General features: G+C 74.7%; 17 protein-coding genes. 11 read left to right on the top strand and 6 right to left on the bottom strand.

Annotated features, from left to right (window positions below; translation table 11 throughout):
• Positions 1 to 251: 251 nt before the first annotated feature.
• The gene (locus tag Sri02f_RS01760; protein WP_245970316.1) at positions 252 to 1,286 is read left to right on the top strand and encodes an SDR family NAD(P)-dependent oxidoreductase; all 1,035 of its coding nucleotides are present in this window, start codon (positions 252 to 254) and stop codon (positions 1,284 to 1,286) included.
• A 48-nt stretch (positions 1,287 to 1,334) separates the two neighbouring features.
• Positions 1,335 to 2,390, top strand: a complete 1,056-nt coding sequence (locus Sri02f_RS01755; RefSeq protein ID WP_108999247.1) for a terpene synthase family protein — start codon at positions 1,335 to 1,337, stop codon at positions 2,388 to 2,390.
• Here the strand turns inward: Sri02f_RS01755 and Sri02f_RS42515 are convergent.
• From Sri02f_RS42515 to Sri02f_RS01740, 3 genes are all read right to left on the bottom strand, one after another.
• Positions 2,384 to 2,662 carry a hypothetical protein gene (locus Sri02f_RS42515; protein WP_245970342.1) on the bottom strand — a complete coding sequence of 93 codons (279 nt, stop codon included), beginning with the start codon at positions 2,660 to 2,662 and terminating at the stop codon, positions 2,384 to 2,386. The genes Sri02f_RS01755 and Sri02f_RS42515 overlap by 7 nt on opposite strands.
• 176 nt (positions 2,663 to 2,838) lie before the next feature.
• On the bottom strand, positions 2,839 to 3,453 hold the full coding sequence (locus Sri02f_RS01745) for a class I SAM-dependent methyltransferase (RefSeq protein ID WP_108999246.1): 615 nt from the start codon (positions 3,451 to 3,453) through the stop codon (positions 2,839 to 2,841).
• A 322-nt stretch (positions 3,454 to 3,775) separates the two neighbouring features.
• Complete coding sequence (locus Sri02f_RS01740; RefSeq protein ID WP_108999245.1) at positions 3,776 to 4,474, bottom strand: SDR family oxidoreductase; 699 nt, start codon at positions 4,472 to 4,474, stop codon at positions 3,776 to 3,778.
• A 1,276-nt stretch (positions 4,475 to 5,750) separates the two neighbouring features.
• Between Sri02f_RS01740 and Sri02f_RS01735 the strand changes: the two genes are divergently transcribed.
• Complete coding sequence (locus tag Sri02f_RS01735; RefSeq protein ID WP_108999244.1) at positions 5,751 to 6,356, top strand: hypothetical protein; 606 nt, start codon at positions 5,751 to 5,753, stop codon at positions 6,354 to 6,356.
• Between the two features lie 91 nt (positions 6,357 to 6,447).
• On the opposite strand, the gene Sri02f_RS41040 is transcribed toward Sri02f_RS01735, so the two are convergent.
• Both Sri02f_RS41040 and Sri02f_RS01730 read right to left on the bottom strand, forming a co-directional pair.
• A complete protein-coding gene (locus tag Sri02f_RS41040) occupies positions 6,448 to 6,606 on the bottom strand; it encodes a hypothetical protein (RefSeq protein ID WP_159106649.1) in 159 nt (52 codons plus the stop codon).
• A gap of 10 nt (positions 6,607 to 6,616) precedes the next feature.
• Entirely contained in the window at positions 6,617 to 7,348 is a 732-nt protein-coding gene (locus tag Sri02f_RS01730; protein ID WP_108999243.1) for an alpha/beta hydrolase, read from the bottom strand.
• A 157-nt stretch (positions 7,349 to 7,505) separates the two neighbouring features.
• Here Sri02f_RS01730 and Sri02f_RS01725 point away from each other — a divergent pair, with 157 nt between their 5' ends.
• The 8 genes from Sri02f_RS01725 (at position 7,506) to Sri02f_RS01690 (ending at position 53,496) form a co-directional block, all read left to right on the top strand.
• Positions 7,506 to 7,901 (top strand): winged helix-turn-helix transcriptional regulator, encoded by a 396-nt coding sequence (locus tag Sri02f_RS01725; RefSeq protein ID WP_108999242.1) that lies wholly within the window; start codon positions 7,506 to 7,508, stop codon positions 7,899 to 7,901.
• A gap of 1,498 nt (positions 7,902 to 9,399) precedes the next feature.
• Entirely contained in the window at positions 9,400 to 10,608 is a 1,209-nt protein-coding gene (locus Sri02f_RS01720) for a cytochrome P450 (RefSeq protein WP_108999241.1), read from the top strand.
• A 97-nt stretch (positions 10,609 to 10,705) separates the two neighbouring features.
• Positions 10,706 to 12,058 carry a serine hydrolase domain-containing protein gene (locus tag Sri02f_RS01715; RefSeq protein WP_108999240.1) on the top strand — a complete coding sequence of 451 codons (1,353 nt, stop codon included), beginning with the start codon at positions 10,706 to 10,708 and terminating at the stop codon, positions 12,056 to 12,058.
• Positions 12,059 to 12,253: 195 nt separating this feature from the next.
• Positions 12,254 to 30,961, top strand: a complete 18,708-nt coding sequence (locus Sri02f_RS01710) for a non-ribosomal peptide synthetase (protein WP_108999239.1) — start codon at positions 12,254 to 12,256, stop codon at positions 30,959 to 30,961.
• Positions 30,962 to 30,974: 13 nt separating this feature from the next.
• Positions 30,975 to 51,104: a non-ribosomal peptide synthetase gene (locus Sri02f_RS01705; protein WP_108999238.1), complete on the top strand. Its 20,130-nt coding sequence runs from the start codon at positions 30,975 to 30,977 to the stop codon at positions 51,102 to 51,104.
• Positions 51,105 to 51,244: 140 nt separating this feature from the next.
• Positions 51,245 to 51,448 (top strand): MbtH family protein, encoded by a 204-nt coding sequence (locus tag Sri02f_RS01700; protein ID WP_108999237.1) that lies wholly within the window; start codon positions 51,245 to 51,247, stop codon positions 51,446 to 51,448.
• Between the two features lie 132 nt (positions 51,449 to 51,580).
• Positions 51,581 to 52,240: a GNAT family N-acetyltransferase gene (locus tag Sri02f_RS01695; RefSeq protein ID WP_108999236.1), complete on the top strand. Its 660-nt coding sequence runs from the start codon at positions 51,581 to 51,583 to the stop codon at positions 52,238 to 52,240.
• Positions 52,237 to 53,496 (top strand): MFS transporter, encoded by a 1,260-nt coding sequence (locus Sri02f_RS01690; RefSeq protein ID WP_108999235.1) that lies wholly within the window; start codon positions 52,237 to 52,239, stop codon positions 53,494 to 53,496. Before Sri02f_RS01695 ends, Sri02f_RS01690 begins: the two co-directional genes overlap by 4 nt.
• 340 nt (positions 53,497 to 53,836) lie before the next feature.
• On the opposite strand, the gene Sri02f_RS01685 is transcribed toward Sri02f_RS01690, so the two are convergent.
• Positions 53,837 to 54,661: a maleylpyruvate isomerase family mycothiol-dependent enzyme gene (locus tag Sri02f_RS01685; RefSeq protein ID WP_108999234.1), complete on the bottom strand. Its 825-nt coding sequence runs from the start codon at positions 54,659 to 54,661 to the stop codon at positions 53,837 to 53,839.
• Positions 54,662 to 55,570 lie beyond the last annotated feature (909 nt).

The raw sequence follows: 55,570 nt of genomic DNA, 5'->3' as shown, positions 1-55,570 counted from the left end.
GCTGGAGCACTTCGCCGGTACCCGCGTCCGCCGTACGGCGGCGCACCTACCGATTTCGTGACAGGGGTCGGCCCTCGTGCACACGTTGAGGGGAACGGGCGTACGAGGGCCGGTCGCTCGGGGCCGGGGGAGGCTCCCCGAGCGTCGGGGGCGCACGCAGCGTACGGCGGCTCGTGGGGGTGCGCGCGGCTGCGTCCACTCGGTCCGCGCGCCCCCTGCCCTGACGCGGGCTGCCGGGGCAGGGTGGGCGGTTGCCGGGGAAGAGCTACGGTCCCGGCGCCGTCTGGGAGGGGTGGGTGGGCCGGGTGGACGAGGGCCATGACGAGGTCCGTTTCGACGGCCGCGTGGTCGTGGTGACCGGCGGGGGCCGCGGTCTGGGCAGGGAGTACGCGCTGCTCCTCGCGGCGCGCGGCGCGCGGGTCCTGGTCAACGACGTGGGGACCGCGACCGACGGACACGGGTCGTCGCCCGCGCCCGCACGGGCCGTGGTCGAGGAGATCCGGGCGGCGGGCGGGCAAGCGCTGGCGGACGCTCACGACGTGGCCACCGCGGCCGGCGCCCGGGCCCTCGCCGCAGCCGCGCTGGAGCAGTGGGAGCGGCTGGACGCCCTGGTCAACAACGCGGGCATCTCGATCCTGCGCCCGTTGGACGAGCTCACCGACGACGAATGCCGGCGGGTGCTGGACACACACGCGGGCGGGACGCTGAACATGCTGCGGGCCGTATGGCCGCACATGACCGCCGCCGGGTACGGGCGGATCGTCAACACGTGCTCCGACGCCGTGTTCGGCGACACCGGGCTCAGCGCGTACGCCGCGGGCAAGGGCGCCGTGCTGGGGCTGACCACCTCCTCGGCGGCGGAAGGCGCCGCATACGGCATCAAGGTCAACGCGGTCGTGCCCGTCGCCGCGACCCGCATGTCCCTGGAGGCGGTCCGGGACGACGAACGGACGACCGCGCTGCTCACCGACCTGTTCCCCGCCCGGCACGTCGCCCCGGTGGTGGCGTTGCTGGCCCACGAGAGCGCCCCCTGCACCGGCCAGCTCCTCCACGCGGCCGGCCGCCGCACCGCCCGGATCTTCCTGGGCGCCACCGAAGGCGTCGTGTGGCCGCAGGACCCCACACCGGAGATGGTCCGGGACGGCTTCGCGCGGATCCGCGACACCGGGGCGTTCCGCACGCCGGGGAGCGTCAGCGAGTCCATGGGCTTCTCCTTCGCCCGGCTGGGAGCCGGGGCCGCCGGGCCGCCGGCCCTCGACCTCACGACCCCGGCCGCCCGGGAATGACGTGCGCACACCCACCCCGCGCCGCCCGCAACAGCTCCGGGAGGACCCGTGCCACAGGACATGGACTTCGACCTCCCCGCCGCCACGGAGATCAGCCCCGACCTCGAAGCCGCACGCCGGCACAACCTGGACTGGGTGCGCCGCACCGGCCTGGCCGCTGACGACCGGTCACTGGCCTGGTACGTCTCCTGGGACATGCCGCGCCTGGCCGCGCTCGGCTTCCCGCACGCCCGGGGCCCGGCCCTGGACCTGCTGGCGGACGCGATGGGGTTCTTCTTCGTCTTCGACGACCAGTTCGACGGTCCCCTCGGCCGGGACCCCGCCGAGACCGTCCGCGCCTGCCAACCGCTGATCGACATCGCGCACGGCGCCCCGCCGCCGCCCGGCGCGGACCCCTGCACCACGGCGTTCGCCGACATCCGGGCCCGCAGCACCGACGGCGCCCACCCGGCCTGGACCGCCCGCACCGCACACGAATGGGAGTACTACTTCGCCGCGCACGCCCACGAAGCGCGGGGCCGTCTCCGCGGCACCCCGGCGGACCTCGACGCCTACCTCCAGGTCCGACGCGGCATCGCCGCCACCGACCTGCCCCTCTCCCTCGGAGAACGCGCGGCCGGCCTCACCGTCCCCGCATCCGCCTTCCACAGCCCCGAGCTGCGCATCATGCGCAGGACCGCCATCGACGTCACCCTGATGTGCAACGACGTCTACTCCCTGGAGAAGGAGGAGGCCCGCGGTGACATGGACAACCTCGTCCTCGTCCTCGAACGGGCCCGGCGCCTCACCCGCGGCGAAGCCCTCGACGCGGCCCGCCACGAGGTGGACCGGCGCGTCCTGCGCTTCCAGGACCTGGCCGGACAGGTGCCCGCCGTCTGCGCGCAACTCGCCCTCTCCGAGCGGGAGCGGGCCGACGTCGCCGGCTACGTCCGCGTCATGACCGCGTGGATGAGCGGCTATCACGCCTGGCAGACCGTCACCCAGCGCTACCGGAACGCACTCCGGGTCGTGCCGCCCTCGGGCCCCGGCCACCTCGGCCAGGTCCTGCGCACCAGCGTCCGCAGGCCGCCAGATCCGGGGCCGAGCTCATTCCCGGCTCAGTGATCGACCAGCTCCTTGCCGCCGTCGACCCCGCCGACGGGGCACGAGCCCTCGCGAACAGCACGCTCGCCGTGGAAACGGCCTACACGTACGGCATGGCCTACGGGCTGTCCCGCGGCCACGACCTCGACGACCTGCCGCAGTCTCCCGTCGACGAGGCCCGGGAACCACTCCTCAGTCATCCCGGCCCAATCGGCCTCGCTCATCGGCGGCCCCGGGGTGATCCCGGACGCCTCCGCTGGCGCCAGGTACTTCCTGACCGTCTTGCGGTCCACCCGCAGCAACGTGCAAGCGCGCTCTTCGAGCGCCCCGCGTGCCAGTGGACGTACATGCCGGGTTGATGTCGAACACGACGAACGTTCTCCTCGCCCTCCGGGCTGCCCATCGGTCTGCCGAACCACGAGGGAGGAACACGGACAGCTCGGCGACGACCAGATCCCTCGATGCCGGATCAGCGGGCGGGTTTCTCCCAGGTCAGCGAGTACCGGCGCAGCACATGCCGGCGATACCGCACGCCGGGCAACAGCCGCCGGGCAGCAGCCCGCACCTGCCCATAACTCACCTGCGGGTCGGCGACCGGCATGCCCTGCGGGCCACGCGCGCGACGCAGCACCTTCGTGATCCGAACGATCGGGGCAGCCGCGATCAACGCCGCCCACTCCGTCACGCTCGCCTCGCGGGCCAGACCGACCACCACCAGCGTGCCGCCAGGCCGGAGCAGCTCACGCATGTGGACGAGTGCCGTTTCGAAGTCCATGTGATGGATCGTGGTCACCGAGCAGACGAAGTCGTACTCCGCACCGGGAAGTTCCGCGGTGAGGAAGTCTCCCTCGACGAAGGTGAGTTGCGGGTGGCCGACAGCGGATTCGCGTGCGCAGGCGATCATGTGCGGCGACTTGTCGATCCCGGTGACGTGTTTCGCCCGCCCGGCAAGCTTCCGTGCCAGCAGCCCATCCCCACAGCCGACGTCCAACGCGTCACGGCATCCTTCGGGAACGGCGCGGAGGATGCCAGGATGCCGGGCAACGTTGGTGTTCCAGTACGGCTCTGCGGCGGGCTGACCCATCGGATCATCGTAAAGCCCGGTCACGGCCTGCCGAGTGCACGCCGACGGATTCGCCGTCCCCAAGGGGAGAGGTGATCGGAGGGATGGGTAATTACGGGCTCTGGCGCTGATCTTGTGACGCGGTAGGTGTCAGTGGACATCGCCGCCGCGGCCACCAGCCCGCTGTGGATGCAGTCGTCACCCGGGAGGATCTCGTCCGGCTGCGCGAAGAGACCTCCTTGCCCCTGTTGCTTCAGGGCGTGCTCACCCGCCTTCGGCCTGCGCCGCGTGGTACGCAGCGGGGCCGAAGGCGCCTTGTCGTACGGTCGTTGGGAGCGCGGCGTCAGCCGACCTGTCCGGTCGGCCGCATGGTGATGTGGTTGACGTCCACGCCCGCGGGCTGATTGACGGCGAAGACGATCGTGTCCGCGACCTGCTCGGCGGTCATCACCGGCGCCGCCCCGGGGGTGCCGCCGCGCTCGTCCCAGAACGGGGTGTCGACCACCCCGGGTGCGACGACCGTCACGCCCACCCCGTCTTTGCCGACCAGCAGCCGGGTGTTCTCGGCCAGTGCGTGCGCGGCCCACTTGGTGACCGAGTACAGGTTGCCAGGCGTGTTGCGCACCCCGGCGACCGAACCGATGATCACGATCCGGCCCTTGGACTCCCGCAGGTGTGGCAGTGTCTCCCGCACCAGCAGGGCCGGGCCCAGGACGTTGGTGAGGACCATGGCGCGCATGTCCTCGGGGGCGTGGCTCTCCAGGTTGCCGGGCAGCGAGAAACCGGCATTGGCGATGACGTTGTCCAGTCGGCCCCACGCCTCCACCACGCGGCGCACGGCGGAGGCGACGTCGTGCGCGTCGCTGGTGTCGCCGGTGATCGTCAGCAGTCGCTCGCCCGCTGCGGCCGAAGCAGCGAAAGCGGCCAGCTTGTCCGCGTCACGTCCGGTGACGGCCACGCGGTGGCCCTGCTTGAGCAGGGCGCGGGCGGTGGCGGCGCCGATTCCGGTCGAGCCACCGGTGATCAGCGTGACGGGTTCCATGGGACGCCCTCCTTGGCGATGTGGTCACCGGGGCTCCCGCCAGAGCCTCGGATGCCGGTGAACACGAGGTGGGGCGTGAGGCCGACCGACTCCAGGTCGCCGGTTCCCCGAAACGCCTGCACTATACCCAGCGATCTTCCCGCTAAGCCGGTAGCCATCGCTGACCGGCCATGATGCCGCACGAATGGGGCCGAACCCGCGCTGCTGGCCCCCTTGTTGGGACCTGCGTGGATCGCAGGTCCCAGGCTGCGCGCACGCTGTCGGTGTCGGTGACGGCTGTGATCACGGCTCGCGTGTTCTTCGCGGAGTTTCGAGACGCTGTTCCCTCATCCGGCCGGTGTCGTGGTGGAGTTGGTCGAGCGGACTGCGGCTGGGATGGTCACGAAGCATGCGCGTGCCCGCTCGGCGGGTGCGTACTGGCCCCATGGCGGTAGTGCGTCGGTCCGGGCGCACGGCCGCTACATGCGACGGCTTGCGGATGCTGCGGCCGGTGGCGTCAGTGTGGTGATCGTGCCGCTGGTGCGGCGGTTCACGTGCCAGAACCCGGCGTGCCGAGCGGTGACGTTCGCCGAGCAGATCGCGGGGCTGACGATTCCGCAGGTCCGTCACACACCGCTGCTGCGTGAGCAGTTGACCTCGATCGCTCTCGCGCTGGCCGACCGCGCGGGCGCCCGTCTGGCCGGGGTGTTGGGCGGGCCTGCGCGTCGTCAAGGACACGCTGTTACGCCTGTCCGGCGCTGTACCGACAGCGGCGGCGGAGGAGGTCTCGTGCTCTTGTCCGGGCTCTCCCGTTCCGCGCAGAACTGCACTACGAGCAGGGACACCGCAAGGGCTGCCGCCGCGGCGTTCCTGGAGACCACCGTCGAGGTAGATCCCAAACTCCCCAATCGGGACAGCACGCCCTCTTGTGTGCCCAGAGCCTGGCCGCCGTGGCTGGCGGCAACGACATGCCCGAGCCCATCGTCCGCCGCTGGCGGGTCCAGCACGAGCTGCCCGACCGCGCCCGTCGACACGTGCGTCACCCTGGCGCACAACAACGGCTGGCCTCGATGGTCGGCGGGGTGCAGGGATCGGCTGATCGCCCGCGGGTTCACTGCGTCGTCACCGCGCCGCCGCGCGGGGCGGTTGTGCGTCAAAGACGTCCCCTTGCGGGTAGCAGTGGAGGAGTCGAGTTCCCCGTACGGTCGAACGCCCGCTCGGGCCTCCTCGCCTGAGCTGCACTCACCTGCCTTCATGCACGCCCGCTCGACGCTTCCGACGGAACAGGAGCACGCCCATGCGTCTTTATGCCCAGACCCCGACGCGTCGGAGCCGTCAGGTACTCGCCGACCTGATTGCCGTGGCCTTGATCGCGGTCGCGGTGAAGTTCGCTCTGGTCGTGCACGACGCGATCACCCTGCTGGCCGAACCGGGAAGGAAGGCGCAGAACGCGGGCGACGACCTCGCCGCCGGCCTCAACGACGCCGGCGACGCGGCCTCGAAAGTGCCCTTCGTCGGGGACTCCCTGAAGAAGCCGCTCCGGTCCGCCGCGGAAGCGGGCAACAGTCTCTCCGACGCCGGCCAGTCCCTGCAGGACACCGTGGGTCGCGCGGCAATCCTGACCGCAGTGGCCCTGGTCGTCCTCGCGACAGCCTTCGTGCTGGCGCTGTGGCTGCCCCCACGCCTGCGCTGGATCCGCCGCGCCACCACCACCCGACGCCTCCTCGACGAACCCGGTGGCGCCGACCTGCTCGCGCTGCGCGCGCTCACCGGGCCGCAGCGCGACCTCGCCGCGGTTCCCACCCCGCCGGGTGGTCTCGCCGACGCCTGGCGCCGGGGGGACCGGCAGGTCATCTCCGACTTGTCCAGAGTCGCCCTCGCGCGGGAGGGCCTGCGGCCCTGACGGGCGCGACGGGCGCTCTACGGGCGTGACGGGAATCTCTTCCACTACGCCCCGGGAGCCCACAGGGCCTGATCGAGCCCGCAGACCCCGATCACCGGGTCGGCGACGGGAACCTCCGGTCTCCCAGCCCGGCGGCAGCTGTCGGCGCCTGCGTCGGGGCCTTGACGAGGGCGGCGGCCGTGAGCGGGCCGACCGCGGTCCTCAGCTCCAGCAGGTCCTGACGGGCGACGGCGGTGCAATGGCGCAGCACTGGGCGGACACTACCCAAGGGTGGCTTCAAGCAGCAGTTCACTCAGGTCTGCCGGCATGGTGATCATGCAGTCGTGCCCGGTCGGCAGTTCCCGTATCCGTGCCGGGGAGCCGTTGGGCTGTGCTGCGGGGACGGACCGCCGCACGATGCCCTCCGGCTCTGCGCCGACGCAGTGGATGTGCGTGCGCGGAATGGAGCCCACGGCAGGGTTGTCCAGCCGGACCGGTTGCCGCAAGCAGCGCACTGGATGGTCGGAGAGCGTCGCACGCAGCCATGCGACGTCCGCCGGGTCGGTGACTCCGAACAGGCCGAGGGGCGGAGGCATCTCGGGCAGCGGCGGGATGCGCCAGCCGTTGTCGGACTTGGCGGCGAGGTCGATCAGGTTCTGGGTCATGGGTTGCACGTCGACGGCGGTCTCGCCGTGCTCCGGGACCATCGCGTCGAGGTACACCAGGTGCGCGATTCGTTCCGGTACCTCGTTGGCCACGGACGAGACGACCAGGCCCGCGTAGCTGTGACCCACGAGCACCACCTCGGTCAGGTTCTCCTCGTGGATCAGCTTGACGACGTCCGCGACGTGCGTGTCGAGCCCCACCTCGGGACCGAGCAGGTGTGCCTTGTCGCCGTAGCCGGTCAGTGAGGGTGCGAACACGCGGTGTCCGGCCGATTCCAGGAGCGGGACCACCCGCTCCCAGCACCGGCCGCTGTGCCAGGCGCCGTGTACCAGCAGAAAAGTTGACATGAGGGGAGTCGTTTCCTCTTCGGGGCGTGGAGGCGCGGGAGCATGATGGTTCCTGTTTGTGCCTCGGTACTCTTCGGGAACCGTGATCATCGTGCTGTACCTGCCGCACCCCGATCAATAAGGCACATTTCGGTGCCCCGGTTCTCTGGAGGTAACCATGAGCGGCACAGCAGGCGGCGAGTCGCGGCCGACGCGGCAGGAGGACCCGTGCCAGGCCCGTGAAGTGCTCGGCATCGTCGGCGACAAGTGGTCGCTGCTGATCGTGCGTAACCTCAGCCAGGGGCCGCGCCGCTTCACCGAACTCAAGCGGGCCGTCGACGGGATCAGCCAGCGTATGCTCACCGTCAGCCTGCGCGGCCTGGAACGCGACGGGATCCTCACACGGACCGTCCGCAACGTCATGCCGCCGCACGTCAGTTACGAACTCACTCCGATGGGCAGGACCCTCCGCGAAGCCACCGCACCCCTGTTGGAGTGGAGCATCACGCACCTGACGCACATCGACGCCGCCCGCGCTGTGTACGACGCCCGCCCCGACACCCCGACCGCCTGACGCCCGCCCGGCTGTACTCACCCATCGGCGGGTACGGCTCGATGAGCTTGCCCTGGTCAGCGGTGAACTGTCGCCTGTCGCATCCTGCGCTCCATCACGACGAGCCTCACCAGGGCAGCGAAACACGCGCACTGATCACGACCGCACACAGGCGCTGGCCGCCCGCACTTCCCGTGTGCGCCTTCGTTGTCACGCTCCCCCTTGCCGCCGCTCCGCCGAGGTCCCGTCCGCCGGGGGCAATCGCGAGCTGTCTGCCCCCGAGCAGTCCTGTGCCGCCCATGAGATGTGTGCGCCGGCACGTCGGGTACGCCGGCCACCTCCTCGCCCGGCCGCGGTGCGCGTTCCCGGCACAAGGTTTCCCGCGGCGCCCCCGCACGGCGAGCCCAGGCCGCGGGCCCGTGTCGGCGCGCCGTGATCCCGCGCGCGAAAACGTCTTTGTATACCCCGTCCGGCCGCGCCCATGCCCGAGCAGCGGAAGCTCGGGCGGCGCGTACCGATGCCCCGCGTGCGCCCCCACGCATCCCGGTGGCCGATTTCATTCGCCCACCGTCGTCGACTCCCGGCCTGTCACCGCCCGGCGGTGTCTCACACAGGGCGCCTCCAGCGCCGGCTCGGGGACGGCGAACGGTTCCTTTGTGCGGCCCCGGGTGGGGTGGCGCGCGGCACGGGCCCTCGGCCGTCGCCCCGCCTCGCCGCACCGTGGCCGACTGTGCAGCTCACCGGAGTGGGTGCGGGTGGTTCAGGGCGGCGGGGCAGTGCGGGGACGGCGGTTTCGGGGCGTCGGCGACCGAGCCCCGTACGGCGGGTCCGCACCCTTTTTCCGGTGCCGGTGGTTTGCCCAACGGCCGCCAGGGCACACGGGGGTGCGGGAATCCGGCCGGAGTCCTCCTGCGCCCGCTCGTCCCGTCACGTTGGCGGGACGGTGACGCAAATGAGTCGCCCCAGCACGCTCCGTTCATCCGGCGGGGGGTTGCGATCGGGTGGGTCACCCTGAAGACTGTGGCCGCGTTCCGGTGAAACAAAGGTGTGAACGGCGGTGTGTCCTGCCGATCGCGGGCTCGTGCGCATCGGTGGGGCGTATTCGTCCGCTGTGTTCGCGCGGCCGCATTCGGGCCGTTGTTCCATCAGGGGGAAGGGGTCCGCGCAGCCGCGCGGACTTGGTCGCCGAGGGGGATGAGATGTCGGACTGCTCCGCCCGAGCACCCGGGCTGTGCGGGGGTGTGGCCGGCCCCGGAGCCGCCGCGCGTTCCACCACACGTGCTGAGGTGCGCCGCGCATCCGACCGCCCAGCGGTGCCGTGACGGCAGTCGGCAGTCGGCCGCCGGGCCGTCCGTAGAAGCTGCAGAAGCTGCGCGGGTCACCCGTCCCTGCCGCGCCGTCCCACCGACGGTGACCCCTTGTTCCCACCCCTGTTCCACCCCCTGTTCCACCGCCGGATCCCGCACACCCATGGGCGTGGTCCCTCCCTGCCCGCGCGCGCCGCTACCGAGGAGACAAGGTGATCAGCAGACAACTGACGGGTGAACCTCCGCTGCTGGAGGCGTTACCCGAGCGGTGGCGGGACCTGCACCGGGACGGACCGGTTCGTTACGATCCGGGCCAGAGCGTGTGGCAGGTGCTGGACCTCGAGACCGCCGCCGCCGTGCTCGCCGATCCCGTGACGTACTCCTCCGACATGACCGGACTCGCCCCCAGCCAGCCGGACTTCGACACCTTCACGCAGGGCAACTTCGTCGGCATGGACCCCCCGGAGCACCGCAAGCTCCGCGCCCTGGTCAGCCAGGCGTTCACCCCCCGGGTCGTGCAGGGGCTGGCACCCCGCATCGAGGCCGTGTGCGCGCGGCTGCTGGACTCCGTCGCCGGCCACGACCGGTTCGACCTGGTCGACTCGCTGGCCTATCCGCTGCCGATCATCGTGATCGCCGAACTGCTCGGCATCCCGGCCGAGGAACACCGGCTCTTCCAGGAGTGGGCGAGCGTTCTGTTCGGCGGCGACCAGCTCGGTGAGGCCCCGGACATGGCCGACCTCGAACGCGCGCTGGAGGCCATCGCTCCCACGGTGCGCGAGATGAACGGCTACATGCTGGAGCACATCCGCGCCCGCCGCGCCGCCCCCGGAGACGACCTGACGAGCAGGCTCATCGCCGCCGAGGTGGACGGCGTCCGCCTGCGCGACCAGGAAATGGTCGGTTTCGTCGCCCTGCTGCTGGTCGCCGGGCACATCACCACGACCGCGCTGCTAGGCAACGCCGTCGTCGTCCTCGACCGGCATCCCGGCGCGGACAGTGCCCTGCGCGCCGACCCGGGGCGCATCCCGGAGGCCGTCGAGGAGATCCTCCGCTGGCTGCCCCCCTTCCCCGAACTCGGCCGCCGGGTCACCCGCCCGGTGGTCCTCGGCGGACACGAGATCCCGGTCGACACGCTCCTCATGGTGCATCTCGGCGCGGCCAACCGGGACCCGGCCCGCTTCGCGGCGCCCGACACGCTCGATCTCACCCGCCACCCGAACCCCCACCTGACCTTCGGGCACGGCATCCACTTCTGCTTCGGCGCCCCGCTGGCCCGGCTGGAGGCGCGGATCGCCCTGCGCATGGTGCATGAACGTTTCCCCACGCTGGTCGTCCCGTCCTACGAGGACGTCACCTTCCAGAACCCGGCTGTGATCATCGGCGTCCGCCACCTGCCCGTCGAGGTCGGCAGAGCCTGAGCCCGGCGCACCCGCGCCCCGGCCGGCCCCCGCACCGCTCGCGGCGGGCCCGGCCGTCACCCGCACATGAGACCCACGCAACGGGAGTCCCCTTCTCATGCCGTACACCGTCCCCACTGACACCGACGTCTTCCAGGCGCCGTCCCCGTTACGCCCGGAACTGCAGGACCGTCTGGACACCCTGGCCCGCGGCCACCGGGTACCCGGCGCCCAACTGGCCGTGGACACCGGCACGGACGTCCTCACACTGCACACCGGTACGGCCGACGCGGCCACCGGAGCCCCGTGCACCGCCGGCACGGCCGTCCCCCTCGGATCCCTCACCAAGCCCTACACGGCAGCCCTCGTGCTGCTCCTCGCCGACGACGGCGATCTCGACCTGGACGATCCGGCCGCCGAGCACCTCCCGGACTTACGGGACATACCCGAGGTGACGATACGTCACCTGCTCAGCCACACCGGTGGGCTGCCGACCGGTCCGGACTCCGACACCGCCGCCGCAACCACCGCCGGCCGCTATCTGTCGGCCGTGTGCACCCGCCGGGACCTGCTCTTCGCGCCCGGCACCGACTTCTCCTACTCCAACGCCGGGTACGTCGCCCTGGGACGGCTGGTGGAGGCCGTCACCGGCATGCCGTGGCAGGAGGCGGTCGGCTCCCTGCTCCTCCAGCCCCTGCGCACCGAGCCCGCGTTCCTCGGCGACGCGCGGCCCCTGCGTCCGATCGCCGCGGGCCACGCCGTCAACACGGCCACCGGCCGGCTGCGGCCCACCGCGCAGACCCTGGCGCCACTGGAGGCACCGGCCGGGGCGCTGCTGGCCAGCGCCACGGACCTGGCCGCCCTGGGGGCCGCGCTGGTCGGCCGCGACGACGTGCTGCCGCCCTCCGTCGCCAAGGAGATGCGCCACCCCGAGCCGGCGGCACGCCCCGGCACCCTCGCCGACGGATGGGGCGCCGGGCTCGCCCTGTACCGGCAGGGCGAGCGCGTCTGGTGCGGCCACGACGGCAACGCCCAGGGAACCTCCTGCCACTTGCGGGCCGATCCGGAGACCGGTGTGGTGGTCGCCTTCACCGGCAACGCGGGCGGCGCCACCGCGCTCTGGCGCGACCTCGCCGACGACCTGGCCCGTCTCACCGGGATACGGGTACCCACGGCACTCCGCCCCGCGGAGCGCGGCCCGGCCGTCGCGCTGCCCGACTGCGCCGGCGCCTACCGCAACGGCTCCACCACGTACCGGATCGCCCCCGGGCCCGACGGCGCGCCGGCCCTGTCCGTGGACGGCGACCTGCCCCTCACCCTGGTCTGCCACGCCGACCTCTCCTGCGACCTGCTCGATCCGGCGACCGGCCGCCCCGAGCCCGGCGGCCGGTTCCACCGCGACCCCGCCACCGGCCGGATCGACCGGGTGCAGATCTCCGGGCGCACCGCACGCCGTACCGACGACGGCTGAACCGCGGCGGCCTTTCCGGTTCCACCGGCACCGCGCCCCGTGCTGCCCGCCGGGGCCCGCCGCACCGTCCTCATGCCTGCGCCCGTGCCGGCCCACCGCCGCGTTCCCCGGTGGGCCCGAGGGCTTGACGGGCCGATCGCGCCGTCCGGCGTGGCCCGCGTCGCATCGTCCCGCTTTCCGTAAGGACCTTCACCCATGACGGACCTGCACGACAAGCACGTATCGGCGGCCTCCCCGGCGGGGGCCGGCCGGCCCGCAGGAGCGCCGCGGGGCGCCGCCGCACCCGCGCACCCCACGCTCGGCGACCTCTTCGCCGCGTGGGTGGAGCGCACGCCGGACGCGCCGGCCCTCACCGACGGCCGCCGCACCTGGACCTACCGGGAACTGGCCGCCCGCGCCGACCGGCTGGCAGGCCGTCTCGCGGCAGACGGCGCGGCGCCGGACCGGGTGGTCGCGCTGGTCCTGCCCCGGTCCATGGAACTGATCGCGGCGGAACTGGCCGTCGCCCGGGCGGGCGCCGCCTTCCTCCCGGTGGATCCGTCCTACCCCGCCGAACGCCGGTCCCTCATGCTCGAAGACTGCGCCCCCGCGGTCACCCTGGACGACCTGCGGCTGGTCCGCACGGTGCTGGAGGGCACGGAAGCCGGGGACCGCGGTGGCACCGCGACCGCCCCCGGGGCCGACGACCGTACCGGCGGACCGGACACCGGGGGTCGTCCGGCTGCCGGCGCGGTGGTCGAGAGCGCCGCGGTGACCGGTACCGGCCGTGGCGAGGGCGGCGTGGTCGCCGGTTCCGCAGGTGCGGACCACGCGGCCTACGTCATCTACACCTCCGGTTCCACCGGCGCCCCCAAGGGTGTGACCGTCACCCACCGCGGCATCGGCGGGTTCACCGAGGCCGCCGCCGAGCGCTACGCCGTCGGCCCCGGCGACCGCGTGCTGCAGTTCTCCTCGCCCAGCTTCGACGCCTCGGTGCTGGAACTGTTCGTCTCCGTCCTGGCCGGCGCCACCCTCGTCGTGCCGCCGGACGGACCCTGGCTCGGCGACGAACTCGCCGCCGTCCTCGAAGAGCACCGCATCACGCACGCCCTCATCCCGCCGGCCGCCCTGGCCACCCTGCCCGACCCGGCCCAGGGCACCGGACGCCACCTGCGCACGCTCATCGTGGGAGCCGAGGCCTGCCCGGCCGGGCTCGTCGACCGCTGGGCGCCGGACCGCCGCATGATCAACTCCTACGGCCCGACGGAAACCACCATCGTCGCCACCTGGACCGGCCCGCTCACCGCCGGCCGGGGCACGCCCACCATCGGCGCGCCCCTGCCGCACACCGGGGTGCATGTCCTCGACGCGGCGATGCGGCCCGTACCGCCCGGTGCGGACGGCGAGTTGTACATCGGCGGGGACGCCGTGGCCCGAGGCTACCTGGGCCGTCCGGGCCTGACCGCCGCCCGCTTCGTCGCCGACCCCTTCGGGCCGCCCGGATCCCGGCTCTACCGCACCGGGGACCGGGCCCGCTGGACCACCGACGGAGAGCTGGAGTTCCTCGGCCGGCTCGACCGGCAGGTGAAGATCCGGGGCTTCCGCATCGAACCCGGCGAGATCGAGGCGGCCCTGCGCGGGGCGGAAGGCGTCGGCGAGGCGGTCGTCGTCGTACGGGAGGACGAGCCGGGCCGACAGCGCCTCGTCGGCTACGTCACCGCCGCCGGCGCCGGGCGCGAACCGGATCCGGACGCCCTGCGCCGGGCGGTGGCCGCCGTGCTGCCTGCCCACATGGTGCCCTCCGCCGTGGTCGTACTGGACCGGATGCCGCTCACCGCACAGCACAAGACCGACCTGCGGGCCCTGCCCGCCCCCGAGCGGGCCCCCGCGTCCGGCCACGTGCCCCCGCGCGGCCCCCAGGAGCAGGCCCTGGCCGAGATCTGGGCGGACCTGCTCGGCGTGGCGGCGGTCGGCGCGACGGACGACTTCTTCGAACTGGGCGGCGACTCGATCCTCGCCGCCCGCGCCCTGGCCCGGATCCGCGAGGAACTGGGCGTGCGGCTGACCGTGCGGGACGTGTTCACCGCGCGTACGGTCGCCGCGCTGGCCCCGCTGCTCGGCGAACCGTCGGCCGCCGCGCCCACCGAGCCGATACCGCGCGCCCCCCGCGAGGACGTCCTCCCGCTGTCCGGCGCGCAGCGGCGGCTGTGGTTCCTGGACGACCTCACCGCCGGCGGCACCGAGTACAACACCGGGGTGGCCCTGCGGCTGCGCGGCCCCCTCGACACCGGCGCCCTCGGCCGGATCCTGGTGCGCCTCGCGGCCCGCCACGACTCCCTGCGCACCACGTTCACCACCCTCGACGGGCAGGGCGCGCAGCGCGTCGCGGCCGAACCCGCGCTGCCGCTGCGCACGGCCGACCTCGGCGACCTGCCCGCCCAGGCGCGCCCCGACGCCGCCGAACGGCTCCTCACCGAGGAACTGTGCCGCCCCTACGACCTGTCGGCCGGCCCGCTCACCCGGGCCCTGCTCGTCCGGCTCGCCGACGACGAACACCTGCTGCTGCTCGCCCAGCACCACATCGTGACCGACGGCTGGTCGGTGGGCGTCCTCACCCGGGAACTCGCCGCCCTGTACCGCGCGGAGGTCACCGCGGAGCCGGACGGCCTGCCCGAACCCACGCTCCAATACCCCGACTTCGCCGTCTGGGAGCGGCAGCGCGACACCGGCCAGGACACCGACGACCTCGCCTACTGGAGCCGGCACCTGACGGGCATCCAGCACCTGGAGCTGCCCACCGACCGGCCCCGCCCGGCCGTGCGCACCACGGCCGGCGCGGCACACCGGCATCACCTGCCCGAGGATCTGGTGACCCTGCTGCGCACCGTGGCCGGGGGCCGCGGCACGACGCTGTTCACCCTGCTCGCCGCGGGCTCGGCCCTGCTGTTCTCGCGGTACTCCGGGCAGCGGGACATCGCCTTCGGCACCGTCACCAACGGACGGGGCCGCCGCGAGCTGGAGCAGGTCGCGGGCTTCTTCGCCAACACCGTGGTGCTGCGCGGCGACGTGGACGAGAAGGCCACCGTCGACCGGTTCGTGGAATCCATGCGGACGACCGTGCTGGACGCCTTCGCCCATGAGGGCGTGCCCTTCGACCGGGTGGTCGAGGAACTCGCACCGCCCCGCGATCCCAGCCGGACCCCGCTGGTGCAGGCACTCGTCGTGCAGCAGACGCCCTTCGCCGTACCGCCGCTCGCCGGCGGCCTGCGCTTCGAGGACCATCCGCTGCCGCGCCCGGCGGCCCGCTTCGACCTGGTGCTGGAGTTCCAGCCGGACGCGGACGGCGGCTGCACGCTGACGGTCGAGTACAACACGGACCTGTTCGAGCCGGAGACCGTGGCTCGCATGGCCCGGCATCTGCACCGCCTGCTGCAGGGCATGGCCGAGGGCCCGCACCGGCCGCTGTCCGAGCTGCCCATGCTGTCCCCGGCGGAACAGCGCACACTGGTGGACTCCTGGAACCCGCCGGCACGTCCGGCCCGGGAGAGCGGCGACGCCACACTGCCGGAGCTGTTCCAGGCGCAGGCGGCCCGCACGCCCGAGCGCACGGCCGTCACCTGCGGCCCGCTCCGGCTGGACTACGCCGAGGTCAACCGGCGCGCCAACCGGCTGGCCCGGCTGCTGGTGTCGCGCGGGGCGGCCCCGGAACGGCTGGTCGCGCTCTGCCTGCCGCGCTCCGCCGACCTGCTGCCCGTGTTGTGGGCGGTGCTGAAGTCCGGCGCCGGATACCTGCCCGTCGACCCCGGCTACCCGGCCGAACGCATCCGCTTCATGCTCGCCGACGCCCGCCCCGCCCTCGTCGTCGCGACCCGGCGGACCGCCCGCGCCCTGCCCCCGGACTGCACCCCGATCGTCCTGGACGACGAGCCCGCCCTCACCGGGGCCCCGCACCCCGGACCCGACGACGCGGACCTGAGCGACGCGGATCTGAGCGACGCGGATCTGAGCGACGCGGATCTGAGCGACGCCGACCGGATCCGGCCGCTGGTCGCGGACCACCCCGCCTACGTCATCTACACGTCGGGATCGACCGGCCGTCCCAAGGGTGTGGTGGTCACGCACCGCAGCGTGGCCGCGCTGGCCGCGTGGGCGCGGGAGCGGTTCGACGCCGACGGGCTGGCGCACGTGATCGCGTCCACCTCCCTCAACTTCGACGTGTCGGTCTTCGAGCTGCTGTGCCCGCTGCTCACCGGCGGCGCGGTGGAGATCGTCCCCGACCTTCCCGCGCTCGCCGACGCACCGAGGCCCCGGCGCGCCGGGCTCCTCAGCGGCGTACCGTCCGTCTTCTCCCGCCTCGTCGCGGGCGGTTCCTGCCCGGTGACGGCGGACACGGTGGTCCTGGCCGGCGAGGCCCTGCCCGCCCAGACGCTGCACGAGCTGCGCACCGCCCTGCCGTCCTGCGCGATCGCCAACGTCTACGGCCCCACCGAGGCCACCGTGTACGCCACCGCGTGGTACGCCGGTGACCGGCTCCCCGACCAGGCGCCCCCGATCGGCAGACCGGTCGCCCTCACCCGCGCCTATGTCCTGGACCACGCCCTGCGCCCGCAACCGCCGGGCGTGACCGGCGAGTTGTACCTCGGAGGCGGCGGCCTCGCCCGTGGCTACCTGGGCCGCCCCGGCCTCACAGCCGCCCGGTTCCTCGCCGACCCGTTCGGTGCGCCGGGTGAGCGCATGTACCGCACCGGAGACCTGGTGCGCTGGAGCACGTCCGGCGAGCTGGAGTACGTGGGCCGGGCCGACCAGCAGGTCAAGGTGCGCGGCTTCCGGATCGAACTGGGCGAGGTGGAGGAGGCGCTGCGCCGCTGCCCGGGCGTCCTGGAGGCGGCGGCCGTCGCCAACGAGAGCGACGGGCACCGCCGCCTGGTCGGCTATGTCGTGCCCGCCGAAGGGCAGACCGTCGAAGGGGAGGCCGTCCGCCGGGAGCTCGGCCGGACGCTGCCGGACTACATGGTGCCCGCCACCGTGCTGGTGCTGGACGCCCTGCCGCTGAACCCCAACGGCAAACTGGACCGCGGGCGGCTGCCCGCCCCGGGCCCGGCCGCGCGCGCCGTGCACCATGTCGCGCCGCGCACGCCCACCGAGCGCACGCTCGCCGCGATCTGGGCGGACGTACTGCACCTGGAACGGGTCGGCGTCGACGACAACTTCTTCGAACTCGGCGGCGACTCGATCCTCAGCATCCAGGTGGTGGCCCGGGCCCGGCAGGAGGACCTGACGGTGACCTCCCGGGACGTCTACCGGCACCAGACGGTGGCCGCCCTGGCCCGCGTCACGGACGCCGCCGGAGCCCGGCGCGGGCCCGCGCCCGCCCTCGAGAGCGCCACCGGCGCGACGCCGCTGACACCCATCCAGCACTGGCTGCTGGGCACCGCCGCAGAGCGGGCCGGCCACTTCTCCCAGGCCCTGTCCCTCCACCTCGTCGACGACGTGGACGCGCAGGCGCTGGAGGGCGCCCTCGGGGACCTGGTCGCCCACCACGACGCGCTGCGCTCCCGCTTCACCGAGGGCGGGGGCGACGCCCCGGGCGGCTGGCACATCGACGGGGAGGCGCCCCGCATCACGCTGGCCCGCCACACCGGCCCGGACACCGACACCCCCCACTTCGGGCCGTTCGACCTCGCCCGCGGGCCGCTTTTGCGCGCCGTCCTGCACGACCGCGGCCCCGGACGGCCCCCCGTCCTGCACCTGGCCGTGCACCACTTGGTCGTCGACGGCGTCTCCTGGCGCGTGCTCCTCGACGACCTCGACCGCGCCTACCGGGCCCGCCGGTCCGGAACCGACGGCGCGACGGCCCTGCCCGCCAAGTCGTCGCCGCTGCGGCAGTGGGCACGCCGGCTGAACGCGCACACCGCCGAGGGCGGCTTCGACGACGAGCGGGCGTACTGGACACGGGCGGTGCCCGGCACGGAGCCCGCTCTGCCCGCCGACCTCGACGGCGCGAACACCTACGCCTCCGCGCGCGCGGTGACGGTGCGCCTGAGCCTCGAGGACACCTCCGTCCTGCTGCGCACCCTGCCCGAGACCCACCGCACCCAGGTCAACGACGTGCTGCTGAGCGCCCTCGGCAGGGTGCTGTGCGACTGGAGCGGCAGGGAACGGGTCGTCGTGGACGTCGAGGGACACGGCCGGGAGGAACTCTTCCCCGAGCTGGACCTCAGCCGCACTGTCGGCTGGTTCACCACCCGGCACCCGGTCGCGCTGGCCGTCCCGGCGCAGGCCGGGTGGGACGCCGTACTGAAGCGGGTCAAGGAGCAGCTGCGCGCCGTACCCCGGCACGGCATCGGCCACGACGCGCTGCGCCATCTGGGCGGACCCGAGCGGGACCCGCGCACCCCGGCCGCACAGATCAGCTTCAACTATCTCGGCCGCATGACGCCGCCGGAGTCGGCGGACGGGCTGTACCGCGGGGTGCTCCGCCCGCTGGAGCTGGACGCCGACCCGAACGCCGTACGCCCGCACCCCCTGGAGGTGGTCGGCCGGCTCGACGAGGACCGGCTGGAGTTCACCTGGTTCTTCTCGGACGCGCTGCACCACGAGTCCACCGTCGCGGACCTGGCGGACCGGTTCGCCGACGCGCTGTCCGGGCTCGCCCGGTACGCCGCACGTCCGGGCGCCGCCGTCCGCACGCCGTCCGACTTCCCGCTGGCGCGGCTCGACCAGCCGGCCGTCGACCACGTCGTGGGGGAGGACCCCGCCGCGGTGGAGGACGTCCTGCCGCTGACGCCGACCCAGGCGGGCATGCTCTTCCACGGCCTCTCCGAGGACGGCAGCGGCGCCTACCTGCAGCAGCTCACGTTCGTGCTGGACGGCGTACCCGACCCGGGCGCCCTCGCCGCCGCCTGGCAGCGGGTCACCGACCGCACCGAGGTGCTGCGCGGCCGGGCCGTCTGGCAGGACGTGCCCGAGCCGCTGCTGGTGGTCCAGCGGCGGGCGACCGTGCCGGTCACCCACCTGGACTGGCGGGACCTCGGCGAGGACGAGCGCCGGCGGCGGCTGCGGGACCTGCTCGCACGCGACCGCGCCGACGGCATCGACCTGGCCCGAGCCCCCCTCCAGCGCCTGCTGCTGGCCCGCGTCTCCGACACCGCCGTACGCGTGGTGTGGTCCTTCCACCATCTGCTCCTGGACGGGTGGAGCCTGTTCCAGGTGCTGTCGGACGTGTTCGCCTGCCATGCCGGCGCCGCCGACGACGCCCTGCCCGACCGCCGGCCCTACCGGGACTACGTGGCCTGGCTGCGCGCACGCGACCGGGACGAGGCCGAGGAGCACTGGCGGCGCCGCCTGTCCGGGCTGACCGAGACCACCCCGCTGCCGTACGACCGCGAGCCCCGCGAGACCCACCGCGCCGAGTCCACGGACGCGGTGCGCGCCACGGTGCCCGCCGCCACGACCCGGGCCCTGGAGGAGTTCGCCCGCGCCTCGGGCCTCACCCTGAACACCCTCGTGCAGGGCGCCTGGGCGCTGCTGCTGGGGCGCCAGGCGGGCCGGGACGACGTGGTGTTCGGCACGACCGTGTCCGGGCGGCCGCCCGAGCTGCCCGGCGCCGAGGCGATGACCGGCCTGTTCATCACCACCCTGCCCACCCGCGCCGCGCTCCCGGACGGCGCCGCCCTGCTCGACTGGCTGCGCCGGTTCCAGCAGGACCAGAGCGAGGACCGGCGCTTCGACCACGTGCCCCTCACCCGGATCCGCACCTTCACCGGACTCCCCGAGCGCGCACCCCTGTTCGACAGTCTCGTCGTCTTCGAGAACTACCCGGTCGACGGCGACCTCGCCGCCGCCCACGACCTGCGCCTGAGCGATCTGGACGGCGTCGAGACCACCAACTACCCGCTGAGCCTCGTCGCCTACCCGGGCGCCGAGCTCACCCTCCGGCTCGGCTACGACCCCGAGCTGTTCGACGCCGCGACCGCGCGGCGCATGAGCGAGTACCTCACCGTCCTTCTGGCCGGCATGCCCGCCGGCGCCCATCTCCCGCCGCACCGGATCTCCTTGCTCACCCCCGCCCGCCGTGAGCAGGTGCTGCACGACTGGAACGACACGGCCGTCCCGCTGCCCGAGACCTCCGTCGACGGGCTCTTCACCGCACAGGTGCGCCGCACGCCCGAGGCTGTCGCCCTGGAGACGGGCGACGAGCGCCTCAGCTACCGCGACCTCGACGAGCGGGCAACGGAGTGGGCGGGGCGGCTGGCCGGGCTCGGCGTACACGCGGAGCGTCCGGTGGGTGTGCTGATGGACCGCTCGGCGGACCTGGCCGTCGTCCAGCTGGCGCTGGTGCGCACCGGGGGCGTGTACGTGCCGCTGGACGGCAGGGCGCCGCAGGAGCGGCTGCGCCGGATGCTGGCCGAGGCCGGAGCCGACCTGCTGCTCACGGACGCCGTGTGGGAGGAGACCGCCCGGGGCGTGCTCCCCGGCGGCGGTGTGGTGCGCGCCGACACCCGTGACGACCTGCCGACGACGGCGTTCACACCGTGCGCGGTCCACCCCGACCAGGTGCAGTACGTGATGTTCACTTCCGGCTCCACCGGCACCCCCAAGGGCGTGGCGGTGCGCCAGCGGGACGTCGTCGCGCTCGCCCTGGACGGCGCGTTCACCGGCCACGACCGGGTCCTCGTGCACTCCCCGCACGCCTTCGACGCGTCCACCTATGAGCTGTGGGTGCCGCTGCTGCGCGGCGGCACGGCCGTCCTGGCCCCGCCCGTCGACCTGGACGCCGCCCTGGTCCGGCGCGCCGTCACCGAGCAGGGCGTGACCTGCCTGTGGCTGACCGCGGGACTGTTCCGCCTCCTCGCCCAGGAGGACCCCGGGTGCCTGCGCGGCGCCCGGGAGGTGTGGACCGGCGGCGAGGCCGTGCCGGGCGCGGTCGTCCGCCGGGTCCTGGACGCCTGCCCCGGGCTCACCGTGGTCGACGGGTACGGCCCGACGGAGACCACCACCTTCGCCACCCGGCGTGTCTTCGGCGCGGGCGACCCGCTGCCCGCCGTGCTGCCCATCGGACGCCCCCTGGACAACACCCGCGCCTACGTCCTCGACGGCGCTCTGCAGCCCCAACCGCCCGGCGTTCCCGGCGAGTTGTACATCGCCGGCGCCGGACTCGCCCGGGGGTACGCCGGCCGCCCCGGCGCCACCGCGGCCCGCTACCTCCCCGACCCCTTCGGCCCGCCCGGCGAGCGGATGTACCGCACCGGCGACCTGGTGCGCTGGAGCGCCGACGGCGAGCTGCACTTCGTGGGCCGCGCCGACGACCAGATCAAGATCCGCGGGTTCCGCGTCGAACCCGCCGAGATCGAGGCTCGGCTCACCGCGCACCCGGACGTCGCCGAAGCGGTCGTCTCCCTGTACGAGGACGGCGGACGCAAGCGCCTCGCCGCCCACCTCGTGCCGGCCCCGGGCGCCACCGTGCCGCCCGCCACCGCCCTGCGCGCCCATCTCGCCGCCGCCTTGCCCGACTACATGCTGCCCGCCGCGTTCGTCGCGGTGCCCGAGCTGCCGCTGACCGCCAACGGCAAGGTCGACCGGCGCCGGCTGCCCGCGCCCGACTGGGCGGTGGGCGGCGACAGCTCCCACCGCGCGCCGCGCACCGAGACCGAGCGCGTCCTCGCCGGCATCTGGACGGACCTGCTCGGCGTGGAGCGGGTCGGAGTGGACGACAACTTCTTCATGCTGGGCGGCGACTCGATCCTCAGCATCCAGGTCGTCTCCCGCGCCCGGACCGCGGGTCTCGCCCTCACCCCCCGCGACCTGTTCCGCCACCCCACGGTCGCCGCGCTCGCGGCCGCCACCGGCACCACCGCCACCGTCGCCGGTACCGAACCGGTCTCCGGCGAGGTGGGCCTCACCCCGATCCAGCACTGGTTCCTCGACCCGCGCCCGCCGCACCCCGGGTTCTTCAACCAGTCCGTCCTGATCGAGACGCCCGGCCCCGTCGACCCGGACGCCCTGCGCCGCGCCCTCACCGCCCTGTGGTCCCACCACGACGCCCTGCGCGCCCGGTTCGCCCTCGCCGGCGACGGCACCTGGCGCCAGTACGTCACCGACGCGGACGCCCCGGCGCCGGAGCTGCTCCGGGTGTGCGAGCCCACCACCGAGGACGGCGCGACCGAGGACGCCCACAGCGGATTCCGGCCGGACGCCGGCCCGCTGGTCACGGCCCGGCTGTTCACCGACGGCGGCCCCGGCCCCGCCCGCCTGCTGCTGGTCGTGCACCACCTCGTGGTCGACGGCGTCTCCTGGCGGATCCTGCTGGAGGACCTCCAGACCGCGTACACGCAGGCCGCCGCGGGTCGACCCGTACGGCTGCCCGCCCGCACCACCTCCGTACGGGAATGGGCCCGCCGGCTGCGCGAGCGCGTCGACGGCGGAGGCTTCGCGGAGCAGCGCGACCACTGGGCCGCGGCCGCCCGGCACTGCGCCGAGCCGCTCCCCGTCGACGGCGAGGGCGGCGACACCGCGGCCGACACCCGCGAGGTGACCGTACGGCTCGACCGGGAGAGCACCGCGGACCTGCTGCGCAAGGTCCCCGCCGCCTACCGCACCCGCGTCGACGACGTCCTGCTCACCGCGCTCGGCCGGGTGCTCGCCGAGTGGACCGGACGCGACACCGTCGCCGTCGGCCTGGAGGGCCACGGCCGCGAGGACCAGCTCTTCGAGGACGTCGACCTGTCCCGCACGATCGGCTGGTTCACCTCGCTGTACCCCGTCGCCCTGCACGTCCCGGCGGGGGACTGGGGGAGTGCGCTGAAGGCGGTCAAGGAGCGCCTGCGGGCCGTCCCCGACCGCGGCCTCGGCTACGGCGCCCTGCGCCACCTCGGCGGCGACGAGGCCCTCACCGGCACACCGATGCCCGGCATCAGCTTCAACTACCTGGGCCGCTTCGACTGGTCCGCCGGCGGCGGCGCCCTGGTCGGCGCGGTGCCCGGCGGTCTGGGCGGGGCCGAGGCGCCCGGCACCCTGCGCCCGCACCTGCTGGACGTGGTGGCCCGCGTCGAGGACGAACGGCTGGAGATCACCTGGTACCACGGCGGACGGCACCGTGAGGAGACCGTCACCGTGCTCGCCGAGGGCATGCTGCAAGCCCTCCGCGAGATCGTCGCCCACTGCACCCGGCCCGGGGCGGGCGGCCGTACCCCCTCCGACTTCCCGCTGGCCCGTCTTGACCAGCAGGCGGTGGACCGCATCGCCGGGGACGGCCGGGGCGTCGAGGACGTGTACCCGCTGACCCCCATGCAGGCGGGCATGCTCTTCCACAACCTCCTCGACGCCGACGACCGCACCTACGTCAACCAGGTACAGCTGGTGCTGGCCGGCGTCACCGACCCGCACGCCCTCGCCGAGGCCTGGCAGCACACCGTCGACGCCAACCCGGTGCTGCGCACCAGGCTGGAGTGGCAGGACACCGCCGAGCCGCTCCAGGTCGTACAGGAGCGGGCCACCGTGCCCGTCACCCACCACGACTGGACCGGGCGGCCCGCCGAGGACTGCGCACACGACCTGGACGAGCTGCTCGCCGCGGACCGGACCCAGGGCATCGACCTCGGCGCGGCGCCGCTGATGCGGCTGGCCCTCATCCGGCTCTCCGCGGACCGGGTACGGCTGGTGTGGACCTTCCACCACGTGCTGCTCGACGGATGGAGCGCCGCCCAGGTCTTCGACGAGGTGGGCGAGCGCTACGCCGCCCGCACCGGCGACCGCCGCCCGCAGGCGCCCGAACGGCCGCCCTTCGCCGACTATCTGCGCTGGCTGGCCGCACAGGACACCGGCCGCGCCGAACGGTACTGGCGGGAACTGCTCGCCGGGTTCACCGCACCCACCGAACTGCCCAGGGACCGGCGGCCCGCCGAGGCCCACCGGAGCAGCTCCTCCGCTTCGGCGCGGATCACCCTGGACGCCACGGTGTCCGCGCGGCTGCGGGAGACGGCCCAGCAGGCGGGCCTTACCCTCAACACCGTCCTGCAGGGCGCCTGGGCGCTGCTGCTGTCCCGCTACGGCGGCGGCGAGGACGTGGTGTTCGGCACGACCGTCTCCGGGCGGCCCGCCGAACTGCCGGGCGTCACCTCCATGGTGGGCCTGTTCATCAACACGCTGCCCACCCGGGCCCACGTCGACGGACGGCGCCCGCTGCGGGACTGGCTGCGTGCGCTGCAGGCCGACCAGTCCGAGGCCCGGCGTCACGACTTCGTCTCCCTGGCCCAGGTGCAGTCGTGGAGCGAAGTGCCGGGCGGCACCGGCCTGTTCGATTCCATCGTCGTCTTCGAGAACTACCCCTTCGACGAGGGGGCGCTGGCCCGGCACGGGCTGGCCATGGAAGCGGAACGGGACGTGGAGCCCACCAGCTATCCGCTCAGCGTCATCGTCGCGCCCGGCGACACCCTGGCCGTCAGCCTCGACTACGACCCCGCCGTGTTCGACGCCGCGACCGTGACCGGGCTCGGCGAGAGCCTGCGCACGCTGCTGACTCAGATGGCCGCGGACCCGGACCGGCGCCTCGCCGACCTGGCGCTGCTGGAGCCCGGCCCCGGCCGGGAACTCGTCGGCCGGTTCGGCGGCGCCCCGGCCCCGCTGCCCCGCGGCACCCTGCCGGAGGCGTTCGCGCGGCAGGCCGCCCGCACCCCCGACGCTGTCGCCGTCGTGCACGACGGCCGGCACCTCACCTACCGCGAACTGGACGAGCGCTCCAACCGGCTGGCGCGGCTGCTCATCGCCGCCGGCGCGGGCCCCGAACGGTTCGTCGCCCTCTGCCTGCCCCGCACCGCCGACCTGGTCGTGGCCCTCCTGGCGGTCCTCAAGAGCGGCGCCGGCTATCTGCCGGTCGACCCCCGCTACCCGGCCGAGCGGATCGCGTTCCTGCTGGACGACGTACGGCCCGACGCGGTGGTCACCGACGCGGAGAGCGCCGCACGGCTGCCCGAGGGCCCGTTCACCCGGATCCCGCTGGACGACCCCCGGCTCCCGGCCGCCTCCTGCGACCACGTCGCCGACGCCGAACGGCACGGCGCCCTGCTGCCGGACCACCCGGCCTACGTCATCCACACCTCCGGCTCCACCGGCCGCCCCAAGGGCGTCGTGGTGAACCACGCCTCCGTGCTGGCCCTGACCGACTGGGCCGCGGCCGAGTTCACCGGCCGGGGACTGGAACACGTCGTCGCCTCCACCTCGCTCAACTTCGACGTCTCCGTCTTCGAGATCTTCTCGCCGCTGCTCTCCGGCGGCCGGGTGGAGGTCGTGCGCGACCTGCTGGCCCTGGCCGAGCGCACCGAGCCCTGGCGCGCCGGACTGCTCAGCGCGGTCCCGTCGGCGCTGGGCCGGCTGCTGGCGGAGGACGCGGTGCACGTCGGCGCGGACACGGTGGTGCTGGCCGGCGAGGACCTGCCCGCCCGCACGGTCCGCCAGGTCCGCACGGCGATCCCCGGCTGCGACGTGCGCAACATCTACGGCCCCACCGAGGCCACCGTCTACGCCACCGCCTTCACCTGCGACCCGGCCGACCCGGACCGCGATCCGCCGATCGGCCGGCCGCTGGGCGGCGCCCGCGCCTACGTCCTGGACGACCGGATGCGCCCGGTTCCCGCCGGAGCGCCCGGTGAGCTCTTCCTCGCCGGCACCGGCGTGGCCCGCGGCTATCTGCGCCGGCCCGGACTGACCGCCTCCCGCTTCCTGCCCGACCCGTTCGGGCCGCCCGGCAGCCGCATGTACCGCACCGGCGACCTGGTGCGCTGGAGCGCCGACGGCGACCTCGTCTACCTCGGCCGCGGCGACGACCAGGTGAAGGTCCGCGGCTTCCGCATCGAACTCGGCGAAGTGGAAGCCGCGTTGGCCCGCCACCCGGCCGTGGCCGCAGCGGCGGCCCGGGTCGTGGAGCAGGACGGCCACCGCCGGCTCGTCGGCTACGCGGTGCCACGCGACGCGGGACTCCCGGCCTCGGCCGAACTGCGCGACTTCCTCGCCCGTGCCCTCCCCGACCACCTGGTGCCCGCCCTCGTCGTGTCCCTGGACCGGCTCCCGCTCGGCGCCACCGGCAAACTGGACCGGCGCGCCCTGCCGGCACCGAGCCGGGACGTCGCGGCCACGGGCGGCAGCAGGGCGCCGCGCACCGAGGCGGAGCGCACGCTCGCGGCGATCTGGACCGAGGTGCTCGGCCTGCCCGAGGTGGGGGCCGACGACAACTACTTCGCGCTCGGCGGCGACTCGGTCCTCGGCATCCAGGTCGTCTCCGCCGCCCGCCGGGCCGGCCTCCCCCTCAATCCCCGGCACCTGTTCACCCACCAGACCCTCGCCGCGCTCGCCCGGGTCGCCGAGGAAGAGGGCGCCTCCGTGGCCGCGGCAGCCGAACAGGGCCCGGTCGTGGGCGACGTCCCACTCACCCCCGTACAGCACTGGCTGCTCGACACCGTCACCGGCGACCCGGCCCACTTCGCCCAGGCGGTCTCCTACGAACTGGCCGACGACGCCGACGAGGCGCTGCTGCGGGGCGCCCTGGCCGCCCTGCTGGAGCACCACGACGCGCTCCGGCTGCGCTACGAGCCGGACGGCGCCGGCACCTGGCGGCAGTACGGCACCGCGCCCGGCGAGGACCCGCACCTGGAGGTGCACGACACCGCCGCCTCCCCGGAGATCGCCGGCGCCCTCGCGGCCGGGTTCGACCTGGCCGCCGGTCCGCTGCTGCGGGCCGCGCTGTGCCGGCCGCGGGACGGCGGACGGCCGGTGCTGCTGCTGACCGCGCACCACCTGGTCGTGGACGCGGTGTCCTGGCGGCTCCTGCTGGAGGACCTCGACACCGCCTACCGCGCCCTGCGCGACGGCCACCGGCCCGGCCTCGGCGCCAAGAGCACCTCGTTCCGCGCCTGGGCCCAGCGGCTCGCCGCCCACACCGCCGCCGGCGGCTTCGACGGCGAACTCGCCCACTGGCGCGGCCTCGACACCACGGCACCCCTGCCCGCCGATCACCCGGACGGCAGCAACCGCGCCGCCGACGAGCAGACCGTGACCGTCGCGCTGGACGGCGAGGACACCCGCCGGCTGCTCCAGGACGTCCCGGAGGCCTACCGCACCCGGATCAACGACGTCCTGCTGTGCGCGCTCGGCCGGGTCCTGGCCCGCTGGACGGGCCGCGACCGGGTGGCCGTCACCCTGGAGGGCCACGGCCGCGAGGAGCTGTTCGGGGACGTCGACCTCGCGCGGACGGCCGGCTGGTTCACCACCATGTACCCGGTCGTCCTCGACGCGGCGCCCACCGCGGACCCGGGCACCGTGCTGAAGACGGTCAAGGAGACGTTGCGGGCCGTACCCCACGGCGGACTCGGCTACGGCGCCCTGCGCCACCTGCACCCGACGGCCGGCCGCGACCTGCCGGACCTGCCCGCGGTCTGCTTCAACTACCTCGGGCAGGAGGACCGGGGGACCCCTGCCGGGGACGGGCTGCTGCACGCCCCGCACGACGGCCTCACCGGAGGCATGGACCGCTCGGCGGACCGGCCGTACCTGATCGACGTGCTGGCCCGGGTGGCCGGCGGCGAACTGCGGGTCACCTGGTCGTACTCCGTCGCGGTGCACCGGCCAGAGACCGTCGCCCGCCTGGCGGACGGCCTGGCCGGCGAACTGCGCGCGCTGATCCGGCACTGCGCCGAGCCCGGCGCCGGCGGCCGTACCCCCTCCGACTTCCCGCTGGCGCCGCTGGACCAGGCGGCCGTCGACCGGCTCGTCGGCACCGGCGCGGACGTCACGGACGTGTACCCGCTCACACCCACCCAGACCGGCATGGTCGTCCACGGCATCGACGAGGCCGCACACGGCCTGTACGTCGAGCAGATCACCTGCGTCGTCGACGGGGCCCGCGACCCGGGGCCGCTGGCCGAGGCCTGGCAGCACGTCGTGGACCGCACGCCCGTGCTGCGCACATCCGTCGCCCTCGGCGACGTACCCGTGCCGCTCCAGGTCGTGCACCGGCACGTCACCCTCCCCGTGACCACGCACGACTGGACCGCCCTGCCCGCCGAGCGCCGCGCGGCGGAACTGGAGCGGCTGCTCGCCGACGAGCGGGCCCGGGGCATCGCGCTGGACCGGGCCCCGCTGCTGCGGCTCGCCCTCGTCCGGCTCTCCCCGGACGCGGTACGCATGGTGTGGACGTTCCACCATGTGCTGCTGGACGGCTGGAGCGTCTTCCACGTCCTGTCCGACGTCATGGCCGCGCACGCCGCCCTCAGCCGGGGCGAGCAACCCAGGCTCGTCGAGCGCAGGCCGTTCGCGGACTACGCCGCCTGGCTCGCCGCCCGTGACACGGGTTCCGCCGAGGAGCACTGGCGGTCGGTGCTGGCGGACCTGTCCGCGCCGACCCCGCTGCCCTACGACCGCAGGCCCGGACCGAACGCCACGGCTCGCTCCGGCTCCTGGCTGACGCAGGGCCTCGGCACCGAGCACACACGCCGGCTCCAGGACTTCGCCCGCCGGCACCACCTGACCCTCAACACCGTGGTGCAGGGCGTGTGGGCGCTGCTGCTGGCGCGCTGGAGCGGGGAACGCTCGGTGTGCTTCGGCACCACGGTCTCCGGGCGCCCCACCGAGCTGCCCGGCGCCGACGCCATCACCGGGCTGTTCATCACCACGCTGCCCGCCCGGGTCACCGTCGACGGGGCGGCCCCCTGCGCCGCCTGGCTGCGGACGCTGCAGGAGGCCCGCGCCGAGGACCGCCGTCACGACCACGTGCCGCTGCACGCCCTGCACCGCATGACCCGACTGCCGTCCGGGACACCACTGTTCGACAGCCTGGTGGTGTTCGAGAACTACCCCGTCGGCGACGCCACGGCGGGCGCGCACGGGCTCACGCTCCGCGACCTGGACGCCCGGGAGGCCACCAACTACCCGGTCACCCTGGTCGTCTCACCCGGTGACGACCTCACCGTGGAACTGGGCCACGACCCGCGGTACTTCGACGAGGGCACCGCCGCGTCGCTCGCCGGTCAACTGCTGCACACGCTGCGCACTCTGGCCGCCTGCGACGGCACCGCCCGCCTGGACGACCTCGACGTCCTGCCGCCCGAACAGCACGCCCGGCTGCTGCGCGGGCCCGTCCGCCCCGAGACCGGACCGGTGCCGCAGACCTCCCTGCCCGCGCTGGTGGAGGCCGCCGCCGACCGGTGGCCGACCGCGCCGGCACTGGAGGAGTCCGGGCGGCTGCTGACCTTCGCCGAGGCGGAGGCCGCCGCCAACCGGCTCGCGCACCGGCTCATCGCCCGCGGCGCGGGACCGGGCAGCCTGGTGGCGCTGCTGCTGCCGCGCTCGGCGGACATGGTGCTGGCCCAGCTGGCGGTGACCAAGGCGGGCGCCGCGTTCCTGCCCGTGGACCCCGCCTACCCGGAGCAGCGCATCGCGCTGATGCTGCGCGACGCCGCCCCCGCCCTCACCCTCGACGCCAAGGAGGTCGCCGGGCTGCTCGCCGCGCCGCCGGACGAGGGGCCCCGCCACCGGCCCACCGACACCGACCGCACCCGCCCGCTCGACCTGGACGACCCGGCGTACGTCATCTACACCTCGGGCTCCACCGGCACCCCCAAGGGCGTCGTCGTCACCCACCGCGGAATCGCCGCGTTCTCGGCGGCCGAGGCCGCCCACTACCAGGTGGCGCCCGGCGACCGGGTGCTGGCCTTCGCGACGCCCAGCTTCGACGCCTCCGTGCTCGAGCTGTGCATGTCCCTGCCGCACGGCGCCCGCCTGGTCGTCCCCCCGCCCGGCCCGCTGCTCGGCGCGGGCCTCGCCGAGGTGCTGCACCGCGGACGCATCACCCACACCCTGCTGCCGCCCGCCGCGCTCGCCACCGTGCCGCCGGACGTGCCCGGCACGCTGCCCGACCTGAAGACGCTGATCGTCGGGGCCGACGCCTGCGGCGCGGACCTGGTGGCCCGCTGGGCGCCGCACCACCGGATGGTCAACTCCTACGGGCCCACCGAGGCCACCGTCGTCGCCACCTGGTCCGCGCCCCTGGACCCGGACGGCACCGCGCCGCCCATCGGCCGGCCGCTGCCCGCCACCGGCGCCTACGTCCTCGACGCCCGGCTGCGGCCGGTCCCGCCCGGAGTCGTCGGCGAACTCTGGCTCAGCGGACCCGCGCTGGCGCGCGGCTATCTGCACCGCCCCGGCCTGACGGCGGCCCGCTTCACGGCCGACCCGTACGGGCCGCCCGGCACCCGGATGTACCGCACCGGCGACCTGGTGCGCCGCGACAGCGCGGGCGAACTGCACTACCTCGGCCGCGCCGACCACCAGCTGAAGCTGCGCGGCCACCGCATCGAGGCCGGCGAGGTCGAGGCCACGCTGGTGAGCCACCCGGCCGTGCTGGACGCCGTGGTGAGCGTGCGGGAGGACGAACCGGGGCTGCCGCGGCTGGTCGCCCACCTGCTCACCGCCCCCGGCGCCCGGCCGCCCGCCGACGCCGAACTGCGGGAGCTGGCCGGCCGCTCGCTGCCCGGACACATGGTCCCCTCGGCGTTCGTGGCCCTGGACCGCTTCCCGCTCACCGAGAACGGCAAGACCGACCGGGCCGCCCTGCCCGCCCCGGCGCCCGCCGAGGCGCCCGCACGCGCCGAGCGGGTGGCGCCCCGCACCCCCACCGAGGAGGCGCTGGCGGCCCTCTGGGAGGAGGTCCTGCAGACGGCCGTCGGCGCCGAGGACGACTACTTCCTGCTGGGCGGCGACTCGATGCGCGCCCTGCTCATCGCCTCCCGCGCCGGCGACGTGTTCGGCGTGCCGCTCACCCCGCGCGACGTCCTGGTCTCCCGCACCGTCGCCGCCCTGGCGGAACTGGTGGAGGAGCAGGTGCTGAGCGAACTCGAAGACGCCGCGTACGGCGGCCCCGACCACGACGAACGGTGAGGATCCGACGACCATGACGTCTTCGAACCCCGCACACCCCGCCGGTTCCCCGCAGCCCGCCGACGCGGCGCAGGCCCCCGGTTCGCCGCAGCTCGACGCCTCCGGTCAGCCCGCCGACGCGGCGCAGGCCGCCGGTTCGCCGCAGCCGGCGGGTTCCGCGGAGCCCGGCAGTTCCGCGAACCCCGCCGGTTCCCCGCAGCCCTCCCGCCGCGATCGTGTCCAGGCGCTGCCCGAGGACATGCGTGAGGCGCTGCGGCGGCGGCTGGCCGGACGGGCCGGTGCTGCCGGGGGAGCGACCCGCGGCATCCCGCGTGCCGACCGCGACCGCCCGCTGCCGCTGTCGTTCGCTCAGCAGCGCCTGTGGTTCCTTGACCGGCTGCGCCCCGGCGACGCCCGGTACAACAGTGCCGTCGCGGTGCGGCTCACCGGCGCCCTGGACCACTCGGCACTGCAGTCGGCGCTGACGGCCGTCGTGGCCCGGCACGAGGCCCTGCGCACCACCTTCGACGAGGACGGCGGCCGGCCGGTGCAGACCGTGCACCCGGCCGGTGGACTGCCCCTCGCCGTGCGGGAACCGGACGACCTCGACGCGGCCCTGCTCCAGGAGTACGCCCGCCCCTTCGACCTCGGACAGGGCCCGCTGCTGCGCGCCTGCCTGCTGCGAGAGTCGGCGACCTCGCACGTACTGCTGCTGACCGCTCATCACATCGTCACCGACGGCTGGTCGATGGGCATCGTCCTGGACGAGCTGTGCACCGCCTACGACGCTCTCGCCCGGGGCGCCGCACCCGGTCTGCCCGCGGTGTCCGTGCAGTACCCGGACTTCGCGGTGTGGCAGCGCGACCAGCTGTCCGGCGCCCGGCTGGAGCGACACCTCTCCTACTGGCGCGAGCAGTTGGCCGGCGCGGTGGCACCCGAGCTGCCCCTGGACCGCCCGCGGCGCCGGGAGGAGGCCGGAGCGGGCGCCGTCCACACGTTCAGCGTCCCCGCGGGCCTCACCGCCCGGCTGCGCGACCTCGCCAGAGCACAGCACACCACCCTGTACACGGCCCTCGTCGCGGTCACCCAGGCGTTGCTGGCCCGCTGGTCCGGCCAGGACGACATCAGCGTCGGCTCCCTCACCCCCGGCCGCTCCCGCACCGAACTCGAACGCGCCGTCGGCTTCTTCGTGAACACCGTGGTGCTGCGCACCTCCGTTCAGGCGTCCGCCTCCTTCCGGGACGTGCTGGCACGGACGGCCGATACCGTGAACGACGCCTTCGCGCACGGCGACACGCCGTTCGAACGGATCGTGGAGACGGTGGGCGCACGCCGCGAGGCCGGACGCAACCCGCTGTTCGACGTGATGGTCCTGCTGCACCCCGACCCGCCCGCCGCGAACGCCCCGCACGGTCTTGCCACCGCGCCGGTCACCGTGCCCCGCCGAGCCGCCACCTTCGACCTGAGCGTGGAGTTCGTCCCCGACGGCGACGGCCTCACCGGCCTGCTGGAGTACCGCACCGACCTGATCGGCGCGGCGACGGCCGAACGGATGGCCGGGCAGCTGCTGCGCCTGCTGGACGGCGCGGCGAACGCACCGGACCGGCCGCTCGGCACCCTGCCCCTGCTGGGCGAGCGGGAGGTACGGCAGGTCACCCACGACTGGAACGACACCGCGCACCCGGTCGAGGACACCACCCACCCCGAGCTCTTCGAACGCCGGGCCGCCCTCACCCCCGACGCGCTCGCCCTGGTCGCCGGCGGCGAACGCCTCGACTACGCCACGCTCAACGCCCGCGCCAACCGGCTCGCCCACCACCTGATCGCCTGCGGCGCCGGCCCCGAACGGCTCGTCGCGCTGCGGCTGCCGCGCACCGCCGACATGATCGTCGCGATCCTCGCCGTCTGGAAGTCCGGCGCGGCCTACCTGCCCCTGGACCCCGCCCTGCCCGCCGAACGCGTCCGCCAGCTCCTCCAGGACGCTCGGCCGGCGCTGGTCCTGGACGAGGCCGCGCTGCGCGAGACCCCCGACGGGGTGCCGGACACCGACCCCACCGACGCCGACCGCCACGGCCCCCTGCACCCGGAGCACACCGCCTACGTCATCTTCACCTCCGGCTCCACCGGCCGCCCCAAGGGCGTCGCCGTCACCCACCGCTCGGCGGCCCACCTGCTGGCCGCCCACCGCTCAGGGTTCGTCGCCGACGCGGGCGGCGGCCCGCTGCGGGTCGCCCTCACCGCGTCCTTCTCCTTCGACACCTCCCTCGAAGGCGTGCTGCTGATGGCCGACGGCCATCCGCTGCACCTGGTGGACGAGGCCACCCGGATGGACCCGGCCGCCCTGGTCGAGTACGTCGTCGCCCACCGCGTCGACTTCCTCGACGTCACCCCCACCTACCTGCGGCAGCTGCTGCCCGCCGGGCTGCTCACCGACGCCCGGCACCGGCCGCGGGTGCTGATGCTCGGCGGCGAGGCGGTCGGCCCCGCCCTGTGGCGCGAGCTGGCCGCCCACCCGGACGTGGCCGCGTACAACTTCTACGGCCCCACCGAGTGCACGGTCGACGCGCTCGCCTGCCGCATCGAGGACGGGGACCGTCCGCTGGTGGGACGCCCCCTGCCGAACGTGAGGGCCTACGTCCTCGACGACCGGCTGCGCCCGGTGCCGCCCGGCGTCGGCGGCGAGCTGTACCTCGCGGGCGAGCAGCTGGCCCGCGGCTACACCGACCGGCCGGGCCTGACCGCCGCCCGGTTCCTGCCCGACCCGTACGGGCCGCCCGGCACCCGCATGTACCGCACCGGCGACCTGGCCCGCTGGACCGCCGACGGCCGCCTCGACTATCTGGGGCGCGCCGACGACCAGGTGAAGGTGCGCGGGCACCGCATCGAGCCCGGCGAGATCGAGGCGGCCCTGCTGGACCTGCCCGGGATCGGCGCCGCCGCGGTCGCCGCCGTACCGGACCCGCACGGCCACATCCGCCTGGCCGCCTACGTCGTCCCCGCGTCCGGCGCCCCCCGGCCCGCCCCGGCCGAGCTGCGGGCGGCCCTCGGGTCCGTGCTGCCCGACGCCATGGTGCCGTCCTCCTTCACCCTCCTCGACGCGCTGCCGCTGACCACCAGCGGCAAACTGGACCGCCGCGCCCTGCCCGCGCCCGACGTCGAAGGCGCCGAGCGGGAACGGGAGTGGGTCGCCCCGCGCACGGCGGCCGAGGAGACCCTGGCCGGCATCTGGGCCGACGTGCTGGGCGTGCACCGGGTGGGCGTCACGGACAACTTCTTCGAGCTGGGCGGCGACTCGATCCTCAGCATCCAGGCCGTCTCCCGCGCCCGCGCCGCAGGGCTGCACCTGACCTCGCAGGACGTCTTCCGCCACCAGACGGTCGCCGACCTGGCCGCCGCGGCGGCCCGCCGTACGGAATCCCTGCCCGGGCCGCGGACGCCGCACGACGACGGGCCCGCGCCGCTCACGCCCGTCCAGGAGTGGTTCTTCGCCACCCACGGACCGCTGCGGCACTTCAGCATGTCGATGCTGCTCGACCTGCCGCACGACCTCGACCCGGCGGCACTGGAGCGGGCCGTGGCGGCCGTCGCCGCCCGGCACCCCGCGCTGCGGGCCCGTTTCGACCGCGCCGACGGCGCCTGGCGGCAGCGGCCCGGCCACGGCCCGGTTCCCGGGCTGCTGAGCCGGGTCGTCCCGGGCGCCACCCTCGACGAGGCCGCCGACGCCGCCCGCGCGAGCCTCGATCCGGCGACCGGAGCGCTGCTGCGGGCCGTCCTGCTGCCGGACGGGGACCGGCCGCGTCTGTTCCTGACGGCCCATCACCTGGCGGTGGACAGCGTCTCCTGGCGTGTGCTGCTCGGCGACCTGGAAACCGCCTACCGGCAGGCCGCCGCCGGCGTGGACATCGAACTGGAGCCGGAGGGCACCCCGTTCACCGACTGGTCCCGCCGGCTCGCGGAGCTGGTGCGCTCCGGCGCCCTGGACGACGACCTGCCGTACTGGACGTGCGAGGCCGACGAGACGCGCACCCCGCTGCCGGTGGACCTGCCCGGCACCCCGCTCGCCGGATCGGTGCACAAAGTGTGCAGCCGCGTCGACCGCGCCACCACCGAGGCGCTGCTGCGCCGGGTGCCCGGCGTGTACCGCACCCAGGTCAACGACGTGCTGCTGAGCGCGCTCGGCCGGGTGCTCGCCGACTGGACGCGCGCCGACCGGGTCACCGTCGCCCTGGAGGGCCACGGCCGCGAGGAGGACCTGGCGGACGGCGTCGACCTCTCCCGCACGGTCGGCTGGTTCACCACCCAGTACCCCGTCACCCTGACCCCGGCGGCCCCGGACGACTGGGGCGGCACCCTCAAGGCCGTCAAGGAGCGGCTGCGGGCCGTGCCCCGCCGGGGACTGGGCTACCAGGCGCTCGCCCACCTCGGCTCCCCGCGCCCGGAGGCCCGCCTCCTGCGCGAACTCCCGCTGCCGCAGGTCTGCTTCACCTACCACGGGCAGTGGGAGGCGGCGGCGGGCGGGGACTTCGCACCCGCCGCCGGCGTACCCGGCCGGGACATGGACCCCAGCGCACCGCTGGACCACCTCCTGGACGTCTCGGCTGCCGTGAACGACGGCGAGATGGAGATCACCTGGCACTACAGCGACCAGGTGCACCGGGCGGAGACCGTGCGCGCGCTGGCCGACGCCATGGTCCGGGCGCTCACCGCGATCACCGAGCACTGCGCCCGCCCCGGCGCCGGTGGCCGCACCCCGTCCGACTTCCCGCTCGCCCGCCTGGACCAAGCGGCGGTGGACCGCCTCGCCGGCGACGGACGGGACGTGGAGGACCTGCTGCCGCTCACCCCCCTCCAGGAGGGCATGCTCTTCCACCGCCTGGTCGGCGGCCCGGACGACACCTACGTGGACCAGGCCGCGCTCCTGCTGGAAGGTGTCGGCGACCCCGCCGCCCTGGCCGCGGCCTGGCAGCGGGTCGTCGACCGCACACCCGCCCTGCGGACCTCGGTGGTGTGGGAGGGCGTGCCCGTGCCGCTCCAGGTCGTGCACCGCGCGGTACGGCTGCCCGTCGAGCAGCTGGACTGGCGCGGGCTGGACGAAGAGGAGCGGACCGAACGCTTCGACCGGCTGCGCGACGACGACCTGGCGCGCGGCCTGGACCTGGCCACCGCGCCGCTGATGCGGCTCACGCTGATCCGGCTGCCCGACGCCCGCGTGCACCTGCTGTGGACGTCCCACCACCTGACCCTCGACGGCTGGAGCCTGGCCCAGGTGCTCACCGAGGTCGTCGAGGAGTACGCGGCGCTCACGTCCGGCACCGCTTCCCGGCCCCCCGCGCGGCGCCCGTTCGGCGACTACGTGCGCTGGCTGGCCGACCAGGACACCGACGCGGCCCGCGCCCACTGGCGTGCCGTCCTCGACGGTTTCGCCACGCCCACCCCGCTGCCGGCCGACCGGCTCCCGCGGCCGGGGCACGAGGCCCGCTCGGCCGACGTGCACACCGCCGGGCTCTCCGCGGAGGTGTCCGCGCGGCTGGCCCGCACCGCCCGCACCGCGGGACTGACCCTCGGCACCGTCGTCCAGGGCGCCTGGGCGCTGCTGCTCTCCCGCTACAGCGCCGAGCCGGACGTGGTGTTCGGCACCACGGTCTCCGGCCGCCCCGACGACCTGCCCGGCGTCGAGTCGATGGTCGGCATGTTCATCAACACCCTGCCCACACGCGTGCGGGTGGACCACTCCCGTACGGCCACCGCGTGGCTGAGGGAGCTGCAGGAGGCGCAGGCCGAGGACCGGCGGTTCGCGGCGGCGTCCCTCGCCGAACTGACCGCGCTGAGCGACCTGCCGACCGGCAGCGCCCTGTTCGCCAGCATGGTCGCCTTCGAGAACTACCCCTTCGACAGCGCCCGTTCCGCCGCCTCGGGCGTCCGCCTGGCCGGCGTCTCCTCCCGGGACGCCACCAACTACCCGCTGGTCCTTCGGGCCTACCAGGGTGAGCGCATCGGCTTCGACCTGGCCTACGACCCCGAACTGTTCGACGCGGCAACCGTCCGGGCGCTGGCCGGCCGGCTGTGCCTGCTGCTGACCGAGCTGGCCGACGACCCCGAGCGCCCCCTCACCGCTCTCGCCTGGACGACCGCCGAGGAACGGCACCGCATCCTGGTCGACTTCAACGGCGCCGAGACCGGCCGGCCCACCGAGACCCTGGTGGACCTCTTCGCCGCCCAGGCGGCCCGCACCCCGCACGCCGAGGCCGTCACCTGTGCGGACGACCGCCTCGACTACGCCACCCTGGACGCGCTCTCCGGCCGGCTCGCGCACCGGCTCGCCGAACTCGGCGCCGGACCGGAGCGGTTCGTGGCGCTCGCGCTGCCCCGCTCCACCGACCTGGTCGTCGCCGTCCTCGCCGTCCTGAAGACGGGCGCCGCCTACCTGCCCGTCGACCCGGCGCTGCCCGAAGAACGCGTCACCCGGCTGCTCGACGACGCCGGCCCGGTGACGCTGGTGACCACCTCGGGCGCCGGCATCGCCACGCCCCTGCCCGTCGTGCTCCTGGACGACCCGGACGTGCGCGCCGACCTGGCCCGCCGCCCCGCCACCGGCCCGGCGGACAAGGCCCTGCGCCCGCTGCCCGAGAGCCCCGCCTACGCCATCTACACCTCCGGCTCCACCGGCCGCCCCAAGGGCGTCGTCATCCCGCACGCCAACGTGATCCGGCTGTTCACCCGCACCGCGCACTGGTTCGGCTTCGGCCCCGACGACGTCTGGACGCTGTTCCACTCCTACGCCTTCGACTTCTCCGTGTGGGAGCTGTGGGGGCCGCTGCTGCACGGCGGCCGGCTCGTCGTCGTCCCCGACGACACCGCCCGCTCCCCGGAGGACTTCCTGCGCCTGCTCGCCGACGAACGGGTCACCGTCCTCAACCAGACCCCCTCGGCCTTCTACCCGCTGGTGCGCGCCGACGCCGAACACCCGCACGTCGGCGACCGACTGGCGCTGCGCACGGTGATCTTCGGCGGTGAGGCGCTGGACGTGACCCGGCTCACCGACTGGTACCGGCGCCACCCGGCCGACGCGCCCCGCCTGGTGAACATGTACGGCATCACCGAGACCACCGTGCACGTCACCTACGCCCCCCTGGACCGCACCACCGCCCGCACGGGCACCGCGAGTCCCATCGGCACCGGCATCACCGACCTGCGCGTCCACGTCCTCGACGACACGCTGCAGCCCGTTCCCCCGGGTGCCATCGGTGAGATGTACGTCGCGGGGGAGGGCCTGGCACGCGGCTACCTCAACCGTCCCGGTCTCACCGCGACCCGCTTCGTCGCCGACCCCTTCGGGCGGCCCGGCACCCGCATGTACCGCACCGGCGACCGGGCCAGGCGGCGCGCCGACGGCACCCTGGAGTACCTCGGCCGCGCCGACCAGCAGGTCAAGATCCGCGGCTACCGCATCGAACCCGGCGAGATCGAGGCCGCCCTGCACACCCACCCCGGCGTGGGCGCCGCCGCCGTGGGCGTGTACGAGGACGCCTCCGGCACCCGCCGTCTGGTCGCCCACGTCGTCGGCACCGGCACGGGCGACCGGACCGCGCCGCCCCCGCCCGCCGCCGGCCTCCGCGCCCACCTCGCACGGCTGCTGCCCGCCCACATGGTGCCCGCCGCCTATGTGCCGATGGCCGCGCTGCCGCTCACCGTCAACGGCAAGCTGGACCGGCGCGCCCTGCCCGCGCCCGGCCCCGACGGCTTCGCCGCCGAGGGCGAACGCACCGCACCGCGCACCCCCGCCGAACGGCTGGTCGCCGCCGCATGGGCGGACGTCCTGGACACCGGCGAGATCGGCTCCGAGGACAACTTCTTCGCCCTCGGCGGCGACTCCATCCTCGCTGTCCGCGTCACTTCCCGGCTGCGCGCCGCCTTCGGCGCGGACATCTCACCCAGACTGCTGTTCACGCACGCGAAGCTGGCCGACCTCGCCGCCGCCCTCGACGCCGAGCGCGCCGGCGGAGCGGACGCCCCGGACGTCATCCCGCCCGCCGGCGGGAACGGCCCGGCGCCGCTGTCGGACGCGCAGCAACGCCTGTGGTTCCTCGACCGGTTCGAGCCGGGCAGCACGGAGTACACCACGCTGTCGGTGCTGCGTCTGCGCGGCCACCTCGACACCGGCGCCCTGGGCACGGCCCTGGACGGCCTGGTCGCCCGGCACGCGTCGCTGCGCACGACGTTCACCGAACTCGACGGCCAGGCACGGCAGATCGTCCACCCGCCGGCCGCCGTGGACCTGCCGGTGGAGGACGCGGCGGACGACACCGCCCTGGACGCCCTCCTCGGCCGCGCGGCCGCCACCCCGTTCGACCTGGCCAACGGACCGCTGCTGCGGGCCCGCCTGGCCCGCATCGCCCCCACCGAGCACGTGCTCGTCCTCGCCGTCCACCACATCGTCACCGATGGCTGGTCCCTCGGTGTCCTCGGCCGGGACCTGGGCGAGCTGTACACCGCGGCCCGCGAACAGCGCGCCCCCGACCTGCCCGAACTGCCGGTGAGCTACACCGACTACGCCGCCTGGCAGCGCACCCGCGCCGACCGTGCGGAAGCCGGCCTCGACCACTGGCGCCGCACGCTGAACGGCGTCACCCCGCTGGAGCCGCCCACCGACCGGCCCCGCCCCGCCGTCCGCACCCGCGAGGGCGCCCTGCTGACCTTCACCCTGCCGGCGGAGCTGGCCGAACGCCTGCGCGCGCGGGGCCGGGAGGCCGACGCGACCCTCTACATGACCCTGGTGACGGCCTGTCAGATCCTGCTGGCCCGCTGGGCCGGCCAGGAGGACGTCACCGTCGGCACCGTCACCGCCGGCCGTGAACGACCCGAGCTGCACGACGTCGTCGGCATGTTCGTCAACACCCTGGTGCTGCGGACGCAGGTGCGCCCGGACCTGCCCTTCCGTGAACTGCTGGCCCAGGTCCGCACCACCGTCCTGGACGCCTTCGCCCACCAGGAGGTGCCCTTCGAACGGGTGGTGGACGCCGTCCAGCCGCAGCGCGACACCAGCCGCACCCCCCTGTTCCAGGTCATGGTCGCCCTGCACAACCTGGGCGCCGAGGCCCCCCGGCTGCCCGGCCTCGAGGTGGAACCGGTGACGCCGCCGGTCCGCAACGCCACCTTCGACCTCGCCTTCGACTTCGTGGAGCACGACGGCGCCCTCACCGGCCATCTGGAGTACAACACCGGCCTGTTCGACACCGACACCGCCGAGCGCCTGGCCGCCCGGCTGCGCGTCCTCCTGGAGGCCGCGGCCGAGGACCCCGGCCGTGCCGTGGGAGCGCTGCCGCTGATGACGGAGGCCGAACGGGGCCGGATCCTCCAGCAGGGTGCGGGCGCACCGCTGCCCGCACCGGACACCACCTTCACCGCCCTGTTCGAGGCACAGGCCGCCCGCACCCCGGACGCCACCGCCCTCGTCGCCCGCGACACCACACTCGGCTTCGCCGCGCTCAACGAGCGGGCGAACCGGCTCGCCCACCACCTCATCGGTCTCGGCGCCGGCCCCGAACGCGTGGTCGCGGTACGGCTGCCCCGCACGTCCGAGCTGCCGGTCGCGCTGTTCGCGGTCCTCAAGGCCGGCGCCACGCTGCTCTGCGTCGACCCGGAACTCCCGGCGGCACGCGTGGAGTTCCTGCTCCAGGACGCCCGCCCGCACTGCGTGCTGACCGACCTCGACGCGGTGCCCTGGGACCGGCTGCCCGCCCATGACCCGACCGACGCCGACCGGATCCGGCCCCTGCTCCCCGAGCACACGGCCTACCTCATCTACACCTCCGGCTCCACCGGCCGCCCCAAGGGCGTCGCCGTCGAACACCGGCAGTTGGTCAACCTCTGCCACGACCACCGCGCCCACCTGCTGGCCCCGCACACCACTGACGGACGGCCGCTGAAGGCCGCGCTCAGCGCCTCCTTCTCCTTCGACACCTCCTGGGAGGGACCGCTCCTGCTGGCCCTCGGCCACCAGGTGCACCTGGTCGACGAGGACGTACGCCTGGACCCGGAGGCGTTCTGCGCCCTGGTCGCCGAGCAGCGCCTGGACTGGGTGAACGTCACCCCCTCCTTCCTGCGCGAACTCATGTCCGCCGGGCTGCTCGCCCCCGGCCGGCACCGCCCCCGGCTGCTGCTCGTCGGCGGCGAGGCGCTGCCCATTGCCACCTGGCGCCGACTCGCCTGCGCCGAGGCGGACTTCGGTGTCACCGCGTACAACATGTACGGTCCCACCGAATGCACCGTCGACGCCGTCTACGTCCGCTGCGCCGAACATCCCGACCGCCCCGTCATCGGCCGCCCCGGCGGCAACCTGCGCACCTATGTGCTCGACGGCGCCCTGCGCCCGGTGCCGCCCGGCGTGCCCGGCGAGCTGTACCTGGCCGGCGCCCAGGTGGCCCGCGGCTATCTGAACCGGCCAGGACTGACCGCGGCCCGCTTCCTCGCCGACCCGTTCGGCGCGCCCGGGGAGCGGATGTACCGCACCGGCGACCGGGCCCGCTGGACCCGGCACGGGCGGCTGGAGTTCCTGGGCCGCGTGGACGAGCAGGTCAAGATCCGCGGGTTCCGCATCGAGCCCGGCGAGGTGGAGGCCGCGCTCCTCGCCCACCCGGACGTCACCGACGCGGCGGTGGCCGTACGGGAGCACGGCGGCCGTCCGATGCTCGTCGCCTACCTCGTGCCCGCCGCCGGGAGCGTCCCGTCCGCCGACGCCCTGCGCGTCGAGCTGCGCCGCACCCTGCCCGACCACATGGTGCCCGCAGCGTTCGTCCCGCTGACCCGCATCCCCCGCACCACCAGCGGCAAGACCGACCGGCGCGCCCTGCCCGCCCCGCCCGACCGGCCCGACACCGCCACCCCGTACGTCGCGCCCCGGCCCGGCGGCGAGGAACGGCTCGCGGCGATCTGGGCGGACGTGCTCGGCGTCGAACGCGTCGGCGTGCAGGACAACTTCTTCGCCCTCGGCGGCGACTCCATCCTCAGCATCCAGATCGTCTCCCGCGCCCGGCAGGCGGGCCTCGCCCTGACCACCAAGGACGTCTTCCGCCACCAGACCGTCGCCGAACTCGCCCTGCGCGCGGGCGCCGTGCAAGACCGTCCCGCCGCCGCGGGTGACACCCCGCCCGGCGAGGCGCCGCTGACGCCCATCCAGCACTGGTACCTCGATCACCGGACGCCCGCCGACAGCCTCCGCTTCACCATGACCCAGCGGCTGGAACTCGCCCCGGGCACCGACCCGACGGCCCTGCGCACGGCCACCGAAGCCCTCGTACGCCGGCACGCCGCCCTGCGCACCCGGTTCCGCCACACCGGCGCCGGATGGCGCCAGGAGGTCTCGGCCCAGGCCCCGGACGCGGTCTTCACGCGGTACGACGTGGCCGGCCCGGACGGCCCGGTGCTGGAGGCGCAGGCGCAGCGGCTCACCGAGCAGGCACAGGCCGCGCTCGATCCCACGGCGGGCCGGGTGGTACGGGTGCTGTTCCTCGACCGCGGCCCGGACCACGCCGGCCAACTCGTCGTCACCGCACACCACCTGGTCGTCGACGGCGTCTCCTGGCGCATCCTCCTGGCGGACCTGGAGGCCGGGTACCGAGCCGCCGCGTCCGGCCGGCCGGTGGAACTGCCGCCCGCCGGCACGTCCTACGGCCACTGGGCCGAGCGGCTCGACGCGCACACCCGGGCCGGCGGCCAGGACGCCGACCTGCCCTACTGGACCCGCGCCGCGACCGCGCCGGCCGCGCTGCCCGCCGGACGGCCCGGCCGCAACACCCACGGCACCGCCGCGACCGTCACCGTCACCCTGGACGCCCTGACCACCGACGCCCTGCTGCGGCAGGTCCCCGGCGCCTACCGCACCCAGGTCAACGACGTCCTGCTCAGCGCCCTCGGCCGCACGCTGGCCCGCTGGTGCGGCCGCGACACCGTGCTGCTCGGCGTGGAGGGACACGGCCGCGAGGACATCTTCACGGACGTGGACCTGTCGCGGACGGTGGGCTGGTTCACCGCCGAGTTCCCCCTCGCCCTGCGCGTCGAGCCCGAGGCCGGCTGGCACGACACCCTGCGCTCGGTCAAGGAACAGCTGCGCGCGATACCGCTGCACGGCCTCAGCCACGGCGCCCTGCGCCACCTCACGGCGGCCGCCCCGCTCGCCGAGGCCCCCGCTCCACAGGTCGGCTTCAACTACCACGGGCAGTGGGACGCGGCCGGCGGCGACGGCCTGTACCGCGCCGCCCTGCCCCCGGCAGGCCGCGACACCGACCCCGACGAACTCCGCCCCTATCTCCTGGACATCACCGGCGTGGTCCAGGACGGGCGCCTCGAACTCGGCTGGACCTACCCGCCCGAGATCTACGACCAGGCGACCGTCCGCGACCTGGCCGAGGAGACGGCCGCGGCCCTGCGCGACATCGTGGCGCACTGCGCCCGCCCCGGCACCGGCGGCCGCACCCCCTCCGACTTTCCGCTGGCGGCCCTGGACCAGCACCGGCTGGACCGGCTCGTCGGCGACGGCCGGCACGTCGAGGACGTCCTGCCGCTGACCCCGCTGCAGTCCGGCATGCTCTTCCACGGCCTGGTGGACACCGAGGGCGCCTACTTCGACCGCACCGCCGTACGGCTGTCCGGGGTGGCCGACCCGCGTGCCTTCGCCGAGGCCTGGCAGGAGGTCACCGACCGCACCCCCGCGCTGCGCACCAGCGTGCACTGGCGTGGTCTGTCCCACCCGGTGCAGGTGGTGCACCGCCGCGTCGAACTGCCCGTCACCCACCTCGACTGGCGGCACCTGGACCCCGCGCGGAGGGCGGAGGAGACCGAGCGGCTGCTCGCCGACGACCGCGCCACCGGCCTGGACCTCGCCTGCGCACCGCTCACCCGCCTCACCCTGGCCGCGCTGCCCGGCGACGAGGTGCTGCTGCTGTGGTCCACCCATCACATCGCCCTGGACGGCTGGAGCACCGGACAGCTGCTCACCGAGGTGTGCGAGCGCTACGCGGCCCTCACCGGCCGCCCGGCCGGCCCGCCCCCGGCGCGGCGGCCGTTCGCGGACTTCCTGCGCTGGCTGGCCGACCAGGACGAGACGGCGGCCGAACGGCACTGGGCCGACGCCCTCGCCGGCTTCACCGCCCGCACCCCGCTGCCGTACGACCGCACGCCCACCGAGGCCCACCGCGCCCGCGCCGCCGCGGCCGTCCACCACGAGCTGGACGAGGAGGTGTCCCGGCGACTGCGGGAGACCGCCGCCGGCGCCGGACTCACCGTCAACACCGTGGTGGAGGGCGCCTGGGCCCTGCTGCTGGCCCGCTACGCCGGCCGGGACGACGTGGTCTTCGGCACCACGGTCTCCGGCCGCCCCGCCGAACTGCCCGGTGTGGAGGGCATGATCGGCATGTTCATCAACACCGTGCCGACCCGCGTCCGCGTCCCCCGCGGTGGCGTGCTGCCGTGGCTGCGCGAGCTGCAGGAGCGGCAGAGCGAGACCCGCCGTCACGACTTCCTCGCCCTGCCCCGCATCCAGGCCGCCTCCGAAGTGCCGCCCGGCGAGGCCCTGTTCGACAGCATGGTGGTGTTCGAGAACTATCCGGTCGACGAGGCGGCCACGGCCCGCACCGGCGTCCAGGTGGCCGAGGTGACGGCCGACGACGCCACCACCTTCCCGTGGTGCCTGCGCACCCACCTCGCCGAACGGCTGGGCTTCGACCTGGCCTACGACCCCGCGCTGTTCGACCGGACCACCGTCGAACGCGCCACCGAGCGCCTCGCCGTCCTGCTCACCGCCCTCGCCGACGGCGCCGCGGGATCCGTCGCCGAGCTGGACCCGCTCACCCGAGCCGACCGGCAGCTACTGGCGGCCTGGAACACCGCCGCCCGCCCGGCCGACCCGCGCAGCCCGGTCGACCTCTTCGCCGAGCAGGCCCGCCGCACCCCGGACGCCCTCGCGGTCCACGACGGCGCCCGCCGGCTCACCTACCGCGCACTCGCCGACTGGTCCGAACGGCTCGCCGCCCGGCTGCTGGCCGACGGCCTCGCCCTCGAGGACCGGGTGGCGCTCCTGCTCGACCGCTCCGCCGAACTCGTCGTCGCCCAGCTCGCCGTCCTCAGGGCGGGCGGCGCCTATGTGCCCGTCGACACCCGGGCCCCGCAGGAACGCCGACAGGCGCTGCTCGCCCAGGCGGGCGCCCGCGTCCGCCTCACCACGGCCGACGTCACCGCCGCACGTGCCGAGAGGACCGCCGTCGGCGCCGAGGGATCTGCGGCCCTCGCCGACGTCACCGGAGTTGGCACCGACGGGACCGCCGCGCGTCGACCGCTGCCGTCCGCCGATCCCGACCGCCTCGCCTACGTGATGTTCACCTCCGGTTCCACCGGCCGGCCCAAGGCCGTCGCGGTGCGGCACCGGGACGTGGCCGCGCTGGCCACCGACCGCCGGTTCGCCGACGGGGTGTGCGCACGGGTGCTGCTGCACTCGCCCGTCGCCTTCGACGCCGCCACCTTCGAGGTGTGGGCGCCGCTCCTCACCGGCGGCTGTGTGGTCGTCGCACCCGGCGAGAGCCTGGACGCGGCTCTCGTGCGGCGGCTGGCCGGTGACGAGGGCCTGACCGCGCTCTGGCTGACCGCCGGTCTGTTCCGGCTGCTCGCACAGGACGCGCCGGACTGCTTCCGGGGCCTGAGGCAGGTGTGGACCGGCGGCGACGTCGTTCCCGCACCGGCCGTGCGGCGGGTCCTCGCCGCCTGCCCGGGCCTGGCCGTGGTGGACGGCTACGGTCCGACCGAGACCACCACCTTCGCCACCTCCTTCCCGCTCACGGACGCGGCGGCGGTTCCGGACACGGTGCCGATCGGCCGTCCACTGGACGACCTGCGGGTCCATGTGCTCGACGCGCGGCTGCGGCCGGTCCCGCCGGGCTGTGCGGGTGAGCTGTACATCGCCGGTGAGGGGGTGGCCCGCGGCTACCTGGGCCGTCCCGGCGACACCGCGGCCCGGTTCCTCGCCGACCCCGCGGGGCCGGCGGGCAGCCGCATGTACCGCACCGGCGACCTCGCCCGGCGCCGCCCCGACGGCACCGTCGAGTTCCTCGGCCGCGCCGACGACCAGGTGAAGATCCGCGGGTTCCGGGTGGAGCCCGGCGAGGTCGAGGCCGCGCTCTCGGACCATCCGGACGTCGTGGACGTCGCCGTCCTCGCCCGCCAGGACCGGCCCGGCGCCAAGCGGCTGGTCGCCTACGTCGTCGGACCGGCCGGCCGGGACCCCGAGGGCCTGCGCGCCTTCACCGCCCGCACCCTGCCCGACTACCTCGTGCCGTCCGCGTTCGTCCCGCTCGACGCGCTCCCGCTGAGCGGCAACGGCAAGGTCGACCGGGCGGCCCTGCCGGCCCCCGACACCCTCGCACCGCGCGCGTACGCGGCCCCCCGCACCGACGCCGAGCGGCGCACGGCGGAGATCTTCGGCCAAGTCCTCGGCGCCGAACCGCCCGGCGTGGAGGACGACTTCTTCCAGCTGGGCGGCGACTCGATCCTCAGCATCCGGCTCGCCTCCCGCCTCGCCGAGGCGTTCGCCACCGACCTCACCCCGCGCGAGGTGTTCACCCACACCACGCCGGCCGCACTGGCCCGGCTGCTCACCGAACGGCCCGGCACCACCCGCCCGGCCATCGTGCCGGTCGCCCGTGACGGGGCCGCCGCCCCGATGTCGTACGCCCAGCAACGCCTCTGGTTCCTGGAGGAGTTCGCGCCCGGCGGCGCCGAGTACATCACCGCCCTCGCGCTGCGCCTGCGCGGCACCCTGGACACCCGCGCCCTCGGCGCGGCACTCACCTCGCTGGTGGCCCGGCACGAGTCGCTGCGCACCACCTTCGACAGCGCCGACGGCCACGGCCTCCAGATCGTGCACCCCCCGTACGAGGTGCCGCTCCCGGCGCACGACCTGACCGGCCTGCCCGATGCCGAGCGCGAGCCGGCCCTGCGCCGCCTGCTGCTGGACGAGCGCACCCACCCCTTCGACCTGCGCGAGGGTCCCCTGCTGCGCACCGCGCTGGTCCGGCTCGCCGGCGACGACCACGTCCTGGCCGTGACCCTGCACCACATCGTCACCGACGGCTGGTCGACCTCCGTGCTCCTCGGTGACCTCGCCCACCTCTACCGCGCCGAACTGGGCTCCCAGGCAGAAGAGTTGCCGCCCCTTCCCGTGCAGTACGCCGACTACGCCCACTGGCAGCGCACCGCCGGCGACAGCACGACGCAGGAGCAACTCGCCTACTGGAAGCGGCAGCTGGCCGACACCGAGCCGCTGGAGCTGCCCACCGACCGGCCCCGGCCGCCGGTGCGCACCAGCAACGGGGCGACCACCCGGCTCGTCCTGCCCGCCCGGACCACCCAGCGCCTGACCCGGCTGGCCCGGGACCGGGGCACCACCCTGTTCACCACCCTCGTGGCCGCCGCCCAGACCTACCTCGCCCGGCTCTCCGGCGGCCGGGACATCGCTGTCGGCACCGTCACCTCCGGCCGCGACCGGCCCGAGACACAGGCGCTCGTCGGGTTCTTCGTCAACACCCTGGTGCTGCGCTCGCAGGTGGCGACCGAGCAGCCGTTCACCGATTTCCTCACCGGCGTACGGCAGACGGTCCTGGACGCCTTCGCCCACCAGGACGTGCCGTTCGAGCGGGTGGTGGACGAGGTCCAGCCCGTCCGCGACACCAGCCGCAGCCCGCTCTTCCAGGTCATGGTCGTCCTGCAGAACACCCCCGCCGCCGATTTCGAGCTGCCCGGCCTTAAGGTCACCGACGTCGAACCCGACTCCCAGCAGGCGGCGTTCGACCTCACCCTGGAGTTCGCCGAGACGGGCGACGGAGCGCTGCACGGCCTGATCACCTACAACACCGACCTGTTCGACCCCGCCACCGCCGGGCGCATGGCCGGTCAGCTCGGCACGCTGCTGACCGCCGTCGCCGACGATCCCGGGCGACCGCTCGGCGTGCTGCCGCTCACCTCCGACGACGAGCTGAAACACCTGCTGGACCAGGGACGCAGCACCTTCCGCCCGCTGCCCGAGGCGACCTTGCCCGCCCTGTTCGAGCGGCAGGCGGCCCGTACCCCCGACGCGGTCGCGCTCGTGGACGGCGCACGGGAACTGACGTACGCGCAGGTCGAGCGGGCCGCCAACCGGCTGGCCCACCGGCTGATCCGGGCCGGCGTCGGACCGGAGCGCGTGGTGGCCCTGGCACTGCCCCGCTCGGCGGCGACCGTGGTGGCCCAGCTCGCCGTCACCAAGGCGGGCGGCGCCTTCCTGCCCGTGGACCCGGACTACCCGGCCCCGCGCAGGGAGTTCATGATCCGCGACGCGGGCGTCCACCTGGTGCTCGACGACCCGGACGCGGTGTGGGCCGCCGAAGGGCCCGGGAGCGCACCCACGGACACCGACCGCGCCACCGCGCTCACCGCCGCCCACCCGGCCTACGTCATCTACACCTCGGGCTCCACCGGCACCCCCAAGGGCGTGGTGGTCACCCACCGGGGCCTCGCCTCCTTCGCAGCGGCGGCCGCCGAACAGTACGCGGCCGGCCCCGGCGACCGGGTACTGCAGTTCGCCTCGCCCAGCTTCGACGCCTCCGTCCTCGAGCTGTGCGTGTCCCTGCTCGGCGGGGCCGCTCTGGTGACCGGCGAGGAAGGGCCGCTGGTCGGGGAGCGGCTGGCCGAGGTGCTCGCCGGGCGGGACGTCAGCCACACGCTGATCCCGCCCGCCGCCCTGGCCACCGTCCCACCCGAGGCCGCCGGCGCCCTGCCCGGCCTGCGCACCCTGATCGTCGGCGCCGAGTCCTGCCCGGCCGACCTGGTGGAGACCTGGGCCGGCGGCCGCCGGATGATCAACTCCTACGGTCCCACCGAGGCCACCGTCGTCGCCACCTGGACCGGCCCGCTCACCCCCGGTGAGGGCGCCCCGCCGATCGGCCGCCCCGCCGCGGGCACCCGCGTGTACGTCCTCGACGCCGCCCTGCGCCCCGTACCACCGGGAGTGGCGGGGGAGCTGTACCTCGCGGGCCCCGGGCTGGCCCGCGGCTACCTGGGCAGGCCGGGACTGACCGCGCAGCGGTTCGTCGCCGACCCCTTCGGCGCGCCGGGGGAGCGTATGTACCGCACCGGGGACCTGGCGCGCTGGGACGGCGACGGCCGGCTCCGGTTCGCCGGACGCGCCGACGACCAGGTCAAGCTGCGCGGCTTCCGCATCGAGCCGGGCGAGATCGAGAGCGCGCTGCGCCGCAGCCCCCACCTCCGCGACGCCGTCGTCGTCGTCCGCGCCGACGCGCCGCGGGAAGGGGCGGACGCCGGACCCGCCCGGCTCGTCGCCTACGTCGTACCGGCCGAGCCCGCCGACGGCGTGCTGCCCGTCGGGGCGCTGCGGGAACACCTGGCCGGGCTGCTGCCGCCGCACATGGTGCCGTCGGTGTTCGTGCCCCTGGAGCGGCTGCCGCTCACCCCCAACGGCAAGACCGACCGGCGCGCCCTGCCCGCCCCCGACCCCGCCCGGCTCGCCGACGGCCCGCGCACCGCGCCGCGCACCGACACCGAGCGCCGGATCGCCCGGATCTGGTCCGACGTGCTCGGTGTCGAGGACATCGGCGCGCACGACAACTTCTTCGCGCTGGGCGGCGACTCCATCCTGACCATGCAGGTCGTGTCGCGGCTGCGCCGGGACGGCCTGCACGTGGCGACGCGGGACCTGTTCACCCACCAGACCGTGGCCGAACTCGCCGACGTCGTCACGACCACCCCCCGGCACGCCGGGACCGGACCGGTGACCGGCGAGGTGCCGCTCACCCCGATCCAGGAATGGTTCCTGACCACCCCGCGCGCCGCCCACCACCACTTCAACCAGTCCACGCTGCTCGAACTCGACGGCGTACCCGACCAGCGGGCCCTGCGCGCCGCCCTCGACGCCCTGCTGGACCACCACGACGCCCTGCGCATGCGGTTCACCCGGTCCGACGGCACCGGCGCATGGCAGCAGTTCAACCCGCCGGCCGCCGGACGGTACGACGTCCTCGACCACCACGACCTGTCGGGACTGTCCGCGGCGGAGGAGGACAGGGCCATGGAGAAGGCCGCCGACGACCTGCACACCGGCTTCGACCTGGCCGAGGGCCCGAAGCTGCGGGCGGCCCTGTTCACCTCGGACCCCGGCCGGCCGGCGTTCCTCCTGCTCGTCGCGCACCACCTGGTGGTCGACGCCGTGTCCTGGCGCATCCTGCGCGACGACCTGGAGACCGCCTACCGGCAGGCGGCCCACGGCGAACCCGTCGCACTGGGGGAGCGCAGCACCGGCTTCCGCGACTGGTCGCGGGGGCTCGCCGCGCACGTCGCCGCCGGGCGCCTCGACCACGAACTGCCCTACTGGGAGGAAGCCGTGCGCGCCGAGCCCGCCCCGGCGACCGCGGCGCCGGGCCCCGAGCCGGACGCGACCGCGGTGGTCGAGGTGGAACTCGACGAGGAGGACACCACCGCCCTGCTGCGCTCCGCACCGACCGCCTACCGCACCCGGGTCAACGACGTGCTGCTCGCCGCGCTGGCCCTGGCGCTGGCCCGCTGGACGGGACACGACCGGGTCCGCCTCGACCTGGAAGGCCATGGCCGGGAGGACCTGCTCGACGGGGTCGACCTGTCCCGTACCGTCGGCTGGTTCACCACCGTCCACCCCGTCGCCCTCCAGGTGCCCGCCGCCGGTGACCTCGGCCCGGACCGCGACTGGCGGTCCCTGGTGAAGTCGGTGCGCCGGCAGTTGCGCGCCGTCCCCGGCAACGGCATCGGCTTCGGCGCCCTGCGCACCTTCGGGCCGCCCGAGGTCCGCGAGCGCCTCGGCGGCCCCGCGCACAGTCAGGTGGTCTTCAACTACCTGGGCCAGTGGGACGCCCGCCCCGAGACGGCGGGCGGCGGCCTGGTGCGCGCCGAGCACGGCTCCTTCGGCCAGGACCACGACCCCAGGGACCCCGGCTCCCACCCGGTCGAGGTGGTGGGCGCCGTGCAGCACGGCCGTCTGGCGTTCAGCTGGCACCACCGGCCCGGCGTCCACGACACGGCGACGGTGCGCCGGGTGGCCGAGGAGTTCGCCTCCGCCCTGCGGTACATCGCCCGGCACGCCCGGGGGGACCGATGACGAACCCCCGCCCGCGACCGCTCCGCCCGGGCCCCCCGGCCCGGCGCGGCCCGCGCCGCCCGCGCGCCCCGTCCGCCGTCCGCCCCTGCCGTACGCCCGTGCCGAACGCCCCCGTGACAACGACGACGAAGGAACGAGAGATGGACGAGAACACCCGCTACCAGGTCCTGCGCAACGACGAGGAGCAGTACTCCCTGTGGCCCGCCGACCTCGAGGTGCCGGCCGGCTGGCAGCCGGTCGGAAAGGGGGGCACCGAGGCCGAGTGCACCGCCTACGTCGACGAGGTGTGGACCGACATGCGTCCGCGGAGCCTGCGCGAACGCATGGAGAACACCGGCGTCTGACGCCCGTGGCCCACACGACGTGACGACGTGCCGGGCCGGCCACCGAACGCCGGCCCGGCACACGCCCCCCGCCGCCGTACCGGCGCCCCACCGCCCTCGGCCTGTGCACCGCGTCCCTACCGAGGAGTCGCCATGACACCCGTACTGCGCACCGAACGCCTGGAGTTCCTGCCCTACCGGGCCGAGGACGAGGACGCCTTCGTCGGCCTGCTGCGCAACGAGGAGGTGTGCCACTGGATGGGCCAGGAGCTGGTGCCCGAACCGGACCTGCGCGCGTTGTTCCGCGCCATCCTCACCGAGATCTACCCCGAGCGCCGCTTCGACGTGTGGGGCCTGTGGCTGGACGGCGCCTACGCCGGCCACGCCGAGCTGAAAGAGACCGGCAACGTCCCCGGCCACGAACTCGTCACCGCGCTCGCCCCCGCGTACTGGGGGCACGGGCTGGGCGGCGAGGTCGTACAGGGGCTGCTCCGACACGCAGCCGACCACCTGGGCCTCACGGAGGCCTACGGCATGGTGGGCGCCGAGAACACCGCCAGCCTCGCCATGTGCCGCCGCCTGGGCTTCCGGCACGTGCGCGACGTCGTCGCCGACGACGGAAGGGTCACCCGGATGCTGATGATCACTACCCCGGCCCCCCGCACAAGCCCCCCGGCCTCCCCCGCGCAGACGGCCGGCAGCACCTCGGGGGAGCCGCTCGGCGGCTGCGCCCCCGGCTCGGCGGCGAGACCGGGAGCGGCCAGTGGTCCGGCGGAGCGCGCCGCCGCCTTCGACATCCCTGGGCCGGCATGAGCGGGGCGCCGCCCGACGCGAGCGCCACCGCGCCGCCCGGCACCGGCGGACCGCCGAGCCTGTGGCGGAACCGGGCCTTCAACCTGCTGTGGTCCGGGCAGTGCCTGTCGGACCTGGGCGCCGCGATGGCCGATCTGGCGCTGCCGCTGCTCGTGCTGCAGGAGACGGGATCCCCGGCCCGGGCCGGACTGATCGGCACCGTCGGGCTCGCCGCCACCATGCTGTGCCGGCTGCCCGCCGGTGTCCTCGCAGACCGGTTCGACCGGCGCCGTCTGCTGATCGCCTGCGACGTCCTGCGGATCGTCGCGTACGCGCTCCTGGCCTGGGCGGTCGCGATGGACGCGGCGGCTCTGCCCGTCATCCTCGCCGTCGTGGTCGGCAGCGCGGCCGCCACGGCCGTCTTCAGCACCACCGAACACGCCGCCATACGCAGCCTCGTGCACCCCGGCCAGATCCCCGCCGCCGTCGCCCGCAACGAGGCGCGGTCGTACGGCACCTCGCTGGCCGGTCCACCGCTCGGTGGCCTGCTGTTCGGCATCGGCGGGGCACTGCCGTTCCTCGGCAACGCCCTGAGCTTCCTGCTCTCCCTGGTCGCGGTCGTGAGTATCCGACGGCCCCTGCAGGAGCCCCGCCCAGCCCCTGCCGACCCGGCCGCGCCCGCCGGCGGGTCCGTCACCGAGGGCGTGCGGTTCGTGCTGGGGCATCCCTTCCTGCGGTGGCTGCTGGTGATCGCGGCCCCGCTGAACATGGCCTTCACCGGCATGATCTTCGCGATGACCCTCGCCCTCAGGCGCGCCGGTGTCTCCCCCTTCCTGGTCGGTCTCGCGGGCACGGTCTTCGCACTGGGCGGTTTCCTCGGCGCCTTCGCGGCGCCCGCGCTGCAACGGTGGCTGCGCCTGCCCGACCTGATCACCCTGCTCTGCTGGCTGACCGCAGGGCTGATGGCCGTCGCGACGCTGCTGTCCACCAGTGTCCTGGCCGCTGCGCCCATGGCGGCGGCGGTCTTCCTCGGCCCCGCGGCGAACGCCGCCCTCTTCGGTCACCAGGCCGCCATCACCCCCGACCGCCTGCAAGGACGCGTGATCAGCGTGCTGCTGCTGGCTGCGGGGTCGGCGGCCGCCCTCGCCCCCGCCCTCGCCGGTGCCCTGCTCGCCCGCTGGGCGCCCGGCACCGCCATGCTGGTGTTCCCCGCCCTGGTCATCTGTGCGGCGCTGGCCGCCACGTTCGTCCGGGGCCGCCGGGTGATGTCCGTCTGAGGGATGCCCACGGGAGCTGGCGCCGGACGCCCCCACGCGCTGCCATGGCGAACGTGGTGAGCCAGGGCGCTGGGAGCGGGAGTTGACGGTGACCAACTCCGGCTTGTCGCCCTGCCGGCGGACCAGCGGGCCGCCGGCGCCACCGGCGCGGATCGCCGTGTCCTGTCCGGTGACGGCCAGGCCTGACCAGGCACCGGGGCGCCTCCGAGTTCCCGGTCGCTGCGGGGTGTCGGCGGTGTCCCTTCGCACGCCGCTGACCCTCCTCGGGCTCAGCTGACCAGCACCATGCCAAGATCGCCAGACTTTACGAGCGCCCTGGGGTGCTGCCGGAACGCCAGGGTCAGGGTGCGTCGAACAGAGTGGGGAAGCGGGCGGCGAGCCAGGGTTTGCGGCCCCAGGCGAGCACAGCCCCGCGTGCCATGGCCTGCCACGGGCCCAGACGTCCCAGCGCGATGAGGAGGAAGGCGACCGGCTGGGTGAGGATGGTGCAGTCCGAACGCTCCGGCGGGTCAGGCAGCACCTCGACCGTGCCGTCGGCGAACGTGACGCCGAACGCCGCGCCGCCCCGGACGCGCAGGGTGTAACGGGCCGTCAGCGCGGAGGCGGCAGCGACGCGCGGCATCGCCGTTCTCAGGAACGGCAGGCACAACCCGACCCGCATCGCGTTGATCATGTGCGGCCGACCCAGCCCGCGGGCGAGATCGTAACCGTGGCCCAGCATGTGGGTCAGCAGGTACGACGCGAGTATGTCCTGGTCCATTGGACCGAGCGGAGTCAGGAGCGTCCGGCCCGCGGTCCCGTCCGCCGCGGCTCGGTCCACCGCATCCAGGAACACGTCGGCCTGCTCCACGATCATCGCGGCCAGCGGTTCCGCCGTGCGCTCGGGGAATTCGATGAGGCTCTGTGCGTTGGCCGCCGCGAGACTCTGCGGCGTGCCGTCTCCGTAGAAGCGTTCCTCGCCGGACGCAAGATCGGCCATCAGGCCGTTTGCCAGTGCCAGGTGGGCCGCCGTCTCGCCGACGGTCCACTCCAACCCCGGTACGGGAACGGTCATGTCCCTCGCGCCGTCCAGGAGGGCGGCGATGGCACTGGCGGTCTCCCGTATCGCCTGACCGAGTCCGTCCGGCAGGGAGTCCCCGCTTCTCTCCTGTGTTCCCCGGTCCACGCGGCTCGTTTCTCCTCGTGTCTCCGTGATCACGAACTTGTAGCACGGTACAAAACCAGACCCACCGGTCCGGGACAAGGGGCGCGGGCGCCCGCATGCAGGGCGCTTCGAGAACCGAGGCAATCAGGAGAACGTGCGCATCCTCGTCCTGGCAGGCCCAGCAGAACCGGGAGCCTGGCTGCCGCGCGAGACGGACCGGTCGATGACGCGCCGCGTCGGCTGCGCCGGTCCCGCGTGGGCTGCGCCGGGTGAGGCGCTGATGCAGCCGATGCCGTCCCGTCCGTACCCTGCCTGGAGCGCAGCAGCACCGATCGGTCAGCGTGCACGGCGAACTGGGTACCGTAGCCGTCCTTTTCCGAACTTGTCGCTGCCTCATGAGACATCGTTAGGCTCAGCCTGCCGGACGCCGAACTACAGCACCCAGCGCGGCATCGTGGTCGCTTCCCTGGGTGCCATCCGGGGTTGGCACCCAGCACTCAGGCCCGGTGAGGCCGCCCCGTCCGGCTGTGTTCGCGGCTTGCAGCAAACGTGCCACGCTGGAAATACGGAGGACGGGGAAAGGGACATGCCGGTCGAACGTCGACTTGTGAACGGTATGACACAGCCGACGGCGGCGTATCGGTCGACCTGACCGCCCTGAACGCGACGGCTCCGCACCCTCCCCACGCGACTACGGGTGCCAGGCGTGACAGCCATGGGTCAACGCCGGACACGAACTGACCGAACGCACCCGCATAGCTGGGCGTGGTCCCGCTGCCCGTCGTCTTAGGAGGGCTGTCATGGTCGTTGATCAAGCGCTTGGCGGCCTGGACGCCCTTGGGCGGGAAGCCGGCGATGCGCTTGGCCGGGTGACGGCTTCGATGGCGCGAGTACGGCCGAGTCGCCGGGTCAGGTGCTGGATTCCCCCCC

It is taken from the genome of Streptomyces rishiriensis (genome assembly GCF_003112535.1).
GTDB lineage: Bacteria > Actinomycetota > Actinomycetes > Streptomycetales > Streptomycetaceae > Streptomyces > Streptomyces rishiriensis.
This window is presented reverse-complemented; position numbering and strand designations above follow the sequence as displayed.

Coding starts and splice junctions, on each gene's coding strand:
- Sri02f_RS01710 (WP_108999239.1), top strand. CDS start 12,254: ATGACGGACCTGCACGACAAGCACGTATCGGCGGCCTCCCCGGCGGGG.
- Sri02f_RS01745 (WP_108999246.1), bottom strand. CDS start 3,453: ATGGGTCAGCCCGCCGCAGAGCCGTACTGGAACACCAACGTTGCCCGG.
- Sri02f_RS01715 (WP_108999240.1), top strand. CDS start 10,706: ATGCCGTACACCGTCCCCACTGACACCGACGTCTTCCAGGCGCCGTCC.
- Sri02f_RS01700 (WP_108999237.1), top strand. CDS start 51,245: ATGGACGAGAACACCCGCTACCAGGTCCTGCGCAACGACGAGGAGCAG.
- Sri02f_RS01740 (WP_108999245.1), bottom strand. CDS start 4,474: ATGGAACCCGTCACGCTGATCACCGGTGGCTCGACCGGAATCGGCGCC.
- Sri02f_RS01735 (WP_108999244.1), top strand. CDS start 5,751: ATGCGTCTTTATGCCCAGACCCCGACGCGTCGGAGCCGTCAGGTACTC.
- Sri02f_RS01725 (WP_108999242.1), top strand. CDS start 7,506: ATGAGCGGCACAGCAGGCGGCGAGTCGCGGCCGACGCGGCAGGAGGAC.
- Sri02f_RS01730 (WP_108999243.1), bottom strand. CDS start 7,348: ATGTCAACTTTTCTGCTGGTACACGGCGCCTGGCACAGCGGCCGGTGC.
- Sri02f_RS01690 (WP_108999235.1), top strand. CDS start 52,237: ATGAGCGGGGCGCCGCCCGACGCGAGCGCCACCGCGCCGCCCGGCACC.
- Sri02f_RS01705 (WP_108999238.1), top strand. CDS start 30,975: ATGACGTCTTCGAACCCCGCACACCCCGCCGGTTCCCCGCAGCCCGCC.
- Sri02f_RS01695 (WP_108999236.1), top strand. CDS start 51,581: ATGACACCCGTACTGCGCACCGAACGCCTGGAGTTCCTGCCCTACCGG.